This window comes from Jiangella muralis, assembly GCF_001270745.1.
In the GTDB taxonomy this organism is placed as follows: domain Bacteria; phylum Actinomycetota; class Actinomycetes; order Jiangellales; family Jiangellaceae; genus Jiangella; species Jiangella muralis.
In genome coordinates, this window is record NZ_KQ434755.1 from 115,343 (window position 1) to 166,531 (window position 51,189).

At 70.6% G+C, this 51,189-nt stretch carries 46 protein-coding genes and 1 pseudogene (1 of these 47 running past the window's edge); 19 read left to right on the forward strand and 28 right to left on the reverse strand.

The annotated features are described in order from the left end of the window. Window positions 1-291, reverse strand: the 5' portion of a protein-coding gene (locus tag ACW62_RS10865; protein WP_053204131.1) for an ABC transporter substrate-binding protein. It extends 1,260 nt beyond the left edge of the window; 291 of the gene's 1,551 nt are visible here — the first part of the coding sequence; the start codon lies at window positions 289-291; the stop codon falls past the left edge of the window. A gap of 60 nt (window positions 292-351) precedes the next feature. Further along, a complete protein-coding gene (locus ACW62_RS10870) occupies window positions 352-1,155 on the reverse strand; it encodes an amidohydrolase family protein (RefSeq protein ID WP_205629277.1) in 804 nt (267 codons plus the stop codon). Between the two features lie 151 nt (window positions 1,156-1,306). Between ACW62_RS10870 and ACW62_RS10875 the strand changes: the two genes are divergently transcribed. From ACW62_RS10875 to ACW62_RS10895, 5 genes are all read left to right on the forward strand, one after another. Next, the gene (locus tag ACW62_RS10875) at window positions 1,307-2,386 is read left to right on the forward strand and encodes a phosphotriesterase family protein (protein ID WP_053204133.1); all 1,080 of its coding nucleotides are present in this window, start codon (window positions 1,307-1,309) and stop codon (window positions 2,384-2,386) included. Beyond that, window positions 2,383-3,093 carry a TetR-type transcription factor C-terminal domain-containing protein gene (locus ACW62_RS10880; RefSeq protein ID WP_053204134.1) on the forward strand — a complete coding sequence of 237 codons (711 nt, stop codon included), beginning with the start codon at window positions 2,383-2,385 and terminating at the stop codon, window positions 3,091-3,093. The genes ACW62_RS10875 and ACW62_RS10880 overlap by 4 nt, the downstream gene beginning before the upstream one ends. A 32-nt stretch (window positions 3,094-3,125) precedes the next feature. Then, on the forward strand, window positions 3,126-4,610 hold the full coding sequence (locus tag ACW62_RS10885) for a class I adenylate-forming enzyme family protein (protein WP_053204135.1): 1,485 nt from the start codon (window positions 3,126-3,128) through the stop codon (window positions 4,608-4,610). Window positions 4,611-4,746: 136 nt separating this feature from the next. Further along, on the forward strand, window positions 4,747-5,469 hold the full coding sequence (locus ACW62_RS10890; protein ID WP_053204136.1) for a DedA family protein: 723 nt from the start codon (window positions 4,747-4,749) through the stop codon (window positions 5,467-5,469). A 114-nt stretch (window positions 5,470-5,583) separates the two neighbouring features. Beyond that, complete coding sequence (locus ACW62_RS10895) at window positions 5,584-6,408, forward strand: class I SAM-dependent methyltransferase (RefSeq protein WP_053204137.1); 825 nt, start codon at window positions 5,584-5,586, stop codon at window positions 6,406-6,408. 102 nt (window positions 6,409-6,510) lie between these two features. On the opposite strand, the gene ACW62_RS10900 is transcribed toward ACW62_RS10895, so the two are convergent. The 6 genes from ACW62_RS10900 to ACW62_RS10925 form a co-directional block, all read right to left on the reverse strand. Further along, a complete protein-coding gene (locus tag ACW62_RS10900) occupies window positions 6,511-7,431 on the reverse strand; it encodes a PhzF family phenazine biosynthesis protein (protein WP_205629278.1) in 921 nt (306 codons plus the stop codon). 68 nt (window positions 7,432-7,499) lie between these two features. Continuing rightward, window positions 7,500-8,972 carry an MFS transporter gene (locus ACW62_RS10905; protein WP_205629279.1) on the reverse strand — a complete coding sequence of 491 codons (1,473 nt, stop codon included), beginning with the start codon at window positions 8,970-8,972 and terminating at the stop codon, window positions 7,500-7,502. Window positions 8,973-9,150: 178 nt separating this feature from the next. Next, entirely contained in the window at window positions 9,151-11,979 is a 2,829-nt protein-coding gene (locus tag ACW62_RS10910; RefSeq protein ID WP_053204139.1) for an AfsR/SARP family transcriptional regulator, read from the reverse strand. A 631-nt stretch (window positions 11,980-12,610) separates the two neighbouring features. After that, window positions 12,611-13,717, reverse strand: coding sequence for a quinone-dependent dihydroorotate dehydrogenase (locus ACW62_RS10915; RefSeq protein WP_053204140.1), 1,107 nt, complete (start codon window positions 13,715-13,717; stop codon window positions 12,611-12,613). 25 nt (window positions 13,718-13,742) lie between these two features. Next, a complete protein-coding gene (locus ACW62_RS10920; protein WP_053204141.1) occupies window positions 13,743-14,627 on the reverse strand; it encodes a sugar phosphate isomerase/epimerase family protein in 885 nt (294 codons plus the stop codon). Between the two features lie 197 nt (window positions 14,628-14,824). After that, window positions 14,825-15,841, reverse strand: a complete 1,017-nt coding sequence (locus tag ACW62_RS10925) for a LacI family DNA-binding transcriptional regulator (RefSeq protein WP_083459622.1) — start codon at window positions 15,839-15,841, stop codon at window positions 14,825-14,827. A 251-nt stretch (window positions 15,842-16,092) separates the two neighbouring features. Between ACW62_RS10925 and ACW62_RS10930 the strand changes: the two genes are divergently transcribed. From ACW62_RS10930 to ACW62_RS10990, 13 genes are all read left to right on the forward strand, one after another. Continuing rightward, a complete protein-coding gene (locus tag ACW62_RS10930; protein ID WP_053204143.1) occupies window positions 16,093-17,745 on the forward strand; it encodes an ABC transporter substrate-binding protein in 1,653 nt (550 codons plus the stop codon). Then, on the forward strand, window positions 17,742-18,836 hold the full coding sequence (locus ACW62_RS10935) for an ABC transporter permease (RefSeq protein ID WP_083459624.1): 1,095 nt from the start codon (window positions 17,742-17,744) through the stop codon (window positions 18,834-18,836). The genes ACW62_RS10930 and ACW62_RS10935 overlap by 4 nt, the downstream gene beginning before the upstream one ends. After that, window positions 18,833-19,717, forward strand: a complete 885-nt coding sequence (locus tag ACW62_RS10940) for an ABC transporter permease (protein ID WP_205629280.1) — start codon at window positions 18,833-18,835, stop codon at window positions 19,715-19,717. Before ACW62_RS10935 ends, ACW62_RS10940 begins: the two co-directional genes overlap by 4 nt. Next, entirely contained in the window at window positions 19,714-20,715 is a 1,002-nt protein-coding gene (locus ACW62_RS10945; RefSeq protein ID WP_083459626.1) for an ABC transporter ATP-binding protein, read from the forward strand. Before ACW62_RS10940 ends, ACW62_RS10945 begins: the two co-directional genes overlap by 4 nt. Next, the gene (locus ACW62_RS10950; protein WP_053204144.1) at window positions 20,712-21,506 is read left to right on the forward strand and encodes an ABC transporter ATP-binding protein; all 795 of its coding nucleotides are present in this window, start codon (window positions 20,712-20,714) and stop codon (window positions 21,504-21,506) included. The genes ACW62_RS10945 and ACW62_RS10950 overlap by 4 nt, the downstream gene beginning before the upstream one ends. After that, window positions 21,503-22,270 carry an alpha/beta fold hydrolase gene (locus ACW62_RS10955; RefSeq protein ID WP_053204145.1) on the forward strand — a complete coding sequence of 256 codons (768 nt, stop codon included), beginning with the start codon at window positions 21,503-21,505 and terminating at the stop codon, window positions 22,268-22,270. Before ACW62_RS10950 ends, ACW62_RS10955 begins: the two co-directional genes overlap by 4 nt. Window positions 22,271-22,374: 104 nt before the next feature. Further along, a complete protein-coding gene (locus tag ACW62_RS10960) occupies window positions 22,375-23,427 on the forward strand; it encodes a Gfo/Idh/MocA family protein (RefSeq protein WP_169792036.1) in 1,053 nt (350 codons plus the stop codon). Window positions 23,428-23,479: 52 nt separating this feature from the next. After that, window positions 23,480-24,676 (forward strand): Gfo/Idh/MocA family protein, encoded by a 1,197-nt coding sequence (locus ACW62_RS10965; RefSeq protein ID WP_053204147.1) that lies wholly within the window; start codon window positions 23,480-23,482, stop codon window positions 24,674-24,676. Between the two features lie 47 nt (window positions 24,677-24,723). Beyond that, window positions 24,724-25,683: a sigma-70 family RNA polymerase sigma factor gene (locus tag ACW62_RS10970; RefSeq protein WP_205629281.1), complete on the forward strand. Its 960-nt coding sequence runs from the start codon at window positions 24,724-24,726 to the stop codon at window positions 25,681-25,683. Window positions 25,684-25,740: 57 nt separating this feature from the next. Further along, window positions 25,741-26,655, forward strand: a complete 915-nt coding sequence (locus ACW62_RS10975; RefSeq protein ID WP_053204340.1) for an NADP-dependent oxidoreductase — start codon at window positions 25,741-25,743, stop codon at window positions 26,653-26,655. Window positions 26,656-26,750: 95 nt separating this feature from the next. Further along, window positions 26,751-27,113, forward strand: coding sequence for an ArsR/SmtB family transcription factor (locus ACW62_RS10980; protein WP_053204341.1), 363 nt, complete (start codon window positions 26,751-26,753; stop codon window positions 27,111-27,113). Beyond that, window positions 27,097-27,618 carry an SRPBCC family protein gene (locus tag ACW62_RS10985; protein ID WP_053204149.1) on the forward strand — a complete coding sequence of 174 codons (522 nt, stop codon included), beginning with the start codon at window positions 27,097-27,099 and terminating at the stop codon, window positions 27,616-27,618. Before ACW62_RS10980 ends, ACW62_RS10985 begins: the two co-directional genes overlap by 17 nt. Further along, on the forward strand, window positions 27,618-28,283 hold the full coding sequence (locus ACW62_RS10990; protein ID WP_053204150.1) for a dihydrofolate reductase family protein: 666 nt from the start codon (window positions 27,618-27,620) through the stop codon (window positions 28,281-28,283). The genes ACW62_RS10985 and ACW62_RS10990 overlap by 1 nt, the downstream gene beginning before the upstream one ends. Before the next feature lie 795 nt (window positions 28,284-29,078). Here the strand turns inward: ACW62_RS10990 and ACW62_RS10995 are convergent. Genes ACW62_RS10995 through ACW62_RS11005 form a run of 3 tightly spaced genes read right to left on the reverse strand, consistent with a single transcriptional unit; the run spans window position 29,079 to window position 31,803 of the window. Next, the gene (locus ACW62_RS10995) at window positions 29,079-29,690 is read right to left on the reverse strand and encodes a dihydrofolate reductase family protein (protein WP_053204151.1); all 612 of its coding nucleotides are present in this window, start codon (window positions 29,688-29,690) and stop codon (window positions 29,079-29,081) included. Window positions 29,691-29,749: 59 nt separating this feature from the next. Further along, window positions 29,750-30,217 carry a pyridoxamine 5'-phosphate oxidase family protein gene (locus ACW62_RS11000; RefSeq protein WP_053204152.1) on the reverse strand — a complete coding sequence of 156 codons (468 nt, stop codon included), beginning with the start codon at window positions 30,215-30,217 and terminating at the stop codon, window positions 29,750-29,752. Beyond that, window positions 30,214-31,803, reverse strand: a complete 1,590-nt coding sequence (locus ACW62_RS11005; RefSeq protein ID WP_053204153.1) for an MFS transporter — start codon at window positions 31,801-31,803, stop codon at window positions 30,214-30,216. Before ACW62_RS11005 ends, ACW62_RS11000 begins: the two co-directional genes overlap by 4 nt. A gap of 58 nt (window positions 31,804-31,861) precedes the next feature. On the opposite strand from ACW62_RS11005, the gene ACW62_RS11010 reads away from it, so the two are divergent. Next, window positions 31,862-32,845 (forward strand): ArsR/SmtB family transcription factor, encoded by a 984-nt coding sequence (locus tag ACW62_RS11010; RefSeq protein WP_053204154.1) that lies wholly within the window; start codon window positions 31,862-31,864, stop codon window positions 32,843-32,845. 39 nt (window positions 32,846-32,884) lie between these two features. Here ACW62_RS11010 and ACW62_RS11015 read toward each other — a convergent pair whose 3' ends face one another. The 17 genes and pseudogenes from ACW62_RS11015 to ACW62_RS35180 all read right to left on the reverse strand — a co-directional run. Then, window positions 32,885-33,625: a maleylpyruvate isomerase family mycothiol-dependent enzyme gene (locus ACW62_RS11015; RefSeq protein ID WP_053204155.1), complete on the reverse strand. Its 741-nt coding sequence runs from the start codon at window positions 33,623-33,625 to the stop codon at window positions 32,885-32,887. Further along, the gene (locus tag ACW62_RS11020; RefSeq protein ID WP_053204156.1) at window positions 33,626-34,462 is read right to left on the reverse strand and encodes a fumarylacetoacetate hydrolase family protein; all 837 of its coding nucleotides are present in this window, start codon (window positions 34,460-34,462) and stop codon (window positions 33,626-33,628) included. It abuts the gene before it with no gap. Beyond that, entirely contained in the window at window positions 34,459-35,529 is a 1,071-nt protein-coding gene (locus tag ACW62_RS11025; protein WP_240477287.1) for a cupin domain-containing protein, read from the reverse strand. Before ACW62_RS11025 ends, ACW62_RS11020 begins: the two co-directional genes overlap by 4 nt. A gap of 38 nt (window positions 35,530-35,567) precedes the next feature. Continuing rightward, the gene (locus ACW62_RS11030) at window positions 35,568-36,680 is read right to left on the reverse strand and encodes a mandelate racemase/muconate lactonizing enzyme family protein (RefSeq protein WP_053204158.1); all 1,113 of its coding nucleotides are present in this window, start codon (window positions 36,678-36,680) and stop codon (window positions 35,568-35,570) included. Beyond that, the gene (locus ACW62_RS11035; protein WP_053204159.1) at window positions 36,677-37,639 is read right to left on the reverse strand and encodes a malate dehydrogenase; all 963 of its coding nucleotides are present in this window, start codon (window positions 37,637-37,639) and stop codon (window positions 36,677-36,679) included. The genes ACW62_RS11030 and ACW62_RS11035 overlap by 4 nt, the downstream gene beginning before the upstream one ends. After that, window positions 37,623-39,497: an FAD-dependent monooxygenase gene (locus ACW62_RS11040; protein ID WP_053204160.1), complete on the reverse strand. Its 1,875-nt coding sequence runs from the start codon at window positions 39,495-39,497 to the stop codon at window positions 37,623-37,625. The genes ACW62_RS11035 and ACW62_RS11040 overlap by 17 nt, the downstream gene beginning before the upstream one ends. Then, window positions 39,494-40,933 (reverse strand): NAD-dependent succinate-semialdehyde dehydrogenase, encoded by a 1,440-nt coding sequence (locus tag ACW62_RS11045; protein ID WP_205629283.1) that lies wholly within the window; start codon window positions 40,931-40,933, stop codon window positions 39,494-39,496. Before ACW62_RS11045 ends, ACW62_RS11040 begins: the two co-directional genes overlap by 4 nt. Further along, window positions 40,926-41,591 carry an RraA family protein gene (locus tag ACW62_RS11050; protein WP_083459629.1) on the reverse strand — a complete coding sequence of 222 codons (666 nt, stop codon included), beginning with the start codon at window positions 41,589-41,591 and terminating at the stop codon, window positions 40,926-40,928. Before ACW62_RS11050 ends, ACW62_RS11045 begins: the two co-directional genes overlap by 8 nt. Continuing rightward, on the reverse strand, window positions 41,588-42,238 hold the full coding sequence (locus tag ACW62_RS11055; RefSeq protein WP_053204162.1) for an RraA family protein: 651 nt from the start codon (window positions 42,236-42,238) through the stop codon (window positions 41,588-41,590). Before ACW62_RS11055 ends, ACW62_RS11050 begins: the two co-directional genes overlap by 4 nt. Then, window positions 42,231-42,923: an RraA family protein gene (locus ACW62_RS11060; RefSeq protein WP_053204163.1), complete on the reverse strand. Its 693-nt coding sequence runs from the start codon at window positions 42,921-42,923 to the stop codon at window positions 42,231-42,233. Before ACW62_RS11060 ends, ACW62_RS11055 begins: the two co-directional genes overlap by 8 nt. Then, window positions 42,920-44,062, reverse strand: a complete 1,143-nt coding sequence (locus ACW62_RS11065; RefSeq protein WP_053204164.1) for an ABC transporter ATP-binding protein — start codon at window positions 44,060-44,062, stop codon at window positions 42,920-42,922. Before ACW62_RS11065 ends, ACW62_RS11060 begins: the two co-directional genes overlap by 4 nt. Next, a complete protein-coding gene (locus ACW62_RS11070) occupies window positions 44,059-45,105 on the reverse strand; it encodes a DODA-type extradiol aromatic ring-opening family dioxygenase (protein WP_053204165.1) in 1,047 nt (348 codons plus the stop codon). The genes ACW62_RS11065 and ACW62_RS11070 overlap by 4 nt, the downstream gene beginning before the upstream one ends. Then, window positions 45,098-46,156 carry an amidohydrolase family protein gene (locus ACW62_RS11075; protein ID WP_240477289.1) on the reverse strand — a complete coding sequence of 353 codons (1,059 nt, stop codon included), beginning with the start codon at window positions 46,154-46,156 and terminating at the stop codon, window positions 45,098-45,100. Before ACW62_RS11075 ends, ACW62_RS11070 begins: the two co-directional genes overlap by 8 nt. After that, window positions 46,153-47,262 (reverse strand): ABC transporter substrate-binding protein, encoded by a 1,110-nt coding sequence (locus ACW62_RS11080; protein ID WP_083459630.1) that lies wholly within the window; start codon window positions 47,260-47,262, stop codon window positions 46,153-46,155. Before ACW62_RS11080 ends, ACW62_RS11075 begins: the two co-directional genes overlap by 4 nt. Then, complete coding sequence (locus ACW62_RS11085) at window positions 47,259-49,094, reverse strand: ABC transporter permease (RefSeq protein WP_053204167.1); 1,836 nt, start codon at window positions 49,092-49,094, stop codon at window positions 47,259-47,261. The genes ACW62_RS11080 and ACW62_RS11085 overlap by 4 nt, the downstream gene beginning before the upstream one ends. A 53-nt stretch (window positions 49,095-49,147) precedes the next feature. Next, window positions 49,148-50,833, reverse strand: coding sequence for a thiamine pyrophosphate-binding protein (locus ACW62_RS11090; protein ID WP_053204168.1), 1,686 nt, complete (start codon window positions 50,831-50,833; stop codon window positions 49,148-49,150). Beyond that, window positions 50,830-51,189: pseudogene (locus ACW62_RS35180) on the reverse strand (hypothetical protein); the annotation flags it as partial. The gene ACW62_RS11090 and the pseudogene ACW62_RS35180, both read right to left, overlap by 4 nt.

Sequence of the window (51,189 nt, forward strand, 5' to 3'; positions counted from 1 at the left end):
CTCCCATTCCTCCGCCAGCCCGCCGGACACGCCGGAGGGTGCTTCGGGATCGGGCCGCAACAGGCCCTCCATGACCATCGGCAGTGTCTGCAGGCTCTGGACCGTGAACGCCGTGTCGGGGTCCCAGCTGCCGATGTCCGCGGCGCGGGCGATCGTGACGCTGCCGCCGCGTACCGGTTCAGCGGCCTCTTCGTCGTTCCTGGATGTCGTGGACGCTGACGAGCAGGCCGCAAGAACGGTCGCGCCGAGCAAGGCGCCGACGGCCAGCCTCGTCGAGTTCGAGTACCGCATGTCGATCGTTCTCCTCGTCTGTGCCGGTGTGATCGAAGAGAGCCGGAAGGGACGGGCGCCCTAGTCCTTCCAGAACAGGCGCCGTGCGTTCTCGCCCATCAGGGCCGCTGTCACCGTCGCCGGCAGGTCGATGTCGGACCACTCACGCACGACCCGCTGGATCGGCATGACCGGCCAGTCGGAGGCGAACAGCACCTGCCCCGCCAGCAACGAGGGGAGGTAGCTGCGCACGACGTCCCACCCGGTGCCCGGACGGTCGATGTACTTCGGAGCCAGCCCGCCGAACTCGAGATGCACCGTGGGGTGCCGACGCGCGACGGCGCACAGCTCCGCGGCCCACGGCCACCCGGCGTGGCAGGCCACGAGCTGCAGGTCCGGGAAGTCGCACGCGACCTGGTCGAGGAGTTCGGGGCGCTCGTGGCGCATCGGGTGCATCCGGGAGTAGTTGATGCCCGTGTGGATCGCGACGACCAGGCCCAGCTCCTCTGCGCGGGCGTAGCTGGGGTACAGCCGCCGGTCGTCGATGGAGAGCCCGAAGAAGGCAGGTTGCACGTTGACGCCGACCAGACCCATGCGATGGATCGCGTCGACCTGCCGGGCCGCGACCGTCGGCCGCTCCGGCGGCATCGTGAGGGTGCCGACGCCGACGAACACGTCGCGGTGTGCCTCGACCATCTCCGCTGTCGCGTCGTTGAGCTGCTCGGCGTCGAATCCGCCCTCGTACTCGGCATGCAGGACGGCCTGGGACACGCCGGCGTCGGCGAGGTCGGTCAGCAGTCTGTGCCGGGTGCCGTTCTCGGACTTCGCGCTCAGGTCGAGGACGCGGTCGTACTGCTCCAGCAGCCGTGCCGGCGTACCGCCCACGGTCGGTTTCCGGCACTCGAATGGAAGCCTGACGCGCGCATCGATGAGCATTCAAGTCCTCCGAATTTGATCGATCGTTCGACACAGGGTCCGCCCGGGAGCTGATAATGTCAAGACCTGAAGTTGGCCATTCGTTCGATGAAGGTTGAGCATGAGCGAACCGGTGCAGAGGGTCCTCCGCACAGTCCTGGGCGACATCCCCGTCGCGGCCGCAGGACACATCCAGCCGCACGAGCACGTCCTCTGCGACATGAGCGGCCTCGTCGACCCGGCGAACCCGAACGCTCGCGACTGGCACACCCTGCCCGCGACGGTTCGCGAGGCGATCGACCTCCCGGTCCGGCCCGACACCTACGACGCGATCAAGCGATCCGTCCTCAACCGGGACAACCTGCGCCTGTGCTCCGAGGAAGACGCGATCTCGGAGCTCATGGAGTACGTCGGCCTGGGCGGCGGCACCATGGTCGACTCCTCCACGATCGGCCTCGGGCGCGACCCGCTCGGCCTGGCCCGGGTCTCACGACGCACCGGCGTCCACATCGTGATGGGCTCCGGCTACTACGTGCACGCGTTGCACCCGCGCCATGTGGCCGGGGCGACGGTCGACGATCTCACCGAGGAGATCAGCGCGGACGTCACCGTAGGGATCGACGGCGTCCGAGCGGGCCTCATCGGGGAGATCGGACTCAGCTCCCCCCTGCATCCCGACGAGGCGAAGGTGCTCGAAGCGGCGCTGCAGGCGCAGTCGCACACCGGAGCGGCAGTGCAGATCCACCCAGGCCGTGCCACGACAGCCCCGTTGGAGGCGATGTCGCTGGTGGAGCAGTTCGGGGCCGATCCCAGCCGCGTGATCATGTCTCATCTCGATCGCACCATCTGGCACGCCGATGACTTCCTCGCCCTGGCCCGCACCGGCTGCTATCTCGAGTTCGACCTGTTCGGGCAGGAGTCGAGCTATTACGCCTTCAACCCAGACGCCCGCCGGCCCAATGACCGGACCCGCGTCGAATGGCTGACCACGCTCGCCGCGGAGGGGTACGCCGACCGGCTGCTGGTGTCTCAGGACATCTGCCAGAAGGTCTACCTGCGGCGCTACGGTGGACCGGGGTACGGCCACATCCTCCGGTCGGTGCTCGGCCTCATGCGCAGCTGCGGATGGCGGGACGAGGACATCGAGCAAGTCACCCATCACAACCCCGCAACAGCACTGGGAATCCAGGAGGTCCGGTGAGCACAGCCGCCGCACGAGGCAAGACCCCGACACGACAGACGCGCGGCAAGCGGACCGAGCAGGAGATCTTGAGCGCCGCGACCTGGCTTCTGTCGGAGCGGGGCTTTCATGGCACCGGCATCCGCGACATCGCCGACGCCGCGCAGGTCGCGGTCTCCGCCATGTACTACTACGCCGCGTCCAAGCAGCAGCTGCTGGAACAGATCATGACCGACTCCCTCGACATCCTCGCTGCGAGCGCCCGCAAGGCAACCGCCGATCTCGAGGACCCCGCCGCCAAGCTGGTGACGGTCATCGGCACGCACGTGCTGTTCCACACCACCAACCCGCGGTCCGCCCGAGTCACCGACCAGGACTTCCCGGCCTTGACCGGCGCCCTGCGCACGCGCATCCTCGCACGGCGTGACGACTACGAGTCCGTGTGGAGAGACATCATCGAGGACGGCGTCCGGCAGGGGACGTTCGCCGACCGCGGATCGCTGGCGCGGCTCGCGTTGTTGCAGATGACCACCGGTGTCGCCCAGTGGTACCGGCCGCGTGGGGGCTTGACGGCCGAAGAGGTCTGGCAGCAGTTCGCGGTGATGTCACTGGCCATGCTCGGCTCGAACCGGATGGTGGACGACCTGGAGATTCCTACGGCGGCGACACTCTCGGCGCTCGTCCAGCTCTCCAGCGAACCACGTCGGCGACCGCCCGGGCTCCGGTGACACCGATGAACAATCGATCGGACCGTGCCGGCATGGGCACACGAATCACCGACTTCGTCGCCAGCTGGGCGGCAGCCAGCCCCGGCCGCGAAGCAGCGATCGACTCGCACCGCAGACTGACGTACCACGATCTGCTCGCCGAGGTCGACCTGTGGTCATCGGCCCTCCTGCATGCCGGTGTGTCCCGGGGAGACAGGGTCATGTGCCGGAGCAAACCCGGTGTCGACTCGTGGGCGTGCTTCCTCGGGACCGCGTCGATCGGCGCGATCTGGGTCGGCGTCACAGCACGTCAGACGCCGCGGGAGCTGTCGGCGTTGGCAACCGACAGCGCTCCGGCCGTCAAGATCGACCTCCTCGATCACGACGCCGGTGTCGTCGACGAGACCTGGTGGTCGAAGGACACGGTTCTCGGATCGAACGTGCTGAACGGGCAGCTGGCACGCGCGCGGAGACGGGTCGAGGCCACCGATCCGGCGGCCATGATCTACACCTCGGGCACGACCGGTGTACCGAAGGGCGCCTTGATCCCCCATCGCGCGTTGGTCTACTGCGGCCGGATCCAGGCCGGCCATTGGTACCCGCTGCCGCCGCGCCAGCTCTGCGATCTTCCGATGAACCACATCGGCGGCCTGGGCGACATCTGCACCTCGACCCTCGTGGCCGGCGGAACGCTCGTGTTCCGCGACCGGTTCGACCCCGAGGCCGCCGTACGGCTGATCGACCGCGAGGGCGTCACCCACTTGTACTACATCCCCACCCAGCTGCTCGCGATGGTCAGGAGCGACGCCTGGAAGAACGCGGACCTGTCGTCGCTCGAATGGATCATCTGGGGCGGAGCGAGCGCACCGCGCGAGCTGCTGGTCGCGCTGAGCGCTACCGGCGCGCGTCTGGGGACGAGCTACAGCCTCACGGAGTCGGTCGGATCGATCACCTACACGGATGCCGAGGATCCGATCGGCACCTTGACGTGGAGCATCGGCCGGGTCGACCCGAACTACGAGGTTCGGCTTGCCACCGCCGACGGAGCCGACGCCGCCACCGGAAAGATGGGGGAGATCTGGACGCGCGGCGACCACGTCTTCGCCGGGTACCACTGCGACCCGGAGAAGACGGCCGCCACCATCGACGCTGAAGGTTGGCTGCACACAGGCGATCTCGCGGTCCAGGAGCCGGACGGCAGCATCCGGCTCGTCGGGCGGCTCAGCGACATGTTCAAATCAGGCGGCTTCAACGTCTACCCGCGCGAGATCGAGAACGTGCTGGAGCAGCATCCTGCCGTCCGGATCGCGGTCGTCGTATCCGCTCCACACCCCACCTGGGGAGAAGTCGGCCACGCGTTCGTCGTCGCCGAGCCGGGCACGTCACCCGAGGTGCTACGCGACTTCGCCGCTCAGCGCCTGGCCAACTACAAGATCCCGAAGCGTTTCGGTCTCGTACCCGAGCTTCCGCTCCTGAGCAACGGCAAGGTGGACCGAAAGGCACTCGCCCGGCTCGCACGCGCGGAAACAGTCACCTGAATCGGCCGTGGCCGGTCGGGCGCCACGACGTCTGCCAATCCTGAACCCATGAGCACATTCTGGCCCTGCGGAGTACACGGCGGAGTCGTGACAGGTGCACCTGTCGATTGATCGGTGGATCGCTCAGCCTTGAATCATGAGCATCGTCGACCGAACGTCCAGCAGCCTGGCGGCTGCCGGCGCCATTCCGAGAGAGACCAACTCCTGGCGCCGGTTCGTGCCGTGGCAGGGGCGCGCCACCCGCCTGGATATGGCCCTGATGGGCGCGATCCTCGGGGTGGTGGCGCTCGGGTTGGTGTTGCGGCCGCTGAAGCCGTTCCTGCTCGCCTCGCATCCGGTCATGCTGGCGTTCCTCACCGGCGACCTCACGGCGATCGGCGCCGCCGCGGCGTTCGCCCGGATCGGTGAGGCCCCGCTCTGGCTGGTCGTGGTCGCCGGAGCCGCCGGCATGGTGAAGTTCGACTGGCTCACCTGGTGGACCGGGCGGCAGTGGGGCTTGGGCATCGTCAGGATGTTCACGACCAGCGAGCGCGCCCTGCGGTTCGCCGGCCGCGCCACCGAGCTGCGGCCGTGGGCCCTGCGCGTCGCGGTCGTCCTCGCGGTGCTGCCCGGTGTCCCCACCCCGGTCGTGTACGCCATGGCAGGCATGGCCGGGATGCGCCTGGCGACCTTCCTGATCCTGGACTTCGCCGGCGCGGTGGCGATGACCGGCCTGGTCGCGGGCCTCGGCTACGGGCTCGGTCAGCAGGCGGTCGGCGTCGTCCTGCTCATCGACCGGTACGCCTCGGTCGTGAGCCTCGCGATGATCGCCATCGCCGCACTGATCCCGGTGCTCAAGCGGCTGATCCGACGTCGATGAGGCCCCGAAGGTCACCGCGACCACCGGCGAAAGACAGGGAAGCGTCCCGACGTACGCGAGCCGGTTTCGGGCCTAGTGTCGGTCTCATCAGCACCGACCCAGGGGGGGACGATCATGTCCAGCACTGTCAACGACCAGGAACTCAAGAGCCGCCTCCGCGCCATGTGGGCCTCCGGCGACTACCCGCAGATGGTCGGCACCTTCCTGCTTCCGCTCGGTCCGCGCCTGGTCGAGGTGTGCGGCATCCAGGCCGGTGACCGCGTGCTCGACGTCGGATCCGGCACCGGCAACGCGGCCATTCCGGCGGCGCGTGCGGGCGCGGACGTCACGGCCAGCGATCTCACGCCCGAGCTGCTCGACGTCGGCCGTACCGTCGCCGGGGCCGAGGGCCTGGAGCTGACCTGGGTCCCCGCCGACGCCGAGCACCTGCCCTTCGCCGACGACGAGTTCGATGTCGTGATGTCCTCGATCGGGGTCATGTTCGCTCCGCACCATCAGGCGGCCGCGGACGAGCTGGTGCGGGTCTGCAAGCCGGGCGGGACGATCGGGCTGCTGAGCTGGACCCCGGAGGGCATGATCGGCGACCTGTTCGCGACGATGAAGCCGTTCGCGCCGCCGCCCCCGCCCGGCGCGTCGTCCCCGCCGCTGTGGGGGAGCGAGGCCCACCTGGACGAGCTCCTCGGCGACCGGGTGACCTTCGCCAGGCGTGAACGGGCGATGTTGGAGATCACGGCGTTCACCCGCGCCCACGACTACGGCGAGCACTTCAAGGCGTTCTACGGACCCACGATCGCGGCGCGCGCCAACGCGGAGAAGAACGACCTGGCGGAGAAGTTCGACGTGGCGCTCGAGGCGTTCTGCGACCGGTGGAACCGCGGCACCGACGAGCAGGCGCGGTTCGAGGCGGAGTACCTGCTGGCGGTCGGGACCAAGGGCTAGGACGACGCGACGGACACCCCTGACCGTGACACGCCCCGCCCGGACGATCTGCCCAGCCGTGCCGCCTCGGCTGAGGAACGGATCCTGCCCACACGCATGGCGTCATCCCCTTGCCAAGGGATTCTCCGTGGACGGCCGGTGCTGGCCTCCGAGGTGGAGGATCCCGTCGGCTACGACCAGGCCGCCGCCGCTGAGCCGTACGAGGTCACCGGCGACGGTCACGCTGAGGCGGCTCGGCCGGCCGATCGCGTGGCCCTGCTCGACGACGACGGTGCTGCCGTCCGGAACGACGCCGTCGGCGACCAGGCGGGCGGCAAGCGGTCCGGCGGCGGTCCCGGTCGCCGGGTCCTCGCCGATTCCCATCGCGGGATTGAAGAAGCGGGCGTACGCGTGTGCCTCGTTCCGCGGGTCCTCCAGGCAGTACACGTAGCAGCCCTCTCCTCCCACGGCCCGCAGCGCAGCGGAGAGCCGGCGCGGGTCCGGTCGCGCCCGGTCGACGGCCTCGCTGGTCCGCAGCGGAGCCAGCAGATGCCCCGCGCCGGTCGAGACGACCACGGCATCCGCCGCCGCGAGATCGTCCACACCGATGCCCAGGGCCGCGGCCAGCTCTGGCCGGTCCGGTGCGACACGTCCGAATCGGGGCGCCGCCTGGTCCATGGACACCACCACGCCCTCGTCCCACCGGTCGATCAGTACCGGGAGGAGGTCCCGGCCGATCTGCTGCACGAACCGTTCCCGGTCACGAGGCAACCGCGCGGCTGCCAGCCACAGACAAGCCCCGAGGGCGTTGTGCCCCGCCCCGCCGACTTCTGCTCCGGTCGGTGTGAACGAGCGCAGCTTCCAGTCGGCGCCCTCGAGGTCGGGCTCGAGGATGAACGTGGTCTCCGACTGGTTGAACTCACGGGCCAGCGCCTGCATCTGCGGCTCTGACAGCTCGTCCGCATCCGGCACGACGACCAGCGGGTTGCCTGACAGTGGACGAGACGCGAACACGTCCACGAAGAAGAACCGAGGTTCGATCACGGCCATGTCCCCTCAGTGGAGGGTGGGTTGGTAGACGAGTTCTCGGGTGTGGCTGTCGAGGGGTGAGGTCAGTCATCGCTCGCTCCGGTCCTTGGACGCTGGAGATTGACGGCCAAGCACACTGCCACGATCGCGAGGCCGACGGCGGTGGTCAGGGCGACGGCGTGCAGTCCGGTCGCGTATGCGTCGTGGGCGGCCGCCAGCAGCGGCAGGACGGTCTCGCTGGGAACGTCGGCGGCTGATTCGACCGCGCCGGCGAGACTGTGGCGCGCCGCGTCGGGTATGTCGAGGCCCGATCCGGTCATCTGGATGCGGTACGCCGCGGCGAGGACGCTGCCCAGGACGGCAACCCCGAACGCATACCCGAACTCGTTCGCCGTCTGAGCGATCCCGGACGCCGAGCCCGCCTTCTCCGGAGGTGCGGAGCCGACGACGAGGCCGATACCCACGGTGAGCAGCGGACCGCCACCGACACTGCTGATGGCGAATCCGATGATGAGCGGTGCCACGCCCGAACCCGGGGTTGTCTGGAGCATGACCAGGAACCCCACGACCGACACCGCCAGGCCCGCGGGAAGCAGCACTCCGGGCCGGATCCTGCGACTCAGGATCGGAGCGACCTGAAAGCTCAGCAAGCCGGCAACCATGCCGGGCAGGAGAGCGTAGGCGGCCCGAAGCGGCGACCAACCCTCAACCAGCTGGACGTACTGGGCCAGGAAGATCATCGCGCTGCCGCTGAGCATGGTGAAGGCGAACATGCTGCCCAGAGTCGTGTTGAACACCTTGTCGGTGAAGAGACGCAGGTCGATGAGGGGATCGGCGAGCCTGGACTGTCTGCGGACGAAGCACCAGCCCGCGACGACGCCGATCACGACGGACGCGAACGGCACGACCTGCCAGCCTTCGCGGGCGAGTTCCTTGAGCCCGAAGATGATGGGCAGGATCATCGCCAGGCTGAGCGCGACACTGGCCATGTCGAGGCGCCCGGCCTTGTGATCGCGATATTCGGGCAGCAGCGCCGGACCGACGACCAGGAGCAGCACCATTGCCGGGACACCGAGCAGCATCACCGACCCCCACCAGAAGTGCTCCAGGAGCACTCCGCCCGCGATGGGGCCGAGGATGGCACCGGCTGCGAAGCATGCGGCCCATACGCCGATAGCGGTGGCGCGCTGCTTGGCATCGGTGAAGATGTTGGAGATCAGAGCGAGGGTGGAGGGGGTCAAGGCAGCACCAGCGATGCCGAGCGCGGCCCGCGCCCCGATCAGCATCAGCGCGCTCGTGGAGAAGGCGGCCACCAGGGAGGCGACCCCGAAGCATGCGCCGCCGATCAGAAGCAGCCGCCGCCGCCCGATCCTGTCGCCGAGCGTACCCATGGTGATCATCAGGCCGCCGACCATGAACCCGTAGATGTCCATGACCCACAGCTGTTCGGTGCTGCTCGCACCCAGGGACGTGGCGATCTCGGGAAGGGCGAGCACCATGACGAACGTGTCCAAGGAGACCAGCAGCGTGGGCAGCGCCAATACGGCGAGTGCCACCCATTGCCTGACACCGGCACGCTTCGGAGGGGCCGGCTCGCCCTCGTGTCTGCTCCCCACGGGGTGTGCCGGAGCCGGCTCATGCCCCTGCGCGATGGCATCTTGGGAGGTCATGGTGTTCTCCTCGCTTGCGGCTGCGGTCCGTCGGTCGCGGACACGATGACGCTAGGCGGCAGGGCTATCGGTCATGTATTGCCGCCGTATCGCCGGGCCACCGGTCGAGGAGGGCCCGGGCTTCGTTGCCGATGCCGGCCAGGCCCAGGCCGTCGGCGAGGATCTCGGCCCGACGTAGGTGCTCGACCGCGAGGCCCGTGTCACCGGCCTGCTGCTCGATCTTTCCCAGGCCCAGCAGTACGTACGGCGTCCCGACGTCGTCATCGATCTCGCGCACGAGGTGCAGCGCCTCCAGCGACGCGCTACGAGCGAGCTCGAGGTCGCCGGCGCGGGTGTGGATCGTTGCGGAGGTGTCCAGCCCCTGTGCGATCCCGCGCCGATACCCGACCTCACGAACGAGCACCAAGGCCTGATCGACCAGAGTCCTGGCGCCGGCCAGGTCATTGCTCCGGCTCTGCAATCGGGCCAGTTGAACCAGCACATGCGCCTCGGCCACGGGGTCGGCCACCGCACGGAGCAGCTCGAGCGCTTCGTTCGCGCAGCGGACGGCCGTCTCGGCCTCACCGCGCCCCCGGTAGACGCTGGTCAGATTCCGCAGCGCCAGTCCGAGGCCGTGCCGGTTGCCGAGCACCCGGAAGTCCGCGACCGCCTGGAGAAGTGGTTCGAATGCCTGGTCGTACTGGAACCTCTGTACGTGCAGTGATCCCAGCGAATACCGCATCGCGGCGAGACCGAGTAGGTTGCCGGTCCGCTCGACGGCGCCAAGCCCCGCGCGCGTGGTCTCGAGCCAGTCGTCGAAGTAGCCCTTGGTCTCATAGAGGGTGATGAGGGTGAGCGCGAGGTCCCAGCACAGCTCGTCGAGACCGGTGTCGGCGGCCTGATTCACCGCGGCGACCAGGCCCCGTCGTTCCCCCTGGTCGAGTCGCGGGAACGGGTCGCCCGGCCACGGCATCACGCCGGAGGGCGGGCGCCATCGCGGCGCCGTGCCGTGAATGGTGGTGTGGTCGCCGCCGTACACGTGGCGGTGCGCGTCGTCGGCGAACGCCAGCCAGCCACCCAGGAGGCGGTCCAGCGCGGCGCCGCGTTCGGCATCGGATTCCGCCGCGGCCAGTGCCTCCGTCGCGTAGAGCCGGACCACGTCATGAAGGCGATAGCGGCTGTCGGAGTCGCCTTGCCGCCCGGTGGCGGTGACCAGCCGCGCGTCGACGAGGCGGTCCATGACCGCGACTGCTCTCTCGACGCTCGCGTCGCACAGGGCCGCCGCGGCCCATGCAGGGGCATCCGGCGCGGTCACCAGCGCGAACCGGCGAAACAGGCGCTGCGCATCCGGGTCGAGGCCCTGGAAACTGATGCCGATCGTGGAACGCACCCGCAGCCGGCGGTGGGCCAGTTCGTCGAGCCGGCGGCTCTCGTTCTCCAGCCGTTGGACCAACCGGTCGAGCGTCCAATCGGGTCGCGCCGTCAGCCGGGCCGCACAGATGCGGAGCGCCAGCGGCAGGCCGGCGCACAGCTCGGCCAGGCGCCGCGCGGCGACGGGGTCGGCACGGACTCGTGCCGCGGTGGTCATCCGGGCGAGCAGCTGCACCGACCCATCGATGTCGAGGACGTCCACATCGAGCTGCCGCGCGCCGTCCAAGCCGGCCAGTCGTACCCGGCTGACGACCATCACGCCGCAGCCGGGCCGGCCGGGCAGGAGCAGCCGCGCCTGCTCCTCGTCGGCGACGTCATCCAGCACCACCAGGATGCGTTTGCCGGCCAGGCGACTGCGATACATCTCGGCCCGTTCATCCGGATCGTCCGGGATCGCGGTCCCGGCGATGCCCAGCGCCCGCAGGAAGCGATCCAGCGCACGCATAGCCGGGCCGTCACCTGGAGCGCCGCGTAGGTCGGCGAAGAGCTGGCCGTCGGGAAAGTGATCGGCGACCTCGTGGGCGGCGCGGATCGCCAGTACGGACTTCCCGACGCCACCGGGGCCGGACACCGCGGCGATGCGCACAGCGAAGTGCTCGGCCGGGACCACCTCGACCAGAGCCCGGCGCAGCGCGGCCAGCTGCGTCTCGCGCCCGGTGAAGTCGGCGATGCTCGCCGGCAGCAGACGCGGAATTCCCCGGTCTGCCGGAGGACGGATGGAAGTCGCGTCGGCGTCGAGTGCGGGATCGCGCTCGAGGACGGCGCGGTGCAGTTCCCGCAGCTCGACACCGGGCTCGACCCCGAGCTCCTCGACCAGCAGCCGCCGGACGACCTGGTAGGCATCCAACGCCTCGCCCTGCCGCCCGGAGCGGTACAGCGCGAGCATCAGCTCCCTGTGCAGCCCCTCCCGCAGCGGGTGGCGGTCGATCAGCAGGCGCAGCTCGCCGACGACCTGCTCATGGTGGCCGAGCTCCAGCTCCAGCCCGATGCGCTCCTCGGCCGCGGCCAACCGGGCGTCCTCGAGCCGGAGGGCCACCTGCCTTGCGAACGTCGTCGGCACGCCGGTCAGCACCGGCCCACGCCACAACGCGTCCGCGCGGCGCAGCGTCGCGACGGCCGTGTCCAGGTCGCCCGCGGCAACGTGACCGCGCGCGCCGGCCACCAGCCCGTCGAACCTCAAGGCGTCGACATCGCCGCTGGATGCGACGTCCAGAAGGTAGCCGGACGGCTGGGTGTGGATCGCCGCGGACAGACCGGCCGCCTGGAACATTCGGCGCAACTCTGAGATGCAGATCCGGATCTGGGCGCGTGCCGTCGTGGGGGGCTCGGACTCCCACACCGCATCGATCAGCTCATCCACGGCGACCACGCGATTCACCTGGAGCGCGAGCGCGACCAGGACAACCCGCAACCGCGTCGGCCCGACCTCCACCCGGAGCTCGCTGCCGGCGAGCTCGATCGGTCCGAGGAGGTTGATCCCCATGCGCCTCATACTTTCAGGACGGGTTCCATCGCCGCCGCGAAAGCGGCGTCAGGCGGGACCACCTCGTTGCGGCGCCGGTGGACGTAGCCCCACACCGCATGGTCGGCGAGCGCGGTGCGGCCCTGCCACCACTGGACGCCGAGCAGTTCGCTGACGGTGACGACCAGTGAGGCCCCGAGTACCCCTGCCCACGCGATCCAGGGCCGGCCGAGGGCGGCGGCGGCCAGGTAGCCTGACGATCAGCATGAGGACATCGGCCGGGGCAGCGATGCCGTCGGCAGGCCGGCCGAAGGGGCCGCCGTCACGTTCTGGGTCATGGCCTGCCTCCTTCGACGGTGGACGGGCGGCTTGGGTCACACACGTCCGTCACGTTAGGGGCGGGCCGGACCATTGAAAAGGTCCGGTTCGATGGCCGCTAAAGGGACCACTTCGCCCGACTGTTGCTCGTGCTCGATCGGTCCCGCACCCGCTCGCCATCGACGCTTGTGCCTGTCCGGTCCCCGATGTCGCTGGGTGGCATTGCGGGTGTTCTCGCCAAAGGCGCGCCAAGGTTCGGGGCCGATCCCGGCCCCGCCGTCGGTAGCCGCGCTGCAGCCGCGAGCGCGGCTTGCAAGGTTCCTTCGCCGCGCGGTCAACCAGACCACACGTCCGCGCCCACGGCGTCGCCCACCTGCTCGAAACCGTCGGCTTCGAGGTGCGACGCGATGCCGGCGAGGATCTGGGACGTCACCTGCGGACCGCGATAGATCAGTGCTGTGTACAGCTGCACCACCGATGCTCCGAGCCGGAGCTTGCGATAGGCGTCGTCGCCGCTGGTGACCCCGCCGGCGGCGACCAGGTCGATCCCGGACCTGGGGCCCAGGATCTCGGCCAGGTGGCGCAGGACGGCATCGATCAGTGAGCGCACCGGCGGGCCACTCACAGCCCCGAGCCGGGTGGCGACGGACCCGTACCGTCCGACCAGGGAGTAGTCGCCGGGGGAGGCCGACGGCAGGTTGATGGCGATGCCCTTGACCTGGGCAGTCTCTCTCGCGACCGCCACGAGGTCGCTCAGCCGGCCACGGTCGGTCGTCGGCTTGATCTTCAGGACGATCGGCACGGCCGGGTCATGATCGCCCAAGGCGGTGAGCAGCTCGCCGACTCGATCGATGTCGTCGAAGTAGTCGGTCTCGGCGGTCGTGTTCGGACAGCTGAGATTCAGCGTGACGAAGTCCGCAAGGGGTGCCAGCGCCGTGAAGGAGTCGAGAAAGTCGCCGGTGACCGACTCGCGGGTCGGAGGAGTCCCGTCGTTGGTCTTGACGAGGTTGACGCCGATGGGCACGCGCCGCTCGCTGCCCCTCAGCCGATCGCGAACGGCCTGGGCGCCGTCATTGGGGACGCCGTAGGAGACCAGGACGGCTTCGTCGTCCGGGAGGCGGAAGAGCCGCGGCGTCGGGTTGCCCAGCGATGCCGAGGCCGAGATCGAACCGATCTCGACGTGCCCGAGCCCCAAGGAGGTGAGCATGGACACGGCCAGACCGTTCTTGTCGAAACCCGCCGCCATGCCGATCGGGTTCTCCAGCCACAGGCCGGCGAAACGCGTGCTGAGCCGCGCGTCACGGTGACGGTAGCGCCGGCGCGCCAGGTCGCGAGCGCACGGCACCCGCCCGAGCCGGGCGAGGGCGTCGATCGTCAGATGATGTGCGCGCTCGGGATCCATCCTGAACAGCGCCGGTTTCACCAGGGTCCGATACACCATGGAAGGCTGTCCCCTCGAGCGCAGGTCAGCTGTCGAGCAGCTGACGCAGGCGATTGACGAGGCCACGTGAGCTGGCCAGCTTCGGTCGCATGTGAGTTTCGACGGTGACGAAGCCGTCGAAGCCGATAGCGCGGAGAGCGGCGAGCTGGCCGACCCAGTCGATGTCGCCCTCGACCTGGAAGCTTCGCCGGCCGGTGGCGGGGTCGACCCGGACGTCCTTGAAGTCGACGAGCTCGACGGCCGATGCCACGGTGGCGAAGGTGTCGACGACCGACTCGCCGTCGCCCGCGATGAAGGCGTTCGCCGGGTCCCAGGCGACCTTGAAGTTCGGTTGCCCGACCGCCTCGACCAGTTCCATGGTCGCGCGTGCGGTTCCCGTCCAGCACGTCATCTCGTTCTCCACGCAGAGCGTCAGGCCCGCCGCTGCCACCGTCGTGGCCGCGCCGCGCATCACGTCGACGATCTCCGGCGGCATCGGGTGCGGCAGGTTGAGCACCTCGTGCAGCAGGGCGTCGGCCGGCGTGAAGCCGAAGCACTTGATGACCGGGCAGCCGAGCTCGAGGGCCGCCTCGATGCTCTGCGGGAGCAGGTTCTCGACGTGGTCGGCCAGCAGGTCGAGCGCCCCCGAGTGGTCGGCGAACCGGCGGCCGTCGGCCCACTGATAGAACGACACCGGGCGCTCGGCCGCGGGGAACGGGATCTTGAAGAGACCCGGCGAGATCGCCGTCACCTCGAGGCCGGAGGCCCGGACGAGCCGAGGCGCCAGGTCGCGCAGCGTCGGGCTCACCCGCGGATAGCGGCCCTCGCCGTAGCCACGGATCTCGACCCCCTCGACGCCCCACTCGAGGGCCAGCTCGAGCGCCGTCTCGAGGTCGGCGCTGATCTCATCGGTCGCGATAGCGATTCGCATGGCGTGGGACCTCCATATGGCAAACGTTTTCCAGGATCCTAGCACGCCGCGAGCGGGGTGAGGCAGCGGGGAAATTCGCGGCGGAGGGCCGCCTCGGCCCGCTCGCGCAGGGGGTCGTCGCGGACGTCATCGCCCGGTCGGCGTGCTCGGTCGGCGTGCTCGATCGGCCCTGCGCACGGGGAAGCGGGTGGGACGACCTAGCGTGCGGCTCTGGCGCTGCTCGGAGCGGTGGTGGTGCGTTCGACCAGATGATGGGGCAGAACCGTCGTTCCGCTCGTCTCGCCGTTGAGGATCGCCAGACCGGCGGCGTGCCCCATCTCGGACAGCGGGGCCGCGACGGTGGTCAGGCCGACGTAGGAGGCCGGCCTGGTGTCATGGATTCCGCACACCGAGATGTCGGCGGGCACTCTGAGGCCGGTGTCCCGGAAGCCGACCACCAGGCCGATGGCGACGTCGTCGTTGACCGCGAGGATCGCTTCCGGACGCTCGGGGGAGAGCGCGATGTGCTGTGCGGCGCGGTAGCCCGCCTCGTACTCGAAACCACCGGTCAGCCGCTTGTTGGGGGTGAGACCCGCCGACCGCACCGCGGCCTCGAAGCCGTCCCGGCGGTGGGTCGACGTGTGGAACCCGCCGGGACCGCCGACGAAGGCGATCTCCTTGTGCCCCAAGCCGATGAGGTACCGGGTCGCGTCGAATGCGGCGCCGCGATCGTCGAAGGCGATCCGGCCGGAGCACGAGATGTCGCGGGGCGCCAGGGCGAGGACGATCGAGCCCGAGGCCATCAGCGAATCGACGAGTTCCTGCGCCTGCTCGGTCAGCGGATCGTTCTCGTAGCCACTGGAGGCGAAGATGACACCGGCCGCCTGATGATCACGCAGGCTGCGCAGGTGATCGAGCTCGGCCGCGGTGGTTCGCCGACCGCTCGCGATCATCGTCAGGTAGCCGTCGTCGGCCACCGCCTCCTCGACACCGCGGGCGACGGCGCCGAAGTAGGGATCGCTGACGTCACCGACGATGACGCCGATGATGCGGCTGCGCTGGCCCTTGCGAACGAGCTGCGCCAGGACGCTGGGGGTGTACCCGAGGGCCTCGGCGGCGCTGAGCACCTTGGCCCTCGTCTGACTCGACACCGGGTGTGAGGACCCGTTCAGGACGCGAGACGCGGTAGCGACCGAGACGTTGGCTCGCTGACTGATCTCTTGGAGAGAGGCCATCTCGAATCCTCGGTTCTGCTGGTGCGCGCCGTCCTGGCCGGACGAGGTCTGACGGCAAACATTATCCCTCAGCAGGTCGACTCTGGCGAGCGCCGGTCTCGTGTCGTCGAGCGTGCGCTCCGCGCCACAGCGCACGTGAGCGCGTTGTTCTGGGGTTTCTGGGCGCAGCCGGCATGCGCAGCCGGCCGTTGACACCTCGGTGTGACCTGGGCTACAAAGGAAAACGATTGCCGTCCGAGAGTGAGGAACGCATGGAGCTCAGCTGGCCCGGTGTGGAGGAAGCACCGCGACGCGACGCGTCCCGGCGACGGAGGACGAAACTCGTCGCCGCGGCGGTCGCCGCCCTGATGGCTGCGTCACTGACCGCCTGCGGGAACGGCGCGGGTGGTACGGGCGACGGCGCCGCGACCCTCGTCGTGGACACGTCGTTCACGCTCGACTCGATCGACCCGGCACGCGGGTTCACGCCCACCGCGTTCCTCGCCAGTCACGGCGTCTACCAGGGCCTGCTCACCGTGCGCGGCGGCGGCACCGAGGTCGAGCCACTGCTGGCCACCTCGTTCGAGAGCTCCGAGGATGCGAGGACGTTCACCTTCGAGCTCAACGCCGACGCGACCTTCGCAGACGGATCGCAGGTCACCGCCGATGACGTCGTCTTCTCGCTCAACCGGCTCAAGAACATCGGGAGCAACGCGTCGTTCCTCATGGCGGGACTGTCGGTGTCCGCGCCCGACCAGGACACCGTCGTGATCGAGTCCGAGCAGCCGAACGCCTCGGTGCCCGCCATCACGGCGACGCCGCCGTTCGCCGTCATCAACGCCGACCTGGCCCGCGAGCACGGCGCCACGGATGCCGTCGACGCCGCGAAGACCGACACCGCCGAGAAGTGGCTGGCGTCGAAGGACAGCGTCGGCGCGGGCAGCGGCCCCTACGTTCTCAACCTTTTCGACGCGGCCTCCGAGATCCGCCTCGGCCGCAACCCGCATGCCTGGATCGACGACGCACCCTTCGCGCAGGTGGTCATCCGCAACGTCCAGGCCGCCAGCCAGGTCACCAACGTGGCCCGTGGTGAGCACGAGATCGCACTCGACATCGGCAGCCGCGAGGCCGAGAAGCTGGAGTCGAACGCCCAGCTCGAGGTCGCCTACCAGGCGTCGCGCTTCACCTTCTTCGCCGCGACCAACATGAACCCCGCGGTCTCCGAAACGATGGCCGACCCCCGTGTCCAGGAAGCGATCCGGTACGCCCTCGACTACGAGGGCCTGGCTCAGCTCGCCGGCGCCGGCGGCGAGCAGATGGCCGGCGTGGTGCCGAGCTGGATGCCGGGGCACCTGGCCGCCGAGGACGCGGTCGTCCAGGACACGGGCCGATCCACTCAGCTCGTCGGCGGCCTCCCGCCGGACATGCGGACGCTGGAGCTCTACTACCCGTCCGACGTCACCCTCAACGGCCTCGCCTACGAGACCCTCGCCGCCAAGATGCAGCAGGACCTCAACGGCGTCGGGTTCGAGGTGAGCCTGGTCGGAGAGCCGGGATCGACGCTGTTCCCCAAGTTCGGCCAGGGCGAGATCGCGTTCGGGCTGTCCGGCCGTGGCTCGACCTATTTCGACAGCGCGGCCTATCTCGACATGGCCCCGGGGCAGGTCCAGGCGGTCCAGTGGGGCTGGACGCCCTCGTCCGCGAACGCGGAGTTCACGTCGCTGGCCGACCGGGCGAGGTCGACCTTGGACCAGGCCGAGCGGGACGGCCTGGTTCAGGAGTTCCAGCGCGTGCTGAATGCGTCCGGGCCCTACATCCCGCTGGTGGCCCCCGTCGCGACAGTGGTGAGCACCCGGGACGTCGACAACGTCGAGGTGAGCCCCAACTACGGCGTCGACCTGACCCAGATCCGGGACGCCTCATGACGGCCACGCTCGATCGAGCCGCGGGCCCGGCCGGCGCCGGGCCGAAGCGGACCGCCACGCGGCGGCGGCCGCCGGTCATGCGGTTCATCGCGCGTCGCGCGCTCTCGACCAGCTTTCTGCTGGTCGGAGTGACGGCGGCGGTCTTCGCCGTGTCGCGGTTCGTGCCCACCGACCCGGTGGTGGCCAACCTCGGGACCGAGGCCGCGCAGGATCCCGCCATCGTCGAGGCCTACCGCGAGAAGCACGGCCTCGACCAGCCGCTGCCGGTGCAGTACCTGACCTACCTGTGGCGGCTCCTGCACGGTGACCTCGGTCAGTCGATCCAGACCGGCCAAGCCGTCTCCGCCGACCTCGCCGCACGAGTTCCGGCAACCGTGGAGCTGGCCCTGGCGGCGATGATCATCGCCTTGCTGGTGAGCATCCCGCTCGGCACTGTCGCGGCGCTGCGCCGGGGCAAGCCCTCGGACAAGGCGGTTCTCGGCGGCACGCTGCTGGGCATGTCCGCGCCGTCGTTCTGGGTCGGGCTGGTCGCGCTGTACCTCTTCTTCTTCCGGCTGGGCTGGGTTCCCGGTGGTGGCCGCCTCTCGCTGGAGTACGTGCCTCCGCCCAGCCGAACGCACCTGTACACCGTCGACGCGTTGATCAGCGGAGACGTCGCTCTGGCGATGGACGCCGCCCGGCACCTCGTCCTTCCGGCCGCGGTGCTCGCGCTACCCATGATCGCGCTGCTCACCAGGTTCGTTCGCAGTTCGATCCTGGACGTCCTCGGCGAGGACTACGTGCGCAACGCCCGAGCGAAAGGGCTCGGCGAGCCGACCGTGATCGTGCGATACGTCCTGCGCGCCGCGGCACCCCAGATCCTCACGGTGGTCGGTCTGGCCCTCGCCAACGCGTTCGTCGGCACCCTCCTGGTCGAGCAGGTCTTCTCGTGGCCGGGGATGGGGAGCTACGCCTACCAGAGCGCGATCAGACTCGACTTCCCGGCGGTGATGGGCGTGTGCCTCGTCATCACGGTGGCGTACATCATCATCAACCTCAGCGTCGACCTCCTCTACGGAGTGGTCGACCCGCGGATGCGGGTGACGACATGACGGCTTCGATGGTGCACGACTCCGTGGTGGACGTGGGCCGATCGCGGCGACGCCACGTCATCCTGCACGATCCGGCGCTCCTGCTGGGTTCGGTGATCGTGGTGTCGTGGCTCGTCGTCGGGGCGTTCGGGCCGCTGCTGCTCGACCACCCGCCGAATGCGGTCACCCCCGACCTGTTCGCGCCGCCGTCGGGCGCGCATTGGTTCGGAACCGACGGGCTCGGCCGCGACGTCTTCAGCCGCGTCGTCGCCGGCGCGCGGCTCTCGGTGCCGATCGCCACGGCGCTCGTGATCGTCTCCAGCCTCGTCGGCGCTCTGATCGGAGCTCTGGCGGGGTACTTCGGTGGCTGGATCGACGAGATCGTGATGCGGCTGACCGATCTGGTCTTCGCCTTTCCGGGGGTGGTGCTCGCGCTCGCGATCACGGCCGCGCTCGGGCCGGGACTGCAGAACGCGACCCTCGCCATCGCCGTACTGGCGTGGCCGCCCTATGCCAGGGTCGTCAGGGGCCACGTCCTCGCGCTTCGGAACTCCGAGTTCGTCGCGGCCGCGCGCCTTCGCGGTGTTTCGGGACGCACCGCGCTTCGTCGCGAGATCACGCCGAACCTGCACGCACCCGTTCTGGTGCTGGCTACGGTGGACATCGGCGAGAAGATCCTGCTGCTGGCCGCCATCTCGTTCCTGGGGCTCGGAGTGCAGGCCCCGGCCGCCGACTGGGGGTCGATGATCGGCGAAGGCACTCAGAACCTGGGCGAGTGGTGGATCGCGGTCTTCCCCGGGGCTGCCATCGTGACGGTCGTCCTGGCCTTCAACATCGTCGGCGACAGGGTGCGTGCCCACCTCGGCGGGCAGCAGGCAGACACCGCCAAGGGGGCGACATGACCACACCCGCGCTCAGCGTACGCAACCTGCGAGTCAGCGTCGGCAGCGGAGAGTCCGAGGTCGAGATCCTTCGCGGCGTCGACTTCGACGTCCGCCGCGGCGAGATCCTGGGCATCGCGGGCGAGAGCGGCTCGGGAAAGACCATGGCGATGCGGGCCGTGCTGGGGCTGTTGCCGCACGGCGCCCGCGCCACCGGCTCCGCCGTCCTGGACGGCCGGGACCTGGTGGGCCTGTCGCAGTCCGAGTTGCGGACGATACGGGGCCGCCATATCGGCATGGTCTTCCAGGACCCGACGACGTCACTGCACCCCATGCTGCGCATCGGCCGTCAGCTGACCGACCACATGCGCAAGCATCTGGGGCTGCGTCGCGCCGAGGCCGAGCGGCGTGCCCTCGACCTGCTCGACGACGTACGCCTGCCCGACCCGGAGCAGGCCATGGGCCGCTATCCGCATCAGTTCAGCGGCGGCATGCGGCAGCGCATCGCGATCGCGGCCGCACTGGCATGCAACCCGACCCTCATCGTGGCCGACGAACCCACGACCGCCCTGGACGTCACCGTCCAGGCCGGCGTCCTCGCGCTGCTTCGCAGGCTGTGCGACGAGCACGGCACGTCCATCGTCATGATCACCCACGACCTCGGGGTTCTCTCCGAACTCTGCGACCGGGTCAGTGTCTTCTACTCGGGCAGCGTCATCGAGTCGGGCTCCACCCGGGACGTGATGGACCACGCGCGGCACCCCTACACCCGGGCGCTGCTCGATGCCCTTCCCGACCAAGGGCTCGATGACCTCCGCCCCATGGTGCCGATCGCCGGCACGGCGCCGTCGGCGGCGGACCGTCCCGCCGGCTGCGCTTTCCACCCGAGGTGCCGATTCGCGACCGTCCCGTGTCAGACCGACCCACCGGGCCCACGTGCCACCGGCCCCGACGGCGCCGAGCCACACACCTTCAGCTGCACGGTCGATCCGTTCGAACTCAGGAGCGTGGTCCGATGACGCTGCTCACCGCCGAACGGCTGCGACTCTCCTATGGCGCGGGCGCCGGCCGCCACGAGGTACTCCGCGGAGTCGACCTGCAGGTCTCGCCGGCCGAGATCGTCGCCCTGGTCGGGGAGAGCGGCTGCGGCAAGTCCAGCCTCGCCAGATCGCTGGTCGGCCTCCAGGACCTCGACGACGGCCAGGTCCGCTACGACGGCCGGGACGTCCACGCACTCGGTCGCCGGCGCAGGGACCGCGAGCTGCTGACGTTGCAGCTGGTCTTCCAGAGCGCGTCCGCATGCCTGAACCCACGCCGGACCATCGGCAGCCAGGTCGCCGATGGACGCGACGGAGCGCCGAGACTGCGCACGCCGGAGGTGGCGACCGTCCTGGAACAGGTCGGACTGGCGCCGAGCTTCGCCGATCGTCGACCCGACGCACTCTCTGGTGGCCAGCGGCAACGCGCCGCCATCGCCGCCGCCCTGACCGTCAACCCGCGGTTGCTGGTCCTCGACGAGCCCTTCGCGGCGCTCGACGCGTCCGCGCAGGCGCAGCTGGCGAACCTGCTGCTCCAGCTGCGGCAGGAGCAGGAGATGGCCCTGCTCGTCATCTCCCACGATCTCGGGATCGTCCGCCAGGTCGCCGATCGCTGCCTCGTGATGCGGGAGGGATCGATCGTCGAGGAAGGGCCGACGGAACAGCTCTGGCGTGCGCCCCAGCATGAATACACGCGGCGGCTCCTCGACTCCATCCCGGGACGTCAACGAGCCGTGACGGCCGCACCGCTACGGAAGGTGGAGCGTCCATGAACCTCGAGCCGGCGCCGCTGCCGTTTCACGACTACGGCGGCGCCGGGCCGCACGTGATCGGCATCCACGGTCACTTCGGGACGTCCATGTCGTTCGGCGCGCTGGCCCGGGCGGCGCGTGGCCGGGTCCGGCTCATCGCTCCCGACCAGCGCGGACATGGGACGGCCGGACCGGGAACCGGGCCTGACGTCGAGTCCTACCTGACGCTGCTGGAAGCCTTCCTCGAGCACCACGCGTCGAGCCCGGTGACGCTGTTCGGCCACTCGATGGGCGGCACCCACGCGATGCTGCTCGCCGGGCGTCGACCCGACCTGGTCTCGGCGCTGGTCGTCGAGGACCAGCCGATGAGGGTGCCACCGGCCGTTCTCGACGTGTCCAGGCTGCCCGTACGCACCACGACGTTTCTCGGGCTGGCCGCGGTTCTGCGGGACATCGGCATCGACGACCCGTGGTACTTCATGCTCGGCGCCGTCCGCGACCACCAAGGTTGGGGATTCGCCTTCGACTACCAGGACGTGGTCGCGTCGCAGCACGCGCTCGTGGGCGACTACTCCGAGGCCTGGCGGAACCTCGAGGTGCCGATCCTGCTGCTACGCGGGGCCGACAGCTTCCTGCTGACCCAGGAGGCCGCCGCCGAGATGGTCGCCGTCCAGCCCCGTGCGCGACTCGTGGAGCTCGCCGGCTGCAGCCACTGGGTCCACGACGACGACCCGGCCGGGGTCGCCGACGCTCTCGTCGAGTTCGTCACCGGCTTCCCCGGCTGACCCACCGCCCGCGCGGATCAGCACGTACCAGGAAAGAGCGCTCCCAGCGCACCGACCAGCAGAAAGGCTCGGCCAGCTCTATGGACCCCCTCAAGTCACTGATCGTGGGCACCGGCGTCATCGCTCCCATGCATGTCGAGGCGGTGCGCGCGCAGGGTGGCGCCGCGGTCCTCGTCGGCGCCGTGGACCCGGACGAGGAACGGCGCGCGGCATTCTGCGACACGTTCGACGTCCCGGGCTACGCGGATCTCGAGACGGCGATCGCCGCGTCATCGCCCGACGTCGTCCACCTGTGCACCCCGCCCGTGCTCCACACCGAGCAGGCGATTCTCGTGCTGCGCAGCGGGGCGAACGTGTTCTGCGAGAAGCCTCTGACGGACTCACTGGCGGACGTCGCCCGTCTCGAGGAGGTCGAAGCGCAGAGCCCCGGCCACCTGGTCACCGTCTGCCAATGGCGATTCGGCTCCGCCGCCCGCGCGCTGCGGGACGCCGTCGCGTCGGGAACCCTGGGAGAGCTGAGAACGGGGTTGTGTCACACGATGTTCTTCCGGGATCAGTCCTACTACGACGTCGCATGGCGAGGGCGCTGGGAGTCGGAGCTGGGGGGAGCGACGACCACCAACGGCACGCACGCCATCGACCTCGTCCTCTCGCTGGTTGCCGACTGGCAGGAGGTCTCGGCCTTCACCGCCACGGTCGGGCACCAGATCGAGGTCGAGGACGTGGCCATGGCCAACGTGCGGCTGGCGAACGGCGCGGTCATGAGCTTCGGCGCCTCCACCGTCTCCCCGCGGCAGAACACCGCCGTCCGCCTCGACTTCGAGGAGGGGACGGTCGAGGTCAACGCCGAATACCGGTACACGACGGCGAACTGGGCTTTCACGCCTCGACCCGACGGCAAGGCCGTCGCGCCCTGGGCCGGCGTGCCTGACGTCGGCAGCAGCCACGCGGCGCAGTTCGCGACGATGGTCGATGCCCTCCGCGCCGGTGAGCAGCCGCCGGCTTCGCTCGATCACGTTCGGCCGACCGTCGAGTTCCTCGCGTCGATGTACAAGTCGGCCGTCACGGGCCGAACCGTCAAACGCGGCGAGATCGCGGAAGGCGACCCCTTCTACACCGGAAACCTCAATGGCATGCGAGCGGCAGAACGAGGGTGAGCGGTCCGCGGCCGGCAGGTCGCTCCCGCGCTGAGTACGAGAGGCAACGACGATGACCAGCACCACCCATTCCGGCGCTGCGCCGGCGACGGCTTCCCCTGCCGTGCGCACCGTCCGGATCCTGATGAACGGCGTCACGGGACGCATGGGCAAGAACCAGCACCTGATCCGTTCGATCCTGGCCATCCGTGCCGCCGGCGGCATTGCCGTCGGACCGGGGCAGGCCATCATGCCCGAACCCGTTCTGGTGGGCCGCAACCGGTCCAAGCTGGAGGCGCTGGCAGCCGAGCACGGCGTGGCGGAGGTGACGACCGACCTCGACGCGGCGCTTCGCGAACAGAACGCCGAGATCTACTTCGACGCGCAGCTGACCTCCGCGCGCACCGACGCGGTCCGCCGGGCCATCGCTGCCGGCGTCCACTTGTACTGCGAGAAGCCGCTGGCGCCGACCCTCGGCCAGGCGATGGACATCGTCCGGCTCGCCAACAAGGCGGGGATCAAGCAGGGCATCGTCCAGGACAAGCTGTTCCTGCCCGGGATCGTCAAGCTGCGGCGCGTCATCGAGAGTGGCGCGCTGGGCGACCTCCTGTCGGTTCGAGGGGAGTTCGGGTACTGGGTCTACCCGGGACCCGACCCGGCGCCGCAACGCCCGTCGTGGAACTACAAGGCGAACGAGGGTGGCGGAATCATCTCCGACATGTTCCCGCACTGGCAGTACGTGCTGGAGCACACGGTGGGCCGCCCGATGGCCGTCAGCGCCCGCGGCGCCGTTCACCTCGAGCGGCGGATCGACGAGGCCGGGGCCGCGTACCGCGCCGACGCGGAGGACGCGGTCTACGCCTCCTTCGAGACCGACCGCGGGGTCTTCGTCCAGTTCAACTCGTCGTGGTGCGTGCGCGTGAATCGCGACGAGCTGTTCGAGCTGCAGGTCGACGGGACCCGGGGCAGCGCCGTCGCGGGACTGCTGAACTGCAAGCTCCAGTCCGCCGAGACCACCCCGCGGTCGACCTGGAACCCCGATCTCCCCGACCCGATCGCGCACCGGGCCGGCTGGACACCGGTGCCCGACGTCGCACCGTACGACAACGCGTTCCGCGCCCAGTGGGAACTGTTCCTGCGCCATGTCGTCCTGGACGAGCCGTTCCCGTGGGACTTCCTCGCCGGCGCCCGTGGCATCCAGCTGGCGGAGGTCGCCCACGAATCGTGGGCGTCGCGCCGGTGGCACGACATCGCGGATCTGCCCACCTGAGGACCTGGTCGCGCCCCGCCACCGGTCGACGCCACGATCCCGACGAGTTGCGCGTCACCTACGCCGAACCGGCGGCGCTGTGCGGCCATGATGGGGTTGTGTCCGAGTGGCAGCTTGTTGCGGGTGTCGAGCGGGATCGTCTGGTGGGTTTGGCGTACCGGATGCTCGGGACCGTTGCGGACGCCGAGGACGCCGTGCAGGAAGCGTTCGTGCGCTGGTACCGGCTCGCCGACCAGGTCCGGGCGGACGTGACCAACCCCGTGGGGTGGTTCGCCAAGACGACGAGCCGGGTCTGTCTGGACGTGTTGAAGAGCGCCTCCCGACGCCACGACCTCTACGTCGGTCCGTGGCTGCCCGAGCCGATCCCTGACGGTCGGTTCCGTGTCACGGCGCCGCTCAGGGCGCGCGACCCTGCGGAGCATGCGGTCACAGCGGAGTCGGTGAGCATGGCGCTGCTGGTCGTGATGGAGTCGATGACGCCGGCCGAGCGCGTCGCGTTCGTGCTCCGGGACGTGTTCGACTACCCCGTCGCGGACATCGCGGAGGTGCTCGGCCGTTCACTCGGCGCCGTCCGGCAGCTCGCGTCGTCCGCGCGCGCACGGATCGGCGCGAGCGATGCCGAGCCGAGCACCCACGGGGAGAGCGCGCGTCTCACAGAGGCGTTCCGGCACGCCGCGAACACCGGCGACGTGGTGGCTCTGCTGCGCCTACTCGACCCGGGTGTGACGCTCCGCTCCGACGGCGGCGGCGTCGCCAGGGCCGCGCTGAACCCAGTGCATGGTCAGGACAAGGTCGCCCGCTTCATCGTGGGCGTCCTCACCCGGCAGGCGCCGATCACGCTCGCACTCCGGGAGACCGGAGGCGGCGTGGTGCTGACGTTCGAGCGCGACGGAACGGTCACCGGCGTCCTCGAACTGGTGACGGAGGCCGGGAACGTGCGGGATGTGCTGATTCAGTGGAACCCGCACAAGCTGACTCTGTGGCGCGTGGCCGACGCATCGACCTGACGCAGCCAGGGGGTGTGTCGTCTACGTGGTGAACCCGTGGACCAGGAGGACATCACCATGAAGGCCATCACCGTCACCGATCCGGACGCCGGCACCGCTGGCATGACGCTGACCGAGCAGCCCGAACCCGACGCGTCGGAGAACGACGTCATCGTTCGGGTCCACGCGTCCGGATTCACCCCGGGCGAACTGACCTGGCCATCTACGTGGACCGACCGCGCCGGTCGAGACCGCACCCCGAGTATCCCCGGACACGAACTCTCCGGCGTCGTCGCCGAACTCGGATACGGCACGACCGGTCTCACCGTCGGACAGCGCGTGTTCGGCCTCGCCGACTGGACCCGCAACGGCACCCTCGCCGAGTTCGTGGCCGTCGAGGCTCGGAACCTCGCCCCGCTCCCGGCCGACATCGACTTCGTCACCGCCGCGAGCCTGCCGATCTCGGGCCTCACCGCCTGGCAGGGCCTCTTCGAACACGGCCATCTCCGCTCCGGTGAGACCGTGCTGGTGCACGGCGCGGCCGGCGGGGTCGGCTCCGTCGTGACGCAGCTCGCGCGTGAAGTCGGCGCCTATGTCGTCGGCACCGGCCGTACCGCGGACAGAGACGCCGCACTCGGGTTCGGAGCGAACGAGTTCGTCGACCTGGGAACCGGCGAGCTCATCTCGGCCGGACCGGTGGATCTCGTGTTCGACGTCATCGGTGGCGACATCGGGGACCGCTCCGTGGACCTCGTCCGGGCCGGCGGCACGCTCGTCACCATCGCCGGACCACCCACCCGGCGGCCCGCGGACGGCCGCTCCGTGTTCTTCGTCGTGGAGGCCGTCCGCGACCAGCTCACGCAGCTCGCCACGCGCGTCCGCGACGGCCGGCTGCGTGCCGGCGTCGGCACGGTACGACCGCTCGACGACGCCGTCGCGGCGCTCAACCCCACCGAGCGCTCCACGGGCAAGACCATCATCAGCATCGCCTAGGGATCCTAGCCGCAGGGCGGCTCCTGGCCACGCTGTCGATCTTGGCTCGGTCGGCGGGGCGTTGACACTTTCCGATATAGGCATATGATGTGGCGATGGCACGAGCGGCGACGACCTCGGATGCGTTCAACGCGATCGCCGAGCGGCAGCGGCGGGAGATTCTGGTCCTGCTTCAGGGCGGCGAGCGGCCGGTGGCCGAGCTGGCTCGAGGGCTGGGGATGAGCCAGCCGCAGGCGTCCAAGCACCTGCGGGTGCTCCGGGAGGTCGAGCTGGTGCGGGTCCGCAGGGTGGGCAAGCAGCGGCTGTACGGCCTGGACGCTCGCGGGCTGCGGCCGGTGCACGAGTGGCTGGGCGGCTTCGAGCGGTTCTGGAGCGGGAGCTTCGACCGGCTGGACGAGTACGTCCAGGATCTGAAACAGGCACGGCGAGAGGAGCCATCGGATGGCGACGGCCAGTAGCGGCGGTGAGCCCGGTCACGTGATCGCGGACCGCGAGATCGTGATGTCCCGGGTCATCGGCGCACCACGAGAGCTGGTGTTCGAAGCGTTCACGCAGGTCCGGCACCTGTCGCGGTGGTGGGGACCGGAGGGGTTCTCCACCACCACACGGTCCTTCGAGTTCCGCGTCGGCGGCGCCTGGGACTTCGTGATGCACGGGCCGGACGGGACCGACTACCCGGAGTGGATCACCTGGCGTGAGATCGTCCCGCCGGAGCGGATCGCGCTGCTGCATGGCGAGTCCCGCGACGACCCCGACGCCTTCGAGTCGGTGCTGGCCTTCGAGCCGGCCGGCGACGAGACCCGGATCGTGATGCGCACGGTGTTCCCCACCAAGGAACTCCGCGACGAGGCGGTGGAGAAGTACCACGCGATCGAGGGTGGCGAGCAGACGCTGCGCAACCTCGCGGCCTACGTCGCCGAACTCACCCGGAAGGACACCACCCCGAACGGAGCGGAGAGCTGATGGCCGGGAAGGTGTTCTTCAGCGTGACGATGTCGCTCGACGGGTTCATGGCACCCGAGGCCGTGCCCGTCGAGCTCGTCTTCTCGCCCGAAGGTCAGAACGACCCGAGGGTCCAGCGGTGGATGACGAAGTGGTCGGAACTGCAGGCGTGGGCGTTCCCGCAGCGGTGGTTCAGAGAGAACCTCGAGCTCGGCGAGGGTGGCGAGGAAGGCATCGACAACGACATCGCGCGGGCGACGTACGAGCGCACCGGCGTGAGCGTCATGGGCAAGCGGATGTTCGACGCCGGCGAGCTGGCCTGGCCGGAGGAGGCTCCGTTCCACACCCCGGTGTTCGTCGTCACCCACACCAGGCGCGAGCCGTGGGAGCGGCCGGGCGGCACCACCTTCCACTTCGTCAACGACGGCATCGAGAGCGCGCTCGACCGGGCCCGCGCGGCCGCCGGGGGTCGCGACGTGCGCATCGCCGGCGGCGCCGAGACGATCCAGGAGTACCTGGACAACGGCCTGATCGACGAGTTCTCGATCACCCTCGCGCCCGTGCTGTTCGGCACCGGCATCCGCCTGTTCGACCGCGTGGACCCCGCCCGTCTCGCCCTCGATCAGGTCCGGGCGGACGCATCATCCCGGGTGACCCACCTGACCTACACCGCCGGGAAACGCTAGATGAGTGATCCTCGCGCCGGTCAACTCGGTCGGCTCGGGTTTCGCGTTGGCTGGCCGACCGTGCGCCCGGGTCTGACACGTTCGCCGGAGGCTGCCACGTTGGCCGTCCCCCCTTGCGGCCCCGGGCCCTATCAGGGGGACGGGGCAGTCTGGGCACACCTCGCCGTCCGCTGCCGGGGGCCCGGCCACATCACTCGCGGCGGGGGCCCGTCACCCGCGAAAGCACCGTATGGCCGACGACCTTGGCTCTCATCCGGTGCTGCGGCGGGTGACGTGCTCTCCGCGCGGGTCAAGACACCGCCACCTCGATGCCGGCCGACGGTCGCAGGAGTCGAGGACACCAAACGGCGCACCGGCACGAACGGCGAACGCCAGCCAGCTAGGCGAACCGACATCGGCCAACCGTTCGCCCGGGCGGGCCTGTGCCCGCACTTCCCCCGTCCCCCTGATAGCTGCCCGTTCTTAGACCGCGGTGCCGCGGGTCAAGCGGTGCTTCGCTCGCGCGAAGCGCCAATGGGTCCGCTTGAGGCGCGGTGCCGCGGCTGAGAAAATGGGCAGGAGGGGGACGGCCCACTATCGCAAAACGGCGAACTGCGCGACAACGGCGAACCGCTACGCGATCCCCAACGCCACCGTGTGGATTCGCTGCGCCGGGTGGGGCGGATCACTGTTGCCCTGGCAACAGCAGCGCCACCCAGTAAGCACAGTGATCCCACCCAATGCCGCGCCGCCACGCGACGCCCGCTCAAACTCGGTTCGAGTGGCGGAGTTCGGAGACCGGTCTCCCCATGTGCGTCACGCCCGATTCCGAAGCTCATCCGTCGACCGAACCCGGTAGCGGGTGTGCAGCATTTCTGGGCCCTCGAGGGCGCGTACCAGTTCGAGTTCGACGTGCTGGGGAGGCAGGTCGTCGAAGAGCCGGCGGCCCTGCCCGAGCAGCACGGGGATGATCTGCAGGGACATCTCGTCGAGTTCCCCGGCGTGCAGGAGAGCTCGCGCCGCCTCCGCGCCGTGCAGGAGGACGTCCCGGTCGCCGGCGGCCTGCCGGGCCCGCGCCGCGGCCTCGGGGACGTCGGTGACGTAGCGGGCGTGTCCGAACGTGGGTTCCTCGGGGACGGAGCGGGTGAGGACGAAGATCGGGACGCCGTCGTGGTGATCGCCGTTCCAGCGGCCGCCGTGGTCGAACGTGCGCCGGCCGGTGAGGACGGCGCCGGTGGCCATCACGTCGGCCATGACGGTGGCGCCGACCTCATCGACGGGACGGATGGTGCGGGGTCCGCCGTCGTCGGGGAAGAGGGACCGGTGCAAGCGCTCGCCGCCGATCCCGAGTCCCCGGTCGGGCCCGTCGTCCGGCCCCGTGATGAATCCGTCGAGGGACATCCACATGTAGAGCACGATCTTGGCCATGATCCGTTCCTTCCACTTGTGCCGTACGAGATCCGGCCCGTCCGGCCGCGACGCAGCGGCTAGAGGAGCACCGCCATCCGGTGGTCAGAGGTGCGGCCGTGCACCGGGCACGGCTGACTGGACGCCTGCGGACAGAGCATGAAGTGTTCGGTGATCGTCGCCCGGTACGCCCGGTACCCGCCGGGAGGCCGGAAGACCTCGGGCCCCTTGCTGAACGGCGCCGCGCCCAGGTAGATCTCCAGGCCCCGGTCCAGCTCGCGTCCGGTCAGTTCGCCGGCCGTGGCGGCCATGTACACCGCCTCGCCGGAGCCCGGCACCTGCTGCGAGTTGAACACCACGATGCCGATCCGAGGCCGCACCGCGATGTTGCGGGACTGCGTCGCCTCAGGTGAGGAGATCCAGTAGAACGTCGAGTACCCGTCGGCGACGTAGAAGACCGGCGACGCCCACGGCTCGCCGTCCGTGTTCGCGGTCCCGAGCGTCATGAAGCGGTTGCCGTCGAGAATGGCCCGGCCCTTCGTGATCATGGTTCGCATTCCTTGGGTCCTTCCGTCGTCTCATCGGCACGTGGCTTGCTCACGTGCCTGAATGCCCATGCGGCGAGCACAGCCAGGCCGGCGTAGAAGATCGCGCTCACGACGCCGACGACGTGCAGTCCGGAGGTGAACGCCTCGCGGGCCGCGGCCAGTAGGTCGCCGCTCTGTTGTACAGGCAGTCGATCGGCCGCCTCGACCGCGCGGTCGACGCTTTCGCGGGCGGCGCTCGCCACGTCGGGTGGGAGCGAGCCGAGCGCGCCATCGACCTGGCCCCGGTACACCGCGGTCCCGAGCGTGGCGAGCGTGGCGATGCCGAGCCCGAGCCCGAACTCGTTGGTCGTCTGCACGATCGACGCGCCGGAGCCGGCCTGGTCCGACGGCACCGCGCTCATGGCGAGGTGGTTGCAGAGCGCGGCCAGCGGCCCGGTGCCGAGCATGGCGACACACATCGCGACCACGATCGCCCGAGGGCCGGACGCCGAGCCGGCCAGCGTGAAGACCAGGTAGCCGGCCGCCGCGACCGACAGCCCGCCCGCGATCAGGTACGCGGGACGGAGGTGGTTTCCCAGCGACGGGGTGCTCAGGCTGCCGACGATCATCACCACGTTCGGCGCCACCAGGAGCAGCCCGGCCTCCAGCGGGGTGAGACCGGCGACGTTCTGCAGGTACAGGGTGACCAGCAGGAGGCTGCCGGTGCCGACCACGCTGGTCACGAACATCAGCGTCAGCGCGGAGCTGAACGTGCGGTTCGCGAACATGCGCAGGTCGAGCATCGGGTGCTCCAGGCGCCGCTGCCGCCGGACGAACACCAGCGCCGCCGCGACGCCGAACGCCATCGCCCCGGCGGGGAACCACTCCCAGCCGTGCCGAGCCAGCTCCTTGAGCCCGTAGACGAACGGCAGGATCGCCGCGAGCGACAGCGCGACGCTGACGGGGTCGAGCTGGCCGGCCTGCGGCGCCTTCTGATCGGGGAGCAGCGACGGGCCGAACACCAGCAGCAGCACGAGCCCCGGTACGGCGAGGAGGAAGACCGAACCCCACCAGAAGTACTCGAGCAGCACGCCGCCCACGAGCGGGCCGAGCGTCAGCCCGGCCATGAAGCAGGTCAGATAGATGGCGATGGCGCGAGCACGTTGCTTGTCGTCCACGAACATGCCGGTGATCAGCGCCAGCACCGACGGCATCACTGCCGCGCCCGCGATGCCGAGCAGCGCGCGGCTGGCGATGAGCAGGTCCGGGCTGGTGGAGAACGCCGCCGCCACCGAGGCGGCGCCGAACAGGAAGGCACCGATCAGCAACAGCCTCTTCCGGCCGATCCGATCGCCGATGGCGCCCATCGTGACCAGGAGGCTGGCGATCAGCAGGCCGTAGATGTCCACGATCCACAGCTGCTGGACGCCGCTCGGCGCGAGATCGATCGTCAGGTGTGGCACGGCCAGGTACAGCACCGAGAAGTCCATCGTGACGAGAAACGTGGGCAGGCCGAGCAATGCCAGCGCCAGCCACTCGCGTCGCCCTGCCGTGACCACCGCTCGTGGAGGCGCCACAGGTCGTCGGGTCAGGTTCGCTTCGGTCATGGCGTCACTGTGTCCGGCTCCGGCGGCAGCTCCAATCGATTCAGATTATTCTGAATCAGTGACCACCTCGTTCGTCCGGTTCCGGTTCGGCCGGGACGACCTCCTGCGCACCCGCTTCGCCATCTCGCCGCTGATCGAACTCGTCGCGGCGACGTACGTCGTGCGGTTGCCGCGGGAGTTTCCCGAGCATCGGCCGTGGCTCGCCGAGGCGTTGCCGGCGATCGAGGGCCTGGAGCTCGACCTGCTCTACGCCGTCAATCCGCTGCGCCGCCGGATCTGGCCCAACTTCCAGGCCCCACCACCGGTCGCGCCGCATCCGCCGATCGGCGATGAACTCACCAGGATCGGCGGCACCGAACCCGAGGTGGTGCGCGCCGACATGCTGCGGGCCTACCCCGAGGGAGCGCCGGCGGACGCACAACCCTTCCTCGACGATCCGGCGGCCGCCGTCGCCGGCCTGGTCGAACAGTCGCGTTCCTTCTGGGATGCGGCCATCGCGCCCTGGTGGCCGCGGATGTCGGCGTTCCTGGAGAGCGACATCGCGCTGCGCGCGCGACGCCTGGTCACCGTCGGCGGCCGGTCCGCGTTCGACGACATCGACTCCGACGTCACGTCGGACGACTGGAGCTTGACGCTGCACCGGCCGGTGATGGCTTCGCACACCGTCGACCTCGGCGGCCGTGGCCTGCTACTGATTCCGTCGGTCCTCGCCTTCGGAGCCTGGCCACGCGTCGACGACCCGTGGGATCCGGCGTTGACCTACCAGCCGCCGGGATTCGGGGACGTCTGGCTCCGCGACGACCAGGGACCGCAAGCGCTGGAGGAACTCCTCGGCCGGCGACGTGCGACGATCCTGCTCGCGCTGGACCAGCCGGCGTCGACCCAGGCGCTCGCCGCGGGGACGGGGTGGAGCGCGGGTGGCATCAGCACCCACCTCGGCGTGCTGCGCCGGACCGGCCTGGTGGTCCGCCGACGCGACGGACGCGAGGTGCTGTACTCACGGACCGCCACCGGCGGCGCGCTGGTCGCGAGCTGCGCCTGATCCGGTCACGTGCCGCGACCCGCTGGACGGAACGCCACGTCATAGCCACGCCGGCGCCGCCGGCACCGGGCCTCCGCCGAGGGAACCGACCCCAGCGGCTCCGCGGCCGGTCGCCCATCGCGTCACGGCCGCCGCAGTCCCGATGACGCCGGCCGCCGCTTCCTGCGGCGGGTCACGACCGTCGTCGAGGTCCCGGTCGGTGACGACCATGGTGGGCGACGACGTCGATCGCCGTCCCCACGCGGCTCGCACATCGTCGAGCAGCTGATCGAGCAGCCGCGCCGGCAGATCCTCGAATCGGCCCCCGGCGTCGAGGTCGATGGCGTGCACCCACACCTCACGCGTTCGCATCCACACGGTCTCCCGGGCCGGCACTCGCCGGCCCTGAGCGGTGACGACCTCGCTCCGCCACGACGCGTCGTCGAGATCGCGCCATTCCACGTTGAGGTGGATCGCGGCATGATCGGAGAGGTGGCGCAGGGCGGTCGCCGGCAGGGTCGCCGCCAGCTCGATCTCCCGATCCCGTGCCGCCGGCGAGGAGTACATCGGTGTCTCCACGCCACTGGCGGCCCACGCCGTCAGCCGGGTCAGCGCCCGGGCGTTGAGGCCGACGTGGGCGACGATGTGGCGGCGGCTCCACCCCGGCACCAGCGACGGGGCATCCAGTTCCCCGTCGCGGAGGTCACGGACGAAACGGGAGAAGTACGCCTGGCCGCGGCGGGCCAGCAGCAGGGCCGCGGCCAGCGCCGGATCCTCGGTCCGGTCGGTGCGCGCCGCCACCTACGGCTCGATGCGGACGAGGTTGGACTGCTCGCCCAGACCGTCGATGGCGGTCTGCAGCCGGGACCCGTTCGCGAGGTAGCGCGGGGGAGTGCGCGCATGGCCGACGCCGCCGGGAGTGCCGGTGGCGATGACGTCCCCGGGGCTCAGCGTGATCAGCTCCGACACGTAGGCGATCAGGTCGGCGGGATCGAAGACCAGATCGTCGACGCGGGCCGACTGCATCACCTCGCCGTCGACCGTGGTGCGCACCTCCGCCGCCGCCGAATGCTCGTCGGGCGTCACGAGGAACGGACCGAACGGCGTCGCCGCCTGCAGCGTCTTACCCTGCAGCCACTGCGTCGTGCGGTACTGGTAGTCGCGCATCGTGACGTCGTTCAGGACGGCGTAGCCGGCGATCGAGGCCGACGCGGTGTCCCTGTCGGCGCGGAAGCAGGACGAGCCGATGACGACCGCGAGCTCACCCTCCCAGTCCAGGGCCCGCGCCAGGCGGCCGGGCACGACGATGTCGTCGTACGGCCCGGTCACCGCCTCGGGGAACTTGGCGAACAGGGTCGGGTACTCCGGCCGTTCCCGTCCCATCTCGCGGATGTGCGCGGCGTAGTTCAAGCCGACGCAGATCACCTTGCCGGGCCGGGGGACGACCGGGGCCCACCGTCGAGGCTCGAGGCCATGACGCGCATGGGCCGGCCCGTCCGCGGTCTCCGCGCGGACCCGCCACCGCGGATCGCGCAGCAACGTACCGACGTCGACGGCATCGGGGATCTCGACCACCGCAGCGTCATCGACGCGTACCGCCACCGTGCGATCGTCGACTCGAAGGGTCGCCAGTCTCATCGTGTTACTCCTTCGATCAGGGTCCGCGCGAACCCGAGTCGCTCGATCACCGGTGCGTCGCTGAAGCGGAACAGGTCGAACCGGGTCGTGGCCGAGAGCGACCACGGGACCCAGCTGGGGACGACGAAGAGGTCGCCCTTGCCGACGGTGTGCTCGACACCACCGAGGCTGACGCGGCCCTCGCCGTCGAAGACCTGCCAGACCGACGACCCGACCTCATGGCGCGCGCGGGTACTGGCGCCGTCGCGCAACCGGTGGAACTCGCACCGGATCGTGGGCATCACGTCGCCGCCGGTCGTGGGGTTGGAGTACCGGATCGCCGCGTGGCCCTGCTCCACCGTGGCGGGGTGGCCCTCGTCCTCGAGCAGCAGCTGCTCGGTCAGCGCGGCGTCGGTGTGCTCCCAGCGGTAGGCGGTCAACGGCGAGCTGCTGCTGTCGTCGAGGACGGACACCGGCCGCAGCCCCGGATGAGCCCACAGCCGCTCGGCGCGGGAGACCGACGGCGACGCCTCGTCGGTGACCCGGTCCGAGCCGTACTCGAAGAACCCGACGTCGGTCTTGGCCGCGAACGGGATGTCGAGGCCGTCGAGCCATGCCATCGGCCGGTCGGTGTCGTTGTGATGCCCGTGGAAGTTCCAGCCGGGCGTCAGGAGCAGGTCACCTCGGCGCATCGCGACCGGGTCACCGTTGACGACGGTCCAGACCCCCTCGCCCTCGACGACGAACCTGAAGGCGTTCTGCGAGTGCCGGTGCTCCGGCGCGGTCTCGTGCCCGCCGAGATACTGGATCGCCGCCCAGAGCGTCGGCGTCGCGTACCCGGTCCCGGGGAGCCCGGGGTTGACCAGGCCGATCGCACGTCGTTCACCACCTCGCCCGACCGGGACCAGCCGCCCGGATCGTTCGGCGATGTCGAGCAGGCTCGTCCACCGCCACACGTGCGGCACCGCCGCCGGCACCGGCGTGACGGGTTGCAGATCCTCGCGCTGGGTCCACAGCGGGGCGAGATCGTTGTCGCGGAAATCCTGGTACAGCTGCGCAAGCTCCGGGGAGTCCACGTCAGACGTCATCTCCTGCATCGTTACCTCCGAGTGGTGGCGATCGTCGTCTACGGCACGGTGAAGCGCTCGACCAGGTCCTGGCGAAGCGTCAGTCCCAGTCCCGGCGCGTCTCCGAGGGCCAAGCGCCCCTCGTGGGGCTCGATCGCGTCGTGATAGATCAGCCGCGCCACCTCCCAGCCCTGAAGGTGGAACTCGACCGGGCCGCCGCGGGCCACCCCGGCGTAGAGGTGGGCGTTGAGATGGGGCCAGTTGCCGCCCATGGCCACCGGCAGGTGATGGGCCTCGGCGATGGCCATGGCCCGCCGGCCGCCGGTGAACCCGCCCAGGTCACGGACGTTGGGCTGGGCGATGTCGATGGCGCCCGACGCGACGAGCTGATGGAAGGTGGCCACGTTCCCCATGCCCAGGCTGCCGCCCGCGATCGGGATGGCGATCCGGTCCCGCGCCTGAGCCATGAGACGTGGATCGCCGAGCGTGACCGGATCCTCGAACCAGGTCAGATCGCAGTCGCCGACGGCGTCGGCGAGCGCGACCGCCTGGGGCAGGGTGAGCCGCTTGTTCGCGTCGATCATGAGGTCGACGTCGGGCCCGACGGCGGCACGGACCGCGTGGATCCGCTCGACGTCCACGCGCAGGCTCCGGGTCCGCGCGCCGTCGTCCGGCCCGGCCTGCGCGCCGACCACCAGTTTCAGGCCCCGGTGCCCGTCGGCCACCAACTGCTCGGCCAGCCGCACGAGCTCGGTCCGGCCGTAGGCCGGCAGGCCGAAGGTCACATAGGCCCCGACCTCGGGGCGAGCGCCGCCGAGGAGTTGCCACACCGGTGTCCGGGTCCGCTGGCCCAGTGCGTCCCAGACGGCGATGTCGACCAGGCTCGCGGCCGACGCCCACACCCCGGTTGTCGCGCGATGCGGCATGCGCTGTTCGAGGACCTCGCGGACGGCTTCGGGTCGTGCGGGGGCGCCCACGAGGAGTGGGGTGGCCTCGTCGCGGAGATACGCGAGGACCGCCGATGCCATCGGCGCGAAGAACAACGCGTGCCCGCTCGCTGCGGCATCGGTATCGACCTCGACCAGGATCAACGGGACGAGACGGGGCTCGGAGGTCAGCGGCATCGTGACCGGGACCTCGAGCCGGCGTGCCCGCAGGGCGGTGATCTTCATGATGCGTCCCGTTCCCGCGCGACGGCGTCCTGAAGGGTGCGTACCGCCCGGCCCACCGCGTCACCGGCCCGGAGCAGGCCCGCTTCCTCGGCGCCGGTGAGGGGGAGCTCGACCACCGCGGGCCGCTCGCCCGTCAGGTCGACGGGAACGCCGAGGGCGACCCCCGTCAGGCCGTGCTCACCGGCCAGCATCCGCGAACACGGAAGCGGTGCCGGCCGGCGGTTCCACCAGGTGTCGATCATCCGCTGGATCCCCGCCGCCGACGCCCAGCCGGTGGACCGGCCTGGCCGGAGTCCTTGGTAGGAGCGGAACCACTCGGCCAGGTACCGGTCGATCGGCGGCCGGTCGCCTGGATCGATCGAGCGCGAGCGTCCGTCGACCGACACGGCGGAGTAGACGGGCACCTGGGCGCCGCCGTGCTGGCCGAGGTTCCAGCCGTCGACCCGGCCGATCTCGACGCCGAAGTGCCGCGCCAGCGCCGCCCGGAATCGGAGCGTGTCGTTGAGGCTGAGCCCGAGGACCTGATCGGCGCGCAGCGATCCGGAGGACACGACGAGCGTGGTGATCGCATCGACCGGGTTGGTCGCGACGACCACGAGGGCGTCGGGCCGGACCAGCCGGAGGTCGGGCAGCAGGCCGGCGAGGAGCCCGGCGTTGCGAGTGACCATGGAGGCGCGGTCCGGGCCGGCCGGCGCCGAGAGCGAAGCGGCCAGGACCACCACGTCAGCCTCCGCGAGCACGGCGCGGGTCCCGATGCGCACGTCAGGGTGGGCCCCGAGTCCGCGAAGGTGGTCCAGATCCATCAGCTGCGCCCGGACGGCGTCCGCGTTGACGTCGACGAGGACCACGTCGCCCGCCGGAGCCGAGACCAGCCAGTGGAAGGCGAAGGCCGACCCGACCGTCCCCGCGCCGCCGATGACGGCGATCAGTGGACCCGCGCCGTCACGAGGTCGAACCACTGGTGGCCGCCCTTCCGTGAGCGAGGACGACCCGAGCCGCCTCGTTGACCCGCTCGAGCAGCGGATCGACCTCGTGAGCGGACCCCGGGTCCGGGTCGGCGACCTGCGTCACCGCGTTGACCAACGCATCGGCCGGGTCGGCCGGCATGGTCCGGGCACGCCAGGCGACGTGCCGGTCCGGGCGCACCAGCAGCGCGCCGTCCTCCTCGGTCCCGGACGGCGCCGCCCACGGGTCCACGCCGCTCGAGGCATCGACGACGGCGAGGGCGACCGGCGCCGCGAGGGAGGGCGACGCCACCTTCAGGGCGTCCGCCCAGGCACCGGCGGCACTGTCGCGGACCAGCAGGGTGAGCCGGTCGTGGGCGACGAGGTCGTGCGTCGAGACCCGCGCGCCGTCGCGCGTCACCCACAGGTGCGGCAGGTGGTGTCCCGGACGGGCGGTGGGCACGTACGTGATGCTGGAGTGATGGTCGGCCGGCGGCGGTGTCCCGTCCGGGACGACTGCCCCGGAGGTGTAGGCGTACCCGGCCTCGATGTTGAGCTGGCTGTAGTCGAGAGCGTTCTCGGCCACGGCGGCCGACGCCTCGGCCTGGCGTCGACGGCCCTCCTCGGTGTCCGACGCCCAGATCGCCACCTGCCGCCAGCCCTCGTCCTCGGGCATCGTGGCGGACAGGCCCATCGCGGCGGCGACCGGCAGGTGCCGGTTCGAGTTCTCCATGGCGTGGGCGGTGTAGAGGGCCGCGACGGGCCGGCGCTCGGTCTCGTAGCTGTCGAGCAGGCCGTCGTGACCCCACCCGCTCATGACCGCCGCGAGCTTCCAGGCCAGGTTGGCCGAGTCCTGGACGGCGCAGTTGAGGCCGAGCCCGCCGGTCGGCGGGTGGCGATGAGCGGCGTTGCCGACGAGGAACACCGGCCCGCGCCGGAACTCGCGCGCGACGACGGCTTCGTACTGCCACTGGCTGATCGCGTGCACCTCCAGGTGGTGGTCGGTGGGCAACCCGAGGAGGTCTCTGGCCGCGACCTCCGGCGCCGCGGCCACGGCGTCGGTCATCGCCGCACCCGAGAGCGCGAGCGCCCATTGGGGTGACGACGCGTCGTAGCGGCCGGGCCCCAGTGCCTGCAGCACGCCACCCACGCGGCCACGGCTGCGCGGGTTGATGAAGTGCGTGATCAACGCGTCCGGATCGGCGTAGCCGGACAGGTCGGAGCTGAAGTAGAGGCTGGAGATCGTGCGCATCCGCTGCGGCCCGTCCATGGCGATGCCGAGCGCCGCGGCGCAGGTGCGGCCGCCGTCGGCGACGATGACGTAGCGTGCTGACACCTCGTAGGTCGTTCCATCCGCGAGGTCGCGGGCGACGACGACTGCGCCGCCGTCGGGGTTGACGCGCAGGTCGGCGACCTCCTGGCCGGCGCGGACGGAATCGCCGAGGACCTCCCTGGCCCGGTCCCACAGCACCCGGTCGAGATGGATCTGGGGGACGTTGCAGAACCGCTGGGGGCTGGCGGCCCGGTACCGTGCTTCGTCGGTTCCACCGCCCCAGGCCTGGACCTCGCCGATCTTCCGGCCGTGCAGCGGTGTCGGCCCGCCCAGCGACGTGTACCAGGCGACCTTGTGCCAGCGCTCGTTCTGCGGCCCGAGCTGGTAGACGCGATCCGCGACGCCGATGTCGGCGAAGACCTCCATGGTGCGCACGTTGAGCAGGTGCGCGCGCGGTAGCCGCGGGGCTCCGGTCCGCCGCTCCAGCACGAGGGATCCGACGCCGGAGCGGGCCAGGAGGAGCGCCGCCGTCAGCCCGGCCGGTCCGCTGCCCACGATGAGCACCGGGACGTCGACGGAGGTCGCCGTGCCGTCCCTCATGCCTGGCTCACCAGCTTCACGTTCAGGTAGTCGTCCAGGGCCTCGGCCCCGCCGTCCGAGCCGTATCCGCTCTGCTTGAGCCCGCCGAACGGGGTCTCCGGTCCGACCAGCTGCGCGTGGTTGATGGCGATCATCCCGGCCTGGACGTCGGCGGCGACCCGCCGAGCCGTCCGCAGTGAGTCGGTGAACGCGTACGCGGCCAGCCCGTACTCGGTGGAGTTGGCGAGGTCGAACGCCTCGTCGTCGGTGCCGAACGGCGTGAGGAGCGCAAGCGGCCCGAACGGCTCCTCGTGCATCGCCCGCGCGTCCGGTGCGGCCGCGGCGATCACGGTGGGCAGGAAGTAACTCCCTCGTGGGTCCCCGGCCGTGCCGCCGGCGAGGAGCTGCCCGCCGCGCCCCACGGCGTCGTCCACGAGGGACTGGATCGCGGCGACCCTGCGGTCGTGGACGAGCGGCCCCATCGTCGTGTCCGGATCGGTGCCGGGGCCGACCACCAGGCCGGCGGCGTGCTTGGCCAGTCGCGCGGCCAGGTCGTCGTGCAGTGACTCGTGCACGATGAACCTGGTCGGTGAGATGCACACCTGGCCCGCGTTGCGGAACTTGGCCGCACCCGCGGTGCGCAGCACCAGCTCGAGGTCGGCATCCTCGAACACCAGGACCGGCGCGTGCCCGCCGAGTTCCAGGGAGGTTCGTTTGACGTGCCGTGCGGCCAGCCCGGCGATCTCGGCGCCGACCGCCGTGGAGCCGGTGAACGTCACCTGACGGATCGCGGGATGCTGGATCAGCCGCTCGGAGACCTGCGCCGGTTCCCCGAAGACCATCGAGAGGACGCCCGCCGGCAGGCCGGCGTCATGGCACGCCTGGGCGAGGGCGAGCGTGGTCGCCGGAGTCTCCTCGGCCGGCTTGATCACACACGTACACCCGGCGGCGAGGGCGGCGCCGATCTTGCGGGCCGGGATCGTGAGCGGGAAGTTCCACGGTGTGAGGGCGAGCACGGGACCGACGGGTTCGCGGATCACGAGGTCCTGGCGATCCGCCCTGCTGGCGGGCACCACCCGGCCGTAGGCCCGGCGTCCCTCCTCGGCGAACCAGTCGAAGATGCCGGCCGCGGCATGGACCTCCGAGGTGGCCTCGGCGATCGGCTTGCCCTGCTCCAGGCTGGTCAGGTGGCCGATCTCGGCGGCTCTGGAGCGCAGCACATCGGCCGCGCGGCGGAGGATCCGGGAGCGCTGCAGCGCCGGTGTCCGGCGCCATTCCGGGAACGCCGCCGCAGCGGCTTCGGCGGCCGCGTCCAGGTCCTGGGAATCGGCGAGCGGAAGCGCCGCGAGCACCTCGCCGGTGGCCGGGTTCGTGACCTCGCGGGTGCCGCGGCCCGGCTCGGCGCCCACCCAGTCTCCGGCCACGAAGAGACGGAGCTCGGGGTAGTTCTCAGTCAACGTCGTCTCCGCTCCGCGTCGTGGGTCGCAGGTCATAGATGTCCAACGTCAGTTCGCCGGCACGCAGTCGCTCCAGGTACCCGGCTTCGGCCGCCTGGCGAGCCCGTCCGCCGGCCAGGACCCGGACGGCCCGATCGGCGGGGATCGCGACCACGCCGTCGGCATCGCCGACGATCACGTCACCCCTGTGGACCCGGGTCCGGCCCAGGACGACCTCGTCGACGGCTCCGCGGGCGTCGCGCTTGCTGGTGCCGCGGATCGCGACGGCCGAGGCGAACACCGGAAAGCCGAGCTCCGCCATCGCGTCGGTGTCCCGGACCCCGCCGTCGATGACCAGGCCGCGGATGCCGCGAACCTGCGCGGCGACCGTCAGGACTTCGCCCCAGTAGCCGTGGTCACCGCCGGCCGCGTTCACCACCAGGACGTCGCCTGCGCGCGCCGATTCGAGGGCGAGGTGCAGGGGCAGGTTGTCACCCTCGGCCGCCTGAACGGGCAGCGCGCGGCCGGCGAGGGTCCGGCGGGCGCCGACCGGTCGCAGCCGGCTGGGCAGGTCGATCGGGAGACCGGAGGCCTCGAACAGGGTGGCGGAGCCGAGGTCGCCGAGGGCGGCCAGCGTGTCGTCATCGACGACGGAGGCACCGGCGGGACGTGTCGTCATGGGGTCACCCGCGTCCGCTGCAGCTCGTGATACCCCTGGCTGGACCGGGCCGCTGCCAGCGTCCGGCCCGACAGCACCTGGTCGACGATGGCGGACTCCCGCTGGTCGATCTCGCGGGCGATCGCCTCGACGTCGTCGGCCACGTCGCGCCGGATCGCCACGACCCCGTCGGAGTCACCGAGCAGCCAGTCGCCGGGTTCCACGCGCTCTCCGCCCACGGTCACCGCGGTGTTGACGTCGGCGACCTCGACCCGGTCCTTGCCGGTGCGCATGAACCTGCCGCGGGAGAAGATCGGATAGCCGACGTCCAGCGCCCGGCGCACGTCGCGGCACACGCCGTCGATGACGGTGCCGGCGACGCCACGGTCGGCCGCCATCGCGGTGAGGATGTCGCCCCACACGGTGCAGTCCTCGGCGCCGCCGTTGTCGAGGACGACGACCGCGCCCGGGGGCACGTCGTCGAGGTAGTCGCCCACGGTGCCCGGATTCGCGCCCACCCGGACGTACCTGACCGTGAAGGCCGGTCCGCACATCCGGACGCCGTCGGCCAGGGGTTTCAGGCCGAGCAGGGCGCCGGGGATTCCCAGCCGGTCCAGCGCGTCGGAGACCGTCGCGGTCGTCAGGCCGGCGAACTTCGCGTCACTCATGGTGTCCCCGCTGTTCCTCGTCGATGTCACCGGGCTTGGGGAACGCGGTGTCGTGCATGACCTCGACGATCGAGGCTCCTGCCCGCACCTGGTCGCGCATCCGCGCCTCCCGCGTGATGATGCGTTCCGCCCAGCCGGCCACCTGGCCGGTCCACGCCCGCGGCACCACGACGACGCCGGTGGAGTCGGCGACGACGATGTCGCCGTCCCGGATCTCTACGCCGCCGACCGCGATCGGTGCACCGGAGGACAGCTGCACGATCCGGCCACGGGCACTGGTCGGCACCGACGCACGGGCGAAGACGGGGAAGCCGGCCTCGTGACTCTCCGCGACGTCGCGACAGGCGCCGTCGACGATCACGCCGTCCACCCCCTTCTGCAGGGACGCCTCCGTGAGGATGCCGCCCCAGCAGGAGACGTCGACCCGTCCGTCGTTGGCGACGACGATGACGTCGCCGGGAGCGCTGTCCTCGACGGTGGCGGCGGCGATGTGCGCGCTGGGCCCGGTCTCGGTGCGTTCGCCGGCCTGAACGGTCCGGGCGCGGCCGATGACGACACCGCGCACCGGCCAGATCGGCCGGATGCCGGTGAGCACGGACGGGGGCAGGCCCAGCGTGTCCAGGGCATCGGAGACCGCGCAGGCGTCCAGGCCGGGAACGTCGCGCAGCAGGCCGAGATCGCTCATGCTCCCTCCCCGGCCTGGTCGAGGGCGGCCTCGTCGTCGTGCCGGTTCTCGAGGACGATGACGTGTTCGGGCCGGACGTAGAACGTCACGGGGTCTCCTGGCCGCGGCGACAGCGACTGGCTGACCACCTGTTCGTCGTCCACGATCGCCTTGACGACGTGACCGCCGACGTCGATCTGCAGGCGCAGGGCGCTGCCCCAGTCGGTGGCCTTCGTCACCACACCGTTGACCGCCATGCAGTGCGCGTCCGGCTGGTGGAACCGGACGTGCTGGGCACGGAACGCCACGCTCACCCGGCCGTCGGCCGGCGCCGGGTACGCCGAGCGCACGACATCGGGGCAGTCGTCGAGACGCACGTGGCAGTGGTCCCCGTCCCGGGACTCGACCGTCGCGGGCAGGATGTTCTGGAACCCCATGAAGTCGGCGACGAACGTCGACCTCGGCCTGGTGTAGAGGTCGCGCGGGGTGTCGACCTGCTGGATCCGGCCGGCCCGCATCACGATGATGCGGTCGGACAGCGCGACCGCCTCCTCCTGGTCGTGGGTGACGTAGACCGAGGTGGTGCCGAGCGAGTTGTGCACCGACCTGATGTGGTCGCGCATCGCGAAGCGCAGCTTGGCGTCGAGATTGGACAGCGGTTCGTCGTACAACATGACGTCGGGCCGGCCGACCATGGCCCGCGCCAGGGCCACCCGCTGCTGCTGTCCGCCGGACAGCGCCGAGACGTTCTTGGTGTGCAGGCCGCCCAGACCCACCCGGGTGAGCGCGTCGTCGACCGCCCGCCTGATCTCCTCCCGCGGCGTTCTGGCCATCTTCAGCGGGTAGGCGACGTTGCCGAACACGCTCATGTGCGGCCACAGGGCGTAGCTCTGGAAGACCATGCCCACTCCACGCCGCTCCGGCGGCACGAAGATGCCGTCGGCAGGGGCGGCGACCGGCTGATCGCCGATCCGGACGGACCCGTGGGTGGGCGCCTCCAGCCCCGCGATGCAGCGCAGCGTGGTGGTCTTCCCGCACCCACTGGGGCCGAGCAGGGTGAGGAACTCTCCGGGCTCGACCTCCAGGTCGAGCCGGTCGACCGCCGGAGCGGCCCCGGCGGTGTACGTCTTGGTCAGCGCGGTGATGGCGATGCTCTTCATGCCGGCTCCCGAGCGTCGTCGGTCCGGCCGGGTTCCCAGGCCGCGAAGGCCATCCCGCAACCGGTTCCGGCCGGGCTGCGATAGCAGGGCTGGTAGTCGAGCACCGTGGCGGCGGCGCCGGTCGAGCGCATCGCCTCCGCGACGACCAGCCAGTTGCGGATCTCGGAGGACCCGGACCGCAGTACCGCGTCAGGCAGGTCGCGCAGGGGTTCGTGGTCGCCGGCCGCGAAGGCGTCGAGGGTCGCGCGGTCGAGTTCCTCGTCGATCACCATGTGGCTGAGGCCGCCCGACGCCACCAGCCCGACGCGCAGCTCGGACGGGAACCGCGCGATGGCGTCGCCGAGGGCCGCGCCGAAGTCCAGGCAGCGGGCCGCCGAGGGCGGGTTCGGGCTGTAGAAGGTGTTGACGAAGACCGGGACCATCGGCAGGAGATCCGCACCGCCACCCAGGACCTGCTGGAACACGAATCCCCACCCATGGGGAATCCCGTGGTTGTTCCATTTCCCGCCGGGGAGGCGCTGCGACGCCGCCGGGTCGAACCCGGCCCGGGAGGTGTGCCGGACCAGCTGCAAGGCCAGCTCGGGGTGCCCGCGCCGCACGGTGGGGGTGTCCGGCTGGTTGGCGACCTCGGCCACCGCCAGCCCCGGGCCCATGGAGTCCAGTTGCTCCCGGGTGTACGGCACGTGGTCGATCGATTCGCCCCAATAGACGGCGAACTGGGGGAGGAGGTCGTCGCCGAACACCTCCTTGTGGTCGCTGCTCACCACGACCAGGGCGTCGAGGCGGGCGTCGTCGACCAATGCGCCCAGCGCGGCGATGCCGGCTCGGCAGGCGGCGTGCTTGGCCTGCCACACCTCGTCACGGCACTGGTCGGCGAAGGCGTTTCCGCGCATCTGGGCCAGTTCCGGGTAGGTGTACGCCTCGCCGCGGAAGATCAGCGCGGGATTGGCCTCGTCGGCCGGCCGGCGAGCGCCCCACTGCTCCGGCGGCGTGTTCAGCATCGGCCCATGGGAGGTGCCGATGCCCAGCACGAGTTCAGCCACTGGTGGCTCCTTCCCTGTCGGCGCCGGCCAGGTCGAGCTTGAACAGCTCCACGGTGTTGTCGCGGTAGAGGGCCTGACGCTGCTGGTCGTCGAGCCAGTCGATCGCGTCGACGAGGTGATGGATGTCGTCGATCCACCGGCCGGTCCCGGGGTCGCGGACGGAACCGGTGCCGGGCTTCTCGGTGCCGAACAGGCAGCGGTCGACCCCGACCGCGCGCAACAGCAGCTCGATCGAGTCCTGCGTGTAGAGGCAGGTGTCGTACCACAGCTTGCGCAGCTGATCGTCGAACGACGGAGCGCCCGGGCGGCGGAGCGGTCCGGGGCGGAACCGGCCGCGTTGGTAGGGAACGGCCCCGCCGCCGTGCGACACGACGACCTTGAGATCGGGGAAGTCCTGGAACACCTGCGACTGGAGCAGACCGATGACCGCCTGCGTCTCCTCCTGGATGAAGTGCAGCGAGTAGCTCTCCCGCGCCGGCGGCCGGCACGCGGCGGAGTGGACGAACGCCGGAACGTCGAGCTCGCAGAAGACCTCGTAGAGGGGGTACCAGAACCGGTCTCCGAGCGAGGGAGGCACCGCCGTGCCCTCGTACGGGTCGGGGTTCAGCACCGCACCGACGAAGCCGAGGTCGGTGACGCAGCGCCGCAGCTCGGCGGCCCACCGCTCCGGGGCGAGCTCCATGCTCTGCGGCAGGCCGGCGATACCCCGGAATCGTCCCGGTTCGCTCGCGCAGACCCGGGCGATGACGTCGTTGGTGTTCTCGGTGAACCATTCGACCAGCTTGGCCGGGGTCTCGCTGTGCATCATCTGGAACGGCCGCGGCGAGATCAGCTGGAGGTCGATCCCGGCCTCGTCGAGATGGTCGAGGTGGGAGACGTTCCCGAAGCTGGGATTCGGCGCCCGCAGCGCGGCGGCGATCTGGTCGTCGCTGATGTGCGGCTTGCCCCGCCCGTGCGCGCCCCGATGGGACAGCAGTCCCGCCTTGTAGGCGTACAGCTCCGCCGGGGCGGACACGTGGCCGTGGCAGTCGATCTTGGTGGGCGGGTTCACTTCGGCCAGACCTCCTGGATCGTCGCGAGAGCCTGCTGGGTTTCGCTCGCCACGGTCTCCAGTGGCGTGCTCCGGATCAGGTCGAGGTCACGCATGGGCGGGAAGTCCGCGGGGCCGTCGCTCTCCGGCATCGTCGGGTAGTAGCCGACCGCGGCCAGGGCCTGCTGACCCTCCGGCGTGAACAGCCAGTTCATGAGCAACTTGGCGGCGTTGGGGTTGGGCGCGCCGTCGATCAGGCCGAGGTAGTGCCCGGACACGTACGAGCCGCCCTCGGTGGGGAACACGAACCCCATCGGCGCCCCCTTGGCGGACTCGCGGATGAAGAAGCTGTAGGGGTAGTAGCCCGCGATGTCGAACTCGCCGCTGGCCACGGCCGCACCGGTGTTCTGGGATCCGTTCTCGTTGTGCGGCTCCTGCGCGGCCATGGTGGTCAGGTACTGCTCGCCGAAGCGATCGTCGGCGAGCAGCGCTCGGAAGGCCGACAGCGAGGAACCCGACACGGTCGGGTCGTCCATCACGATCCGGCCGCGCCAGGCCTCGTCACCGAGCTCGGCCCACGTCTGCGGCGCCTCGCCGGCCTCGACGGCGTTGGTGTTGTAGCCGATGCCGAACGGCAGCGCGGCCGCGGCGTGGACGGTGTTGGTGGGTTCGGTCCACCGGGGGTCCAGCCCTTCGGCCGTGACCGGCGTGTACGGCACGTACAGGCCCTCGCCGATATGGCCCGCGACGGACGTGTCGCCGCCCTGGACGAGGTCGCCCACGTGCTGGCCGCTGGCGAACTCGTTGCTGATCTTGCTGTCGAAGTCCGGCCCGGTCAGGTGCTCGCCACTCACCTCGATGCCGGGGTAGCGCTGCATGAAGACCTCGTACACGGGTCCACGGTCGTTCTCGCCGGCGCCGTAGATGGTGACGCGGTCCTCACCGGCGTCCTGGGCCGCCTGGTAGAGCCGATCCAGCTCGTCGACGACCTCCTGGCTGCCCAGAGCGTCGACCTCGTCGGCGACCCCCGTCGGTTCGGGCGCCTCCGCGCTCTCGTCGGGCGCGCCGCACGCGGCGAGGCCCGCCAACACGACGCCGGCAAACACTGCTGTGGTGGAACGCTTCATGGCTCTCTCCTGAAACCCGATGACTTCACGACGGTGGGGAGTCCACCGGGGACGGCGGCTGACGGCTCGGCGGCCACATCGGCCCCCGACGTGCTCCGGCCAGCCTCAGACGCGGCGGGGATCGGCCGCGTCATGGTGACCTGATCGGCGCTCGGCGCCTCGGGTCTGGTGCGGTCTCGGCGCCGGCGATTCGACCGGCTGATCAGCCAGACCGTCAGGCTGCCGACGACGAACAGCGCCAGCAGGGCGCCGAGGAGGATCACGAACAGGGCTGCTGCCTGGGAGGTCTCGCCCTGGCTGTGCAGGTTGTAGACGACCAGGGGCACGGTGGCGCTGTCGGTCGTCGACAGCAGCATCGGGATGGTGAGGTTCCCAGAGACCAGGATCGCGACGAGGAACCAACCGGCCAGCAGGCTCGGAGCGATCAGCGGAACCACGATGCTGAAGAACATCCGTACCGGGCGGGCGCCGCTGACCCGGGCGGACTCCTCGAGCTCACGCCCCACCTGGCGCAACGCCGGCTGCACCGCGCGGGTGGCCAGCGGCACGGCCGAGATCATCAGACCGATCACGACGATGCCCAGCGAGCCGTACAGGCTGCGCAGCCCGGGGATGCTCACGAACAACCAGGCGATGCCCAGGGCGAGGATGATGCCCGGCATGGCGAACGGGAGCCAGGTCATCACCTCCAGCGCCCGGCGCAGGCGACTGCGGCTGTGCGTGATCGCGTAGCTGATCAGCAGGGTCATCAGAATGGCGCACAGGCCGCCGACGAAGGCGACGATCGCCGTGGTGCGCAGCGCCGCCGTCGTGGCGGGTTCGCTGAACAGCAACTGGTAGTTGATCGTCGAGTACACCCCGCCGCCGAGGTACGGCTGGAAGCTGCCCGCGACCAGCTGGGCCAGGGGGAGTGCCACGGCGAGGGTGACGTAGCCGACGATGAGGAGCGTGCCCGCCCAGCGCCACCGGCCGATCGACCACCGGTCGGTGCGGTCGTTCTTCCCGGTGACGGTGGTGAAATCGCGGCTGCCCAGGATCCGCCACTGGAGCACGACGAGGGCGACCACGACGACGGCGAGCAGCAGCGACAGCGCTCCCGCGGCGCCGTAGTCCGCCGGCGTCCGGTCCCGGATCTGGCTGAAGATCTCGGTGGCGAACACGTCGATGCCGGCCGGCGTGCCGAGCAGCAGCGGCACGTCGAAGAACTCGAGGCCCGCGACGAAGCTGAGGATGCACACGCCCAGCAGCGACGGTCCGAGCAGCGGCACGTCGATCCGGAGGAAGGTGCGCAGGCGGCCGGCGCCGAAGACCCGGGATGCCTCCTCCAGGCTGCGGTTCATCGCCATCAGGGGGCCGAGGAGGAGGAAGTAGGCGAACGCGGTCGACTTCAGCGAGGTGACGACGACGATGCCGCTCCAGCTGTAGGTGTCCCACAGTGGCGTCTCGGAGCCGGTGAGGTCCTGCCAGAAGCTGTTGATCGTGCCGATGCGGGGGTTGCCCAGCATCGCCCAGCTGATGCCGTAGAACAGCGGTGGGAGGGCGATGACCAGCATCATCGACGGTGTGACCAGCCGCCGCAGCGGGGTGTCCGTCCTGGCGACGATGAAGGCGAGCAGCAGCCCGGTGACGGTGGAGATGACCATGACGCCCAGGGCCAGCAGCACCGAGTCGCCGAGCACCGAGTACGTGCCGGCGTCACCGTAGGCGCGGCGGAAGGCGTCGAACGACCACTGCGCGGGCCGGCCCGGTGTCGCGTCCCGGATCGCGCCGACGGCCAGCATCACGATGGGCATCGCGAACAGGAAGAAGGCGACCACGGTCAGGAGCAGCATCGACCGACGGCTCGAGAAGGGGCCGGTGGAGGGCTCCCGAAGCCTGCGCAGCATCATTCCTCCCGTGCCGAGGTCATCAGTTCCACCAGCGACGGCCCGCGCGACCGCGAGGCGCGGTCGATCGCGGCCGCCACCTCGTCCGGCGTCAGGACGCGTTCGCTGGGCAGCCCGAACCCGCCCGCGATCCGGGCGAGGTGCGGCCCGCTGAGGTCGGTGCCGAGCCAGTCGCCGCGGCGTACCGCCTCGCCCCCGAATCTCCCGAGGGCCAGGCCCACCGCCGCGAACGCCTCGTTGTTCAGGACCACGAAGCTGACCTGAGCCCGATACCGCTGTGCGGTCCACAACGCGGCCAGCCCGAACTGGAGGACGCCGTCGCCCAGGAAGGCCAGCACCCGGCGTTCCGGTTGCGCCAGCGCCACCCCGATCGCCGCACCCATGCCCCACCCGAGCGAGCCGGAGGAGGTGGTCAGGATCTGGTCGGGCCGGGTCTGCGGGAGGGCTGCGAGCAGGGCCGGGCCGGCCGTCGTCGCGTCGACGACGTAGTTCTCGTCACCGGTGAGAGCGGCGACCAGGGGACGCACCCAACCGGCGAGATCGTGGTGCGCGGGTGAGCCGTGTGGGCTCAGCGAGGGGCCGGCGCCACTCGCCGGCGCCGGCGTCCGGGCCGGTGTCGTGGCCGATCGCGGACCGAGCGCGTCGAGGAGGTCTCGCACCACCTCCTCGGTGTGCCCGACCAGGGCGTGGTCCACCTGATGCAGCCGGCTGATGCGGCTCGGGTCGACGTGGACGTGCACCACCGTCGCAGCGGCGGGCAACGCCGGACCGCCGCTGGTGTCGAACTCCCGGAAGACCTGGCAGCCGACGAAGACGACCGCGTCGGCGTCCGCGACCGCTGGATGCCGCACGTCGTAGCTGCCCTGGAAACTGGGGTGCCGGGTGGGATAGCTGGATCGCTCGAACCCGCGGCGGTCCTCATGGAGCACCGTCGCGTCGAGACGCTCCGCCAGCGCGACCATCAACTCACTCGCACCGTGGCGGGCGACCTCCCCGCCCGAGACGAGGACGATGCGGGCCGCCCCGGTGAGCAGGTCGGCCACGTCGCGCAGCTCCGCCCGCGACGGACGGCTCCGGCGCGGTCCCGGCAGCGGACGCGGGTAGCGCGGGTCGACCGGATCGGTCGTCTCCAGCAGCTCCTGCGGCAGGCCCAGCCACACCGGTCCGGCCGGCTCGGCGGTGGCGATGCTCAGCGCCCGCTCGAGGTCGGCCGGCAGGGAGCCGGCCGAGGCGGGCACGCGGTCCCACTTGACCAGGTCGCGAAGCCCCAGGTCGGGATGGGGCAGGGTGGTGAACCCGTCGCGCCCCGCGAGCACCGACGGCTTGAGCCCGTTCAGGATCAGCACCGGTGCGTAGGCGATCCGGGCGGCGGACAGGTGGGACAGCACATTGCCGAGGCCGACGTTCGTGTGGACGTACACGACGGCGGGCCGGCCGCTGAGCCGGGCCTCCGCGTCGGCGGCCGCCATGGCCGTCGACTCGTGGCTGACGAGGACGAGCTCGATGTCGTCCCGGCCGACGAAGGCGTCCAGCATGGCGGCCTCGGTGCTGCCGGGGCAGCAGTAGACCCGGGTGACACCCCAGGCGACCAGGATGTCGAGCACCTGCCGGGTGATCGGCGTGCCGCCGAGTCCGCGCGCGGCACCGATCGTGTCGCCACGTTCCGTTTCGGCTGTCGTTCTCATTGCGGCTCCTCGTTCCGCTCGCGCGCACCGGCACCGGGCAGGGACGCGGAGGTGTCCGGGGCGGGCAATCGGGAGGTCGCGACCTTGAGGTAGCGACCCGTGATGGCTTGCGCTTCCGCCTCCGTGACAATCTCAGACATCGTCCGCACCGGTGCATCGCCGCTGCGTTCATAGACAGTCCGAAGGATGGCATCGGGCGGTTCGGCGCGATTCATCCGCACCACGGCCGCGGTCACCTGCCGCCGTTCGTCCTCGTACGCGGCGAACGCCTGCGCCGTGTCGTCCGCCCTGGCCAGCAGCCTGGCGAGGGCGGCCGCGTCGGTGCCACGGCGAGGGGGACGTAGCCGACGATGAGG

What these genes read in the sequence shown, in the direction of transcription:
- ACW62_RS10910 (WP_053204139.1), bottom strand. Translation starts at nt 11,979, where the DNA reads ATGGGGATCAACCTCCTCGGACCGATCGAGCTCGCCGGCAGCGAGCTC.
- ACW62_RS10925 (WP_083459622.1), bottom strand. Translation starts at nt 15,841, where the DNA reads ATGGCCTCTCTCCAAGAGATCAGTCAGCGAGCCAACGTCTCGGTCGCT.
- ACW62_RS10935 (WP_083459624.1), top strand. Translation starts at nt 17,742, where the DNA reads ATGACGGCCACGCTCGATCGAGCCGCGGGCCCGGCCGGCGCCGGGCCG.
- ACW62_RS11085 (WP_053204167.1), bottom strand. Translation starts at nt 49,094, where the DNA reads ATGCTGCTCCTGACCGTGGTCGCCTTCTTCCTGTTCGCGATGCCCATC.
- ACW62_RS11020 (WP_053204156.1), bottom strand. Translation starts at nt 34,462, where the DNA reads ATGAGACTGGCGACCCTTCGAGTCGACGATCGCACGGTGGCGGTACGC.
- ACW62_RS10995 (WP_053204151.1), bottom strand. Translation starts at nt 29,690, where the DNA reads ATGGCCAAGATCGTGCTCTACATGTGGATGTCCCTCGACGGATTCATC.
- ACW62_RS11080 (WP_083459630.1), bottom strand. Translation starts at nt 47,262, where the DNA reads ATGAAGCGTTCCACCACAGCAGTGTTTGCCGGCGTCGTGTTGGCGGGC.
- ACW62_RS10920 (WP_053204141.1), bottom strand. Translation starts at nt 14,627, where the DNA reads ATGCGAATCGCTATCGCGACCGATGAGATCAGCGCCGACCTCGAGACG.
- ACW62_RS10945 (WP_083459626.1), top strand. Translation starts at nt 19,714, where the DNA reads ATGACCACACCCGCGCTCAGCGTACGCAACCTGCGAGTCAGCGTCGGC.
- ACW62_RS10980 (WP_053204341.1), top strand. Translation starts at nt 26,751, where the DNA reads ATGGCACGAGCGGCGACGACCTCGGATGCGTTCAACGCGATCGCCGAG.
- ACW62_RS11060 (WP_053204163.1), bottom strand. Translation starts at nt 42,923, where the DNA reads ATGAGCGATCTCGGCCTGCTGCGCGACGTTCCCGGCCTGGACGCCTGC.
- ACW62_RS10875 (WP_053204133.1), top strand. Translation starts at nt 1,307, where the DNA reads ATGAGCGAACCGGTGCAGAGGGTCCTCCGCACAGTCCTGGGCGACATC.
- ACW62_RS11030 (WP_053204158.1), bottom strand. Translation starts at nt 36,680, where the DNA reads ATGAAGATCACCGCCCTGCGGGCACGCCGGCTCGAGGTCCCGGTCACG.
- ACW62_RS10930 (WP_053204143.1), top strand. Translation starts at nt 16,093, where the DNA reads ATGGAGCTCAGCTGGCCCGGTGTGGAGGAAGCACCGCGACGCGACGCG.
- ACW62_RS10895 (WP_053204137.1), top strand. Translation starts at nt 5,584, where the DNA reads ATGTCCAGCACTGTCAACGACCAGGAACTCAAGAGCCGCCTCCGCGCC.
- ACW62_RS10955 (WP_053204145.1), top strand. Translation starts at nt 21,503, where the DNA reads ATGAACCTCGAGCCGGCGCCGCTGCCGTTTCACGACTACGGCGGCGCC.
- ACW62_RS11090 (WP_053204168.1), bottom strand. Translation starts at nt 50,833, where the DNA reads ATGAGAACGACAGCCGAAACGGAACGTGGCGACACGATCGGTGCCGCG.
- ACW62_RS11040 (WP_053204160.1), bottom strand. Translation starts at nt 39,497, where the DNA reads ATGAGGGACGGCACGGCGACCTCCGTCGACGTCCCGGTGCTCATCGTG.
- ACW62_RS10990 (WP_053204150.1), top strand. Translation starts at nt 27,618, where the DNA reads ATGGCCGGGAAGGTGTTCTTCAGCGTGACGATGTCGCTCGACGGGTTC.
- ACW62_RS10885 (WP_053204135.1), top strand. Translation starts at nt 3,126, where the DNA reads ATGGGCACACGAATCACCGACTTCGTCGCCAGCTGGGCGGCAGCCAGC.
- ACW62_RS11000 (WP_053204152.1), bottom strand. Translation starts at nt 30,217, where the DNA reads ATGATCACGAAGGGCCGGGCCATTCTCGACGGCAACCGCTTCATGACG.
- ACW62_RS10950 (WP_053204144.1), top strand. Translation starts at nt 20,712, where the DNA reads ATGACGCTGCTCACCGCCGAACGGCTGCGACTCTCCTATGGCGCGGGC.
- ACW62_RS11025 (WP_240477287.1), bottom strand. Translation starts at nt 35,529, where the DNA reads ATGACGTCTGACGTGGACTCCCCGGAGCTTGCGCAGCTGTACCAGGAT.
- ACW62_RS11065 (WP_053204164.1), bottom strand. Translation starts at nt 44,062, where the DNA reads ATGAAGAGCATCGCCATCACCGCGCTGACCAAGACGTACACCGCCGGG.
- ACW62_RS10965 (WP_053204147.1), top strand. Translation starts at nt 23,480, where the DNA reads ATGACCAGCACCACCCATTCCGGCGCTGCGCCGGCGACGGCTTCCCCT.
- ACW62_RS10915 (WP_053204140.1), bottom strand. Translation starts at nt 13,717, where the DNA reads ATGGTGTATCGGACCCTGGTGAAACCGGCGCTGTTCAGGATGGATCCC.
- ACW62_RS10975 (WP_053204340.1), top strand. Translation starts at nt 25,741, where the DNA reads ATGAAGGCCATCACCGTCACCGATCCGGACGCCGGCACCGCTGGCATG.
- ACW62_RS11055 (WP_053204162.1), bottom strand. Translation starts at nt 42,238, where the DNA reads ATGAGTGACGCGAAGTTCGCCGGCCTGACGACCGCGACGGTCTCCGAC.
- ACW62_RS10940 (WP_205629280.1), top strand. Translation starts at nt 18,833, where the DNA reads ATGACGGCTTCGATGGTGCACGACTCCGTGGTGGACGTGGGCCGATCG.
- ACW62_RS10890 (WP_053204136.1), top strand. Translation starts at nt 4,747, where the DNA reads ATGAGCATCGTCGACCGAACGTCCAGCAGCCTGGCGGCTGCCGGCGCC.
- ACW62_RS11050 (WP_083459629.1), bottom strand. Translation starts at nt 41,591, where the DNA reads ATGACGACACGTCCCGCCGGTGCCTCCGTCGTCGATGACGACACGCTG.
- ACW62_RS11005 (WP_053204153.1), bottom strand. Translation starts at nt 31,803, where the DNA reads ATGACCGAAGCGAACCTGACCCGACGACCTGTGGCGCCTCCACGAGCG.
- ACW62_RS10985 (WP_053204149.1), top strand. Translation starts at nt 27,097, where the DNA reads ATGGCGACGGCCAGTAGCGGCGGTGAGCCCGGTCACGTGATCGCGGAC.